At 42.7% G+C, this 57,671-nt stretch carries 59 protein-coding genes, 1 riboswitch and 1 other annotated feature (2 of these 61 cut by a window edge); of the genes, 19 read left to right on the top strand and 40 right to left on the bottom strand.

Annotated elements, in window-relative coordinates; genetic code table 11:
• On the bottom strand, window positions 1-395 hold the 5' portion of the coding sequence (locus ACFWMP_RS02110; RefSeq protein WP_379421793.1) for a hypothetical protein. 31 nt of this gene lie to the left of the window's left edge; the window shows 395 of its 426 coding nt (coding positions 1-395); its start codon is at window positions 393-395; its stop codon lies beyond the left edge, outside the window.
• A 203-nt stretch (window positions 396-598) separates the two neighbouring features.
• Window positions 599-887: a binding site (T-box leader), on the top strand.
• A gap of 102 nt (window positions 888-989) precedes the next feature.
• Between ACFWMP_RS02110 and trpS the strand changes: the two genes are divergently transcribed.
• The 3 genes from trpS (at window position 990) to ACFWMP_RS02125 (ending at window position 3,265) form a co-directional block, all read left to right on the top strand.
• Entirely contained in the window at window positions 990-1,985 is a 996-nt protein-coding gene (trpS, locus tag ACFWMP_RS02115; RefSeq protein ID WP_379421794.1) for a tryptophan--tRNA ligase, read from the top strand.
• A 182-nt stretch (window positions 1,986-2,167) separates the two neighbouring features.
• Complete coding sequence (locus ACFWMP_RS02120; RefSeq protein ID WP_379421795.1) at window positions 2,168-2,917, top strand: DUF4303 domain-containing protein; 750 nt, start codon at window positions 2,168-2,170, stop codon at window positions 2,915-2,917.
• A gap of 102 nt (window positions 2,918-3,019) precedes the next feature.
• Window positions 3,020-3,265, top strand: a complete 246-nt coding sequence (locus ACFWMP_RS02125) for a hypothetical protein (RefSeq protein ID WP_379421796.1) — start codon at window positions 3,020-3,022, stop codon at window positions 3,263-3,265.
• 62 nt (window positions 3,266-3,327) lie between these two features.
• Here the strand turns inward: ACFWMP_RS02125 and ACFWMP_RS02130 are convergent, their stop codons facing one another.
• Window positions 3,328-4,560, bottom strand: coding sequence for an aminopeptidase (locus tag ACFWMP_RS02130; RefSeq protein WP_339247577.1), 1,233 nt, complete (start codon window positions 4,558-4,560; stop codon window positions 3,328-3,330).
• A 166-nt stretch (window positions 4,561-4,726) separates the two neighbouring features.
• Window positions 4,727-5,098, bottom strand: a complete 372-nt coding sequence (locus tag ACFWMP_RS02135; protein WP_379421797.1) for a hypothetical protein — start codon at window positions 5,096-5,098, stop codon at window positions 4,727-4,729.
• A 164-nt stretch (window positions 5,099-5,262) separates the two neighbouring features.
• On the opposite strand from ACFWMP_RS02135, the gene ACFWMP_RS02140 reads away from it, so the two are divergent.
• Window positions 5,263-6,360, top strand: coding sequence for a VanZ family protein (locus ACFWMP_RS02140; RefSeq protein ID WP_379421798.1), 1,098 nt, complete (start codon window positions 5,263-5,265; stop codon window positions 6,358-6,360).
• Between the two features lie 86 nt (window positions 6,361-6,446).
• The gene (locus ACFWMP_RS02145) at window positions 6,447-7,889 is read left to right on the top strand and encodes a serine hydrolase domain-containing protein (protein WP_379421799.1); all 1,443 of its coding nucleotides are present in this window, start codon (window positions 6,447-6,449) and stop codon (window positions 7,887-7,889) included.
• Between the two features lie 66 nt (window positions 7,890-7,955).
• On the opposite strand, the gene ACFWMP_RS02150 is transcribed toward ACFWMP_RS02145, so the two are convergent.
• The gene (locus ACFWMP_RS02150) at window positions 7,956-8,720 is read right to left on the bottom strand and encodes an exodeoxyribonuclease III (RefSeq protein WP_379423475.1); all 765 of its coding nucleotides are present in this window, start codon (window positions 8,718-8,720) and stop codon (window positions 7,956-7,958) included.
• A 158-nt stretch (window positions 8,721-8,878) separates the two neighbouring features.
• A complete protein-coding gene (locus ACFWMP_RS02155) occupies window positions 8,879-9,295 on the bottom strand; it encodes a Clp protease/crotonase-like domain-containing protein (RefSeq protein WP_339247570.1) in 417 nt (138 codons plus the stop codon).
• Between the two features lie 186 nt (window positions 9,296-9,481).
• Here ACFWMP_RS02155 and ACFWMP_RS02160 point away from each other — a divergent pair, with 186 nt between their 5' ends.
• Entirely contained in the window at window positions 9,482-10,651 is a 1,170-nt protein-coding gene (locus ACFWMP_RS02160; RefSeq protein ID WP_042187555.1) for an MFS transporter, read from the top strand.
• Between the two features lie 106 nt (window positions 10,652-10,757).
• On the opposite strand, the gene ACFWMP_RS02165 is transcribed toward ACFWMP_RS02160, so the two are convergent.
• A complete protein-coding gene (locus tag ACFWMP_RS02165; RefSeq protein WP_339247564.1) occupies window positions 10,758-11,606 on the bottom strand; it encodes a helix-turn-helix transcriptional regulator in 849 nt (282 codons plus the stop codon).
• Window positions 11,607-11,730: 124 nt separating this feature from the next.
• Here ACFWMP_RS02165 and fabF point away from each other — a divergent pair, with 124 nt between their 5' ends.
• Window positions 11,731-12,969, top strand: a complete 1,239-nt coding sequence (gene fabF, locus ACFWMP_RS02170) for a beta-ketoacyl-ACP synthase II (protein WP_042187551.1) — start codon at window positions 11,731-11,733, stop codon at window positions 12,967-12,969.
• Between the two features lie 87 nt (window positions 12,970-13,056).
• Here the strand turns inward: fabF and abnB are convergent, their stop codons facing one another.
• The 3 genes from abnB to ACFWMP_RS02185 form a co-directional block, all read right to left on the bottom strand.
• The gene (gene abnB / locus ACFWMP_RS02175) at window positions 13,057-14,523 is read right to left on the bottom strand and encodes an arabinan endo-1,5-alpha-L-arabinosidase AbnB (protein WP_379421800.1); all 1,467 of its coding nucleotides are present in this window, start codon (window positions 14,521-14,523) and stop codon (window positions 13,057-13,059) included.
• Window positions 14,524-14,710: 187 nt separating this feature from the next.
• The gene (locus tag ACFWMP_RS02180) at window positions 14,711-15,778 is read right to left on the bottom strand and encodes an ABC transporter ATP-binding protein (RefSeq protein ID WP_042187548.1); all 1,068 of its coding nucleotides are present in this window, start codon (window positions 15,776-15,778) and stop codon (window positions 14,711-14,713) included.
• A 507-nt stretch (window positions 15,779-16,285) separates the two neighbouring features.
• A complete protein-coding gene (locus ACFWMP_RS02185; RefSeq protein ID WP_379421801.1) occupies window positions 16,286-17,248 on the bottom strand; it encodes a phosphotransferase family protein in 963 nt (320 codons plus the stop codon).
• A 129-nt stretch (window positions 17,249-17,377) separates the two neighbouring features.
• On the opposite strand from ACFWMP_RS02185, the gene fabV reads away from it, so the two are divergent.
• Entirely contained in the window at window positions 17,378-18,568 is a 1,191-nt protein-coding gene (fabV, locus tag ACFWMP_RS02190) for an enoyl-ACP reductase FabV (RefSeq protein WP_042187546.1), read from the top strand.
• Window positions 18,569-18,588: 20 nt separating this feature from the next.
• Here the strand turns inward: fabV and ACFWMP_RS02195 are convergent, their stop codons facing one another.
• The 5 genes from ACFWMP_RS02195 to ACFWMP_RS02215 form a co-directional block, all read right to left on the bottom strand.
• Window positions 18,589-18,846 (bottom strand): DUF2164 domain-containing protein, encoded by a 258-nt coding sequence (locus ACFWMP_RS02195; protein ID WP_042187544.1) that lies wholly within the window; start codon window positions 18,844-18,846, stop codon window positions 18,589-18,591.
• A gap of 97 nt (window positions 18,847-18,943) precedes the next feature.
• Window positions 18,944-19,912 (bottom strand): sugar phosphate isomerase/epimerase family protein, encoded by a 969-nt coding sequence (locus tag ACFWMP_RS02200; protein ID WP_042187542.1) that lies wholly within the window; start codon window positions 19,910-19,912, stop codon window positions 18,944-18,946.
• Between the two features lie 26 nt (window positions 19,913-19,938).
• Window positions 19,939-21,015, bottom strand: a complete 1,077-nt coding sequence (locus ACFWMP_RS02205) for a Gfo/Idh/MocA family protein (RefSeq protein WP_042187540.1) — start codon at window positions 21,013-21,015, stop codon at window positions 19,939-19,941.
• Window positions 21,016-21,037: 22 nt separating this feature from the next.
• Window positions 21,038-22,135 (bottom strand): Gfo/Idh/MocA family protein, encoded by a 1,098-nt coding sequence (locus ACFWMP_RS02210; protein ID WP_042187538.1) that lies wholly within the window; start codon window positions 22,133-22,135, stop codon window positions 21,038-21,040.
• The gene (locus tag ACFWMP_RS02215; RefSeq protein ID WP_379421802.1) at window positions 22,128-22,901 is read right to left on the bottom strand and encodes a sugar phosphate isomerase/epimerase family protein; all 774 of its coding nucleotides are present in this window, start codon (window positions 22,899-22,901) and stop codon (window positions 22,128-22,130) included. The genes ACFWMP_RS02210 and ACFWMP_RS02215 overlap by 8 nt, the downstream gene beginning before the upstream one ends.
• Window positions 22,902-23,221: 320 nt before the next feature.
• On the opposite strand from ACFWMP_RS02215, the gene ACFWMP_RS02220 reads away from it, so the two are divergent.
• Window positions 23,222-24,040, top strand: coding sequence for an AraC family transcriptional regulator (locus tag ACFWMP_RS02220; RefSeq protein WP_042187534.1), 819 nt, complete (start codon window positions 23,222-23,224; stop codon window positions 24,038-24,040).
• A 110-nt stretch (window positions 24,041-24,150) separates the two neighbouring features.
• Here ACFWMP_RS02220 and ACFWMP_RS02225 read toward each other — a convergent pair whose 3' ends face one another.
• Both ACFWMP_RS02225 and ACFWMP_RS02230 read right to left on the bottom strand, forming a co-directional pair.
• A complete protein-coding gene (locus tag ACFWMP_RS02225; RefSeq protein WP_379421803.1) occupies window positions 24,151-24,882 on the bottom strand; it encodes a class I SAM-dependent methyltransferase in 732 nt (243 codons plus the stop codon).
• A 61-nt stretch (window positions 24,883-24,943) separates the two neighbouring features.
• Window positions 24,944-25,150 (bottom strand): hypothetical protein, encoded by a 207-nt coding sequence (locus ACFWMP_RS02230; RefSeq protein WP_042187530.1) that lies wholly within the window; start codon window positions 25,148-25,150, stop codon window positions 24,944-24,946.
• 145 nt (window positions 25,151-25,295) lie between these two features.
• Between ACFWMP_RS02230 and ACFWMP_RS02235 the strand changes: the two genes are divergently transcribed.
• Complete coding sequence (locus ACFWMP_RS02235) at window positions 25,296-25,976, top strand: TIGR00266 family protein (protein WP_042187527.1); 681 nt, start codon at window positions 25,296-25,298, stop codon at window positions 25,974-25,976.
• Between the two features lie 365 nt (window positions 25,977-26,341).
• Here ACFWMP_RS02235 and ACFWMP_RS02240 read toward each other — a convergent pair whose 3' ends face one another.
• Window positions 26,342-26,815, bottom strand: a complete 474-nt coding sequence (locus ACFWMP_RS02240) for a Fur family transcriptional regulator (protein ID WP_042187525.1) — start codon at window positions 26,813-26,815, stop codon at window positions 26,342-26,344.
• A gap of 320 nt (window positions 26,816-27,135) precedes the next feature.
• Here ACFWMP_RS02240 and ACFWMP_RS02245 point away from each other — a divergent pair, with 320 nt between their 5' ends.
• Window positions 27,136-27,798 carry an S-layer homology domain-containing protein gene (locus ACFWMP_RS02245; protein WP_042187523.1) on the top strand — a complete coding sequence of 221 codons (663 nt, stop codon included), beginning with the start codon at window positions 27,136-27,138 and terminating at the stop codon, window positions 27,796-27,798.
• A 93-nt stretch (window positions 27,799-27,891) separates the two neighbouring features.
• On the opposite strand, the gene ACFWMP_RS02250 is transcribed toward ACFWMP_RS02245, so the two are convergent.
• The 3 genes from ACFWMP_RS02250 to ACFWMP_RS02260 are packed head-to-tail and all read right to left on the bottom strand — an operon-like array spanning window position 27,892 to window position 30,215.
• Window positions 27,892-28,644 carry an amino acid ABC transporter ATP-binding protein gene (locus ACFWMP_RS02250; RefSeq protein WP_042187521.1) on the bottom strand — a complete coding sequence of 251 codons (753 nt, stop codon included), beginning with the start codon at window positions 28,642-28,644 and terminating at the stop codon, window positions 27,892-27,894.
• 14 nt (window positions 28,645-28,658) lie between these two features.
• Entirely contained in the window at window positions 28,659-29,327 is a 669-nt protein-coding gene (locus tag ACFWMP_RS02255) for an amino acid ABC transporter permease (RefSeq protein WP_042187519.1), read from the bottom strand.
• A 51-nt stretch (window positions 29,328-29,378) separates the two neighbouring features.
• Window positions 29,379-30,215 carry an amino acid ABC transporter substrate-binding protein gene (locus tag ACFWMP_RS02260; RefSeq protein WP_076282859.1) on the bottom strand — a complete coding sequence of 279 codons (837 nt, stop codon included), beginning with the start codon at window positions 30,213-30,215 and terminating at the stop codon, window positions 29,379-29,381.
• Window positions 30,216-30,438: 223 nt separating this feature from the next.
• Window positions 30,439-30,542: riboswitch (TPP riboswitch) on the top strand.
• A gap of 267 nt (window positions 30,543-30,809) precedes the next feature.
• On the opposite strand from ACFWMP_RS02260, the gene ACFWMP_RS02265 reads away from it, so the two are divergent.
• The 6 genes from ACFWMP_RS02265 to thiE are packed head-to-tail and all read left to right on the top strand — an operon-like array spanning window position 30,810 to window position 35,622.
• A complete protein-coding gene (locus tag ACFWMP_RS02265) occupies window positions 30,810-31,505 on the top strand; it encodes an ABC transporter ATP-binding protein (RefSeq protein ID WP_379421804.1) in 696 nt (231 codons plus the stop codon).
• Window positions 31,486-32,259, top strand: a complete 774-nt coding sequence (locus tag ACFWMP_RS02270; RefSeq protein ID WP_379421805.1) for an ABC transporter permease — start codon at window positions 31,486-31,488, stop codon at window positions 32,257-32,259. The genes ACFWMP_RS02265 and ACFWMP_RS02270 overlap by 20 nt, the downstream gene beginning before the upstream one ends.
• Window positions 32,256-33,290, top strand: coding sequence for an ABC transporter substrate-binding protein (locus ACFWMP_RS02275; RefSeq protein ID WP_379421806.1), 1,035 nt, complete (start codon window positions 32,256-32,258; stop codon window positions 33,288-33,290). Before ACFWMP_RS02270 ends, ACFWMP_RS02275 begins: the two co-directional genes overlap by 4 nt.
• Before the next feature lie 41 nt (window positions 33,291-33,331).
• Window positions 33,332-34,126, top strand: a complete 795-nt coding sequence (thiM, locus tag ACFWMP_RS02280; protein ID WP_149644231.1) for a hydroxyethylthiazole kinase — start codon at window positions 33,332-33,334, stop codon at window positions 34,124-34,126.
• Between the two features lie 22 nt (window positions 34,127-34,148).
• Entirely contained in the window at window positions 34,149-34,976 is an 828-nt protein-coding gene (gene thiD / locus ACFWMP_RS02285) for a bifunctional hydroxymethylpyrimidine kinase/phosphomethylpyrimidine kinase (RefSeq protein ID WP_379423477.1), read from the top strand.
• A complete protein-coding gene (thiE, locus tag ACFWMP_RS02290; protein ID WP_143764012.1) occupies window positions 34,966-35,622 on the top strand; it encodes a thiamine phosphate synthase in 657 nt (218 codons plus the stop codon). Before thiD ends, thiE begins: the two co-directional genes overlap by 11 nt.
• Here thiE and ACFWMP_RS02295 read toward each other — a convergent pair.
• The 15 genes from ACFWMP_RS02295 to ACFWMP_RS02365 form a co-directional block, all read right to left on the bottom strand.
• The gene (locus ACFWMP_RS02295; RefSeq protein ID WP_339803072.1) at window positions 35,603-36,295 is read right to left on the bottom strand and encodes a pseudouridine synthase; all 693 of its coding nucleotides are present in this window, start codon (window positions 36,293-36,295) and stop codon (window positions 35,603-35,605) included. The genes thiE and ACFWMP_RS02295 overlap by 20 nt on opposite strands.
• 114 nt (window positions 36,296-36,409) lie before the next feature.
• Complete coding sequence (locus ACFWMP_RS02300) at window positions 36,410-36,592, bottom strand: DUF3934 family protein (RefSeq protein ID WP_042187505.1); 183 nt, start codon at window positions 36,590-36,592, stop codon at window positions 36,410-36,412.
• A 115-nt stretch (window positions 36,593-36,707) separates the two neighbouring features.
• Complete coding sequence (locus ACFWMP_RS02305; RefSeq protein ID WP_379421807.1) at window positions 36,708-37,106, bottom strand: hypothetical protein; 399 nt, start codon at window positions 37,104-37,106, stop codon at window positions 36,708-36,710.
• Window positions 37,107-37,222: 116 nt separating this feature from the next.
• A complete protein-coding gene (gene asd, locus ACFWMP_RS02310; RefSeq protein ID WP_042187500.1) occupies window positions 37,223-38,308 on the bottom strand; it encodes an aspartate-semialdehyde dehydrogenase in 1,086 nt (361 codons plus the stop codon).
• A 125-nt stretch (window positions 38,309-38,433) separates the two neighbouring features.
• On the bottom strand, window positions 38,434-39,036 hold the full coding sequence (locus ACFWMP_RS02315) for a response regulator transcription factor (RefSeq protein ID WP_042187498.1): 603 nt from the start codon (window positions 39,034-39,036) through the stop codon (window positions 38,434-38,436).
• On the bottom strand, window positions 39,036-40,172 hold the full coding sequence (locus ACFWMP_RS02320) for a sensor histidine kinase (RefSeq protein WP_042187496.1): 1,137 nt from the start codon (window positions 40,170-40,172) through the stop codon (window positions 39,036-39,038). Before ACFWMP_RS02320 ends, ACFWMP_RS02315 begins: the two co-directional genes overlap by 1 nt.
• Window positions 40,173-40,333: 161 nt before the next feature.
• On the bottom strand, window positions 40,334-41,398 hold the full coding sequence (gene desA, locus ACFWMP_RS02325; protein WP_042187494.1) for a Delta(5) desaturase DesA: 1,065 nt from the start codon (window positions 41,396-41,398) through the stop codon (window positions 40,334-40,336).
• Between the two features lie 169 nt (window positions 41,399-41,567).
• The gene (locus ACFWMP_RS02330) at window positions 41,568-43,166 is read right to left on the bottom strand and encodes a response regulator (RefSeq protein WP_339247532.1); all 1,599 of its coding nucleotides are present in this window, start codon (window positions 43,164-43,166) and stop codon (window positions 41,568-41,570) included.
• Between the two features lie 16 nt (window positions 43,167-43,182).
• On the bottom strand, window positions 43,183-44,529 hold the full coding sequence (locus tag ACFWMP_RS02335) for an ABC transporter substrate-binding protein (protein WP_076282869.1): 1,347 nt from the start codon (window positions 44,527-44,529) through the stop codon (window positions 43,183-43,185).
• 33 nt (window positions 44,530-44,562) lie between these two features.
• Window positions 44,563-46,287 (bottom strand): sensor histidine kinase, encoded by a 1,725-nt coding sequence (locus ACFWMP_RS02340; RefSeq protein ID WP_379421808.1) that lies wholly within the window; start codon window positions 46,285-46,287, stop codon window positions 44,563-44,565.
• Window positions 46,288-46,370: 83 nt separating this feature from the next.
• Window positions 46,371-47,234, bottom strand: coding sequence for a carbohydrate ABC transporter permease (locus tag ACFWMP_RS02345; protein ID WP_094868591.1), 864 nt, complete (start codon window positions 47,232-47,234; stop codon window positions 46,371-46,373).
• Window positions 47,231-48,184: a carbohydrate ABC transporter permease gene (locus ACFWMP_RS02350; protein ID WP_042187483.1), complete on the bottom strand. Its 954-nt coding sequence runs from the start codon at window positions 48,182-48,184 to the stop codon at window positions 47,231-47,233. Before ACFWMP_RS02350 ends, ACFWMP_RS02345 begins: the two co-directional genes overlap by 4 nt.
• 156 nt (window positions 48,185-48,340) lie before the next feature.
• The gene (locus ACFWMP_RS02355; RefSeq protein ID WP_379421809.1) at window positions 48,341-49,696 is read right to left on the bottom strand and encodes an ABC transporter substrate-binding protein; all 1,356 of its coding nucleotides are present in this window, start codon (window positions 49,694-49,696) and stop codon (window positions 48,341-48,343) included.
• Window positions 49,697-49,832: 136 nt separating this feature from the next.
• A complete protein-coding gene (locus tag ACFWMP_RS02360) occupies window positions 49,833-50,435 on the bottom strand; it encodes a hypothetical protein (protein WP_379421810.1) in 603 nt (200 codons plus the stop codon).
• Between the two features lie 329 nt (window positions 50,436-50,764).
• The gene (locus tag ACFWMP_RS02365) at window positions 50,765-51,358 is read right to left on the bottom strand and encodes a manganese efflux pump (RefSeq protein ID WP_379421811.1); all 594 of its coding nucleotides are present in this window, start codon (window positions 51,356-51,358) and stop codon (window positions 50,765-50,767) included.
• Between the two features lie 182 nt (window positions 51,359-51,540).
• Here ACFWMP_RS02365 and ACFWMP_RS02370 point away from each other — a divergent pair, with 182 nt between their 5' ends.
• The gene (locus ACFWMP_RS02370) at window positions 51,541-51,753 is read left to right on the top strand and encodes a hypothetical protein (RefSeq protein WP_042187476.1); all 213 of its coding nucleotides are present in this window, start codon (window positions 51,541-51,543) and stop codon (window positions 51,751-51,753) included.
• A 72-nt stretch (window positions 51,754-51,825) separates the two neighbouring features.
• Here the strand turns inward: ACFWMP_RS02370 and ACFWMP_RS02375 are convergent, their stop codons facing one another.
• From ACFWMP_RS02375 to ACFWMP_RS02385, 3 genes are all read right to left on the bottom strand, one after another.
• Window positions 51,826-51,990 carry a hypothetical protein gene (locus ACFWMP_RS02375; RefSeq protein WP_188114458.1) on the bottom strand — a complete coding sequence of 55 codons (165 nt, stop codon included), beginning with the start codon at window positions 51,988-51,990 and terminating at the stop codon, window positions 51,826-51,828.
• Window positions 51,991-52,163: 173 nt separating this feature from the next.
• A complete protein-coding gene (locus ACFWMP_RS02380; protein ID WP_379421812.1) occupies window positions 52,164-52,757 on the bottom strand; it encodes an LOG family protein in 594 nt (197 codons plus the stop codon).
• A gap of 88 nt (window positions 52,758-52,845) precedes the next feature.
• Window positions 52,846-54,402 carry a stalk domain-containing protein gene (locus tag ACFWMP_RS02385; RefSeq protein ID WP_379421813.1) on the bottom strand — a complete coding sequence of 519 codons (1,557 nt, stop codon included), beginning with the start codon at window positions 54,400-54,402 and terminating at the stop codon, window positions 52,846-52,848.
• 192 nt (window positions 54,403-54,594) lie between these two features.
• Here ACFWMP_RS02385 and ACFWMP_RS02390 point away from each other — a divergent pair, with 192 nt between their 5' ends.
• Window positions 54,595-55,266 (top strand): tetratricopeptide repeat protein, encoded by a 672-nt coding sequence (locus ACFWMP_RS02390; protein ID WP_042187471.1) that lies wholly within the window; start codon window positions 54,595-54,597, stop codon window positions 55,264-55,266.
• A 97-nt stretch (window positions 55,267-55,363) separates the two neighbouring features.
• Here ACFWMP_RS02390 and ACFWMP_RS02395 read toward each other — a convergent pair whose 3' ends face one another.
• Entirely contained in the window at window positions 55,364-56,767 is a 1,404-nt protein-coding gene (locus tag ACFWMP_RS02395) for a lytic polysaccharide monooxygenase (RefSeq protein ID WP_379421814.1), read from the bottom strand.
• Between the two features lie 283 nt (window positions 56,768-57,050).
• Window positions 57,051-57,671, bottom strand: partial view of an MMPL family transporter gene (locus ACFWMP_RS02400; protein WP_379421815.1) — the 3' end only. Its footprint extends 2,541 nt past the window's final position; the window shows 621 of its 3,162 coding nt (coding positions 2,542-3,162); its start codon lies off the right edge, out of view; it ends in the stop codon at window positions 57,051-57,053.

The raw sequence follows: 57,671 nt of genomic DNA on the forward strand, positions 1-57,671 counted from the left end.
GCTGTGAATGATATGGGGCCAAATAGATTTATAGGTAAGTTGCTATCATTTTGAATTACCAATTCATAATTGTGGACTCCAATATAAGGACCATCAACCCACTGAACATTTAATTGAATATCAGTAATTGTAGTAAAACGAAAAAAGGAGCTATAAATATCGACTCCTGCACGTCGGATTAAAACAAGAAATTGACTATCAGCAAGTGCAGTAAGACTAAAACTACCATTTAACTCGACTCTACTAGAGAAAGAAGCTGGGTTAGCTGGGCTAATATTTACTTGCGCTGTGGCAAGACCCGCTCCAACTCCAGGAATCCCTGCAACCGTTGTAACAGCATTAAACGGGTCTAAAGGGATTTTTGCCTGTGAACCATAACTTATATTTGTCGCCATTTATCATCACTCCATTCCAATTACAAGGTTATACATTATTATATTGTGAATCCGCAATGATAGATTGGACTTAATTCCTGATGATTATATACATTTAAGTTATACTTTTACTAGATTATAAAACCTAGATACTTCGAATATCATCCTCTAATTTCCACCTATTGACAAACTCACTTATCAGAATTACAATTACCCAAATATCATGAACAACGCTGAAAAAGGGTAAGTAGACAAACGAACATGGACTTCAGAGAGCCGGTGGTTGCTGCGAACCGGTGTCCAGCGCTTGATCGAATGGCCTTTTGAGTTGCTCTTCCGAACCATCTCTCTAGGATGCTGTAGGGATAGCCGGGGTTCCCGCCGTTATCAAGGGACCTGTACCCGAGATTATCTTTAACCCTCTTTCGTACAGGTAAGAGAAGATCGTAAAGCCAACGAAACGTATGGTAACACGATCAATTAAGGTGGTACCACGACAACTTCGTCCTTATTGGATGAGGTTTTTTTGCTATTTTAAGGAGGTGATGGCCATGGATGATGGCTGGTGGTGGCGACTCAATATTAATCAGAAGCGACAAAACAGGAGGAATTCAAATGATAAAAGAACGTGTATTAACTGGAGATCGAGTGACCGGAAAGCTGCACCTTGGCCATTACGTGGGCAGTTTACAGAACCGAGTGACTCTACAGGAGCAATATGATACTTTTGTGTTTCTAGCAGATATTCAAGCCCTAACGACTCACTTTGATCGGCCTCAATACCTTGGTCAAAACTTGAATGAAATCACACTGGACTATTTATCGGCGGGTATAAATCCAGATAAATCCACCCTATTTATTCAATCTATGGTTCCAGAGATCGCTGAGCTGACCGTCCTATTCTCCATGTTTGTTACTGTGAATTCTTTACGGCATAATCCCACGATTAAAGCCGAATCGAAAAATTCCAGCTTAGATGAATTGTATTATGGTTTTCTAGGTTATCCAGTTAGCCAGGCTGCGGATATAACCTTTTGTAAAGCGACGATTATTCCTGTAGGAGAAGACCAGCTTCCCCATCTGGAGTTGACCCGCAAAATCGTACGTAGATTCAACGAACTGTACAGCCCCATCCTTGTGGAGCCCAGAGCGCTCATCAGCGAGACGCCAAGACTAGTAGGAACAGACGGCAATGCTAAAATGAGTAAAAGCCTCGGCAATGCTATCGAGCTGGACTCTACGAAAGAAGAGATCACCTTCAAGATCCGTAAAGCCACAACTGATCCAGCCCGTGTTCATAAAAATGATCCTGGGCATCCAGATATTTGTCCCATTTATGCTTATCATCGTGCTGTTCGTTCGCATGGCGCCCCAGAAATTCACGATAGCTGCGAAAGTGGCAGTATAAGCTGTTCAGCCTGTAAGCAGCTTATCACGACAGCTCTAGACCAGCTAATTGAACCAATGCGTGAGCGTCGCTCCTATTATGCTGCCAGACCCAAGGTTGTTGAGGATATCTTATTATCCGGAACTAAGCGTGCCCGCGATATTGCTCAAGAAACGATGTCCGAAGTACGCGAGGCTATCGGCCTTAATTATTTTTCAAAATAAAACTGATCTCTAAGGGCAATAAAAAAACACCGGACTCTCTATTGGAGAGAGCTCTGGCGTTTTTTTTAGAAACAATTATTGACTCTTCATCATCCAGCGTCACATTGGACAGCGGCTCTTAGAGGAAAAAAGAAGAAATTGTCGAATCATTCATTTAAATCATAGTAGAAAGAAGAATAGACATGAATACATTTTATTCACAGCTTGGACGTGTGCTTGAAGAGAGAACTCCGTTCCACCAAGAAGGTTACTATCTTTTATATGATGGAAACAGAGCAAAATTTAGTCCCACTAAACCTAATCATATCGAAATTGTTACAGCTGAAAGTTTTGTAAATACTCTCGTTAAGAACAGTAAAGCAGTCATTTCTTCTTTCGCGAGTGGACCTGACAATAAAGATGTCTATGTTTTTATTCTTCAAGCTGATGAGTTTTATAACATCAACATCTATCTAAATACCCTTGAAGGTTTCCAGCGGGCTTTGGAGAGAAATCCAAAGGATCGAGATGAACGTTCAATAAACTGGTTGAAATATAATCAGGGGGATTTTCGGTACCACTTATGGCTTGAAGACGATAAGATCTTGAATTATTTTACCCAACTAGCAGATCTGACAACTTATCCAGAAGAAGATTTTCTCTTTAACACGGAGGATCAACCTATCATCGCCTTTGAAGAAGGGATTATTAAAATGGGGTATTATCTGCTGACGCTAAAAGCAATGCAGCGTTTGATCACTGAGGGTGAGCTTCAGTCATTAAATACAACTGAAGACTTTATTGCCTTTGCTTCCACAGGGAACAATGACTTAGATTACAGTATTGTGATGCCAAAAACCATCGAACCTGCTTTATTCGCAAAGATTTTTCCATTTGAACATGCAAAAGATTTACAATTTCGAGAGCTGATGTTGCAGAATCAGCATTTCTAAGTCACTGAATATTTAGATTATTGGTCCGACGCAGTTCTTAGCAGCTACAGTGACACGATTCCATATATTTACGGGAAGTCTGACCTAGAAGTGTTCATACAAATGGAGCATCTTGAAAATGCACTGGCTCAGGAATGCATCCAACGTTTATATCCCTTAATAGATTTGGAGATCATTGAAATTGAGAATTATTACTTCATTTATTACTATATTGAAGCGCTGCATTTTGCAGGACCGCTAACAAAGCAACAACTTGATGATTGTAAGCAGCTAGCAAACCGAATGAATGAAAGAGGCGAAGATCTGGAAGACGCTTTGCGCGAAATAAACGCTGTAATAAATTTATAAATATTCTCAAAAGAAAAGGCCGTAACCCTCCCCCCAAGGGATCATTACGGCCTTATTTTCACTTATAGCACCCAATTCCCTTTACGGAATACCGGCTCAATCGTACCATCCGCCAATTCTCCGTCAATATCCAGCTCAGCTGAACCAATCATAAAATCGACATGCGTTAAGCTGACATTAGCACCTCGTGCGACAAGCTCTTCATTCGTAAGCTTTGTGCCGCCTTCAATATTGACAGGATAAGCACTTCCCAACGCGAAATGGCAGGAGGCATTCTCATCAATCCCTGTATTGTAGAAAATTCGGTTCAAGCGAGAGATTGGAGAATCATGCTGCACTAAAGCCACTTCTCCTAAATAGGATGCACCTTCATCGGTTGCCAGCAGCGAAGTCAAATGCTCACGTCCGGATTCAGCTTCATATGCTACTACTTTTCCATCTTTAAAAGTGAAGGAAAGGCCTTCTACCAAACGTCCGTTCAGATTCAATGGAAGTGTGCTTCTAACGGTACCATTCACACCTGTACGATGTGGCATGGAATAGATCTCTTCCGTTGGCATATTAGCCACGAAATACACGCCTTTATCATTCTCTCCGCCGCCTCCACGCCATAAATGTCCTTCTGGAAGCTCCACATGCAGATCCGTTCCCGGAGCGCGGTAATGCAGGCTTTTATAACGCTTAGCGTTCATTCTATCCTGACTTTCTTTCAATTGACCGATATGCTCTCTCCATGCGGCAACTGGATCCTCGCTACCTACACGATTCATCTGGAACACCGCTTCCCACATAGCCTCTACTCGCTCTTCCTCTGGAAGATCAGCAAACACCTTGTTCGCCCAAGCACGCGTTGGAGCCTTAACGAGAGACCAGCTAATTTTGCTATTACGAGTATATTTGGAGTAGTTTTTGCGAGCAACAGCTGCCGCTTTAACTGCTCTTGACACTTTGGAAGAATCAATACCATTGAACAATTCCGGATCTGGTACTTTAATATGTAAGATGGCGCCGTTCTCTTCCGCAAACTTCTCCATCATTTCTGCTTGCCACTGTGGATAGTAATCGAAGGAATCTTCTGGGGCTTTTTCGTAACGAATACGTGTAGTCGCCTCATCGTCCCAATCAACAATTACATATTTAGCACCTGCTTCATAGGCTTTACCTACAATCAAGCGAGTAAGCTCTGCCGTTTCAATAGGTGCATGCACCATTAAAACTTGTCCAGGTTGTACATTTACCCCTACTTTTACAACCAGGTTCGCATATTTCTCTAACATGACATCAAAATCTTTCATGAATTCTCTTCCTCCATCTCTATGGTTGCTTTACTGTCGCACCAAAGCACCGGAGCTCCTTAACAGCAGACGGTCAGCTTCACTTCTTATTTTAACGCAAAATGCTAAGAGTTGCGATTCGATATAATAAAGCGGCCCCCATGAAAGGAACCGCTCACGTAAATCCTTATTTTTTATCCACTTGCAGTAACGTTACCGTCTTTAAAGAATAGGTATGCATTATCTTGTCCTCAGAGATTACGTTAAGCTTGGTCAAACTTGCTATCTTCGCGGGATCTGATTTGGAAAGCATACGCCACACTTCGGGGTCTGATAGGGTTTCATATAACTTGAGATCATCATATTCTTTGCGATTTTGCATCACTAGCTTCACTTTGTAGCTTCCGATTTCAGTCTCGGTAGCCCCCTGCTCACTACAATAGCTTAGAATATCCTGCCGAAGCTCTGCCAATTCTTTTTCAATTTCCTTTTGCTTTTGCTTCAGTCGATAATACTGCTGTACCTTTTTCTCCATCACTTCACGCTCCTCTATAGACATATGTATGCCGGAAGCGCTAAATAAATAAGTTGAGTTCCCTATCATAAAATTTTATAATGAGCCGGGAACGCTAGTTTGCAGCAGACTACTTATTCCTCAAAAAACAATGATTCGGCAGGTGACTTATGTTTCATTCTTACTTTTTCCCAATTTCTTATGCCTTTATGATGTTTCCTATAGCGGCATTGATCTTCACACTCCCTTTTCTAATCGTTCAATACCGTAGACACGGCTACATCCATAAGCTTAGAGCTTTAATCCTATACTTATTGCTGCTCTATCTGATGAACGCTTATTTTCTCGTTTTGCTTCCGATGCCTTCCTCAAGACATAATATGGCACCTTCGGGAAGTATGATGCAGCTCGTCCCTCTTCAATTCATACAAGATATTATAGATGGTTCTAAGATCATACCTGATCAGATTTCAACGTATTGGTCATTACTGCGCGAGCCTGCTTTTTTACAGGTGATATTTAACATCGCTTTGACCGTGCCGTTTGGATTGTTTCTGGGCTACTATTTCCGAACGCGCTGGGGAATGTGTATTCTCTTGTCTTTCATACTTTCGTTATCTTTTGAGGTCACTCAGGTTACAGGCATCTACGGCTTTTTTGATCATCCCTACCGTCTATTTGATGTCGATGATCTTATAACCAACACGCTGGGAGGGATCTTTGGATTCCGAATTTCTATCTGGATAAACGGGTTACTGCCACGCATAGAACAACTGGATACGAATATCGACCGTTCTGCCAAAAGAGTCTCCTATACCCGCAGAGGGATTGCTTTTTTCATCGATAGTATGGTGTGGATCATCGGGTTTGGTGTACTTTATGGATTCGATATAAAAAGTGCTTTCTGGATTGTAACAGGGATTTACTTCATCCTGATTCCAGCTTTCACTGGTGGGCGGACCTTAGGCAAATGGATTGTACGTATTCGGGTGACGAGCAAAGGTAATCGAGCTTCTTTCTGGGCGCTTATGATCCGATATGGTCTACTATATTGGATATTACTTGGACTTCACGCGCTTGTTATCGATTCTGATGTGACAGGGCTTCTATCTTCACCATTGAGAACGGCCGCTTACCTCATTGTTCTACTGGTCGATTTAGTTTTCTTTATTCATTTAATCATTAAGGTATTCAAAAAAGATGACCAGCTAATCTATGAGAAATTAAGCCGAACCTCGCATGTTATTTCATGGCCTGAGAAAAGATTGCATACCGATGCCTCCAACAGCAGCTCTTTAGAGGATTAAAAATCTTCATTTTATATAGTATTTATACAATGGAAATTATTATAAAATAGGAAGGCAAGGATTCTCAAAATTTAGGAGATGAATGAATGGAAACTACAAGTAGCTTGCAGTTGTCTAGAAGTCTTCCAGAAGAGCAGGGCATATCATCAGCCGCAATATCCAGCTTTATTGATGCAGTAGAGACGCAAAGCTTAGGTCTGCATAGCTTCATGCTCCTTAGGCATGGGTATGTGGTCTCTGAAGGCTGGTGGTCTCCTTATAAGTCCGATCTTCCACATATGCTATTTTCCCTTAGCAAAAGCTTCACCTCAACGGCAATCGGGATTGCGGTCACAGAAAAACTAATCACACTCGACAATTCAGTCATCTCCTTCTTCCCTGAAGAGGCTCCTGCGACTATCACTGACAATCTATCCAACATGACAATCAGACATCTATTGATGATGGGTACCGGGCATGTCGTGGATACTATGGACACACTTCATAAAAGTGCAGACGGGAATTGGGTTAAAGCTTTCTTCTCAGTCCCAGTGGAGAAACAACCAGGTACACATTTCCTATATAATACCGGCGCCACTTACATGCTGTCCGCGATCCTTCAACGAGTTACTGGCCAAACACTGCTAGAATATCTAGAACCGCGTCTGTTCGCTCCGCTCGGTATTCACGGAGCAACTTGGCAGTCTTGTCCACGTGGAATTAACACGGGGGGATTTGGCTTAAGCATTACCACAGAGGATATCGCTAAATTCGGCCAGCTTTACTTACAAAAAGGGATCTGGAATAATCAACGAATCCTGCCTGAACAGTGGATTAATGAGGCAACTTCCAAACACATTTCCAATGGCGAAGGCGATCATGACTGGGCGCTCGGATATGGTTATCAATTCTGGAGATGCCAACACGGAGCCTACCGCGCCGATGGCGCATTCGGACAACTCTGCGTTGTTCTTCCTGATCAGGATGCGGTAATTGCTATTACTGCCGCTTCAAATAGTATTCAAGGTATTTTGAATGCAGTGTGGGAGCATTTATTACCCAATATGAAAGATGTCCCTCTTCTGGAAGAACAAGCATTAACAGCCAAATTGGCAGACCAATTAAAAAACTTATCGATAGACCCTCCACAATTGCAGCGGTCATCTTTTCAAGAAGATCAATTGAATGGTATAACCTATACACTCGATGACAACCAATTTTCACTAGCTACTATCTCTATCTCTTTCAACAATGATGAAGCTGAAGTTACTTTAATAACTAAACTTGGTGAAAAGAATGTCATCCGATTAGGCCGAGGACAATGGCTCGAAAGCTTTGCACTCATCCTGGAGCCTTCCATGAACCGGATTATGTCCAGCTTTACTTGGACTGCAGAAGATCAACTTCAGTTGTCCTTGCTATTTGTTGAAATGCCTTTCTTAATTACACTTGATATTAAAATTCTAGAGAACATGCTAATCCTTAAACAGCGGATTAATGTGAATATGGGACCGCTTGAATTCGATGATATTATCGGAAGAATACAATAGGTATAGTTAATAATAGAAAGGCCGCTTCGTCCTATGCAGGAACTTAGCGGCCTTATATCCCTTTTTTTATTCCGAAAAATCAGCTAGCTTCAACATGACTGGGCAATGATCACTACCCATGATCTGACAATCAATTTGGGCATCAATTACATTAGGTGCAAGTCTAGAAGAAGCTAAGAAATAATCAATTCGCCAGCCCACATTCCGCTCTCTCACCTTCGGCATATAAGACCACCATGAATACACTCCCTCAAGCTCCGGGTGAAGATATCTGAACGTATCTATGAAGCCCGAATCAAGCAGTGTACTCATTTTCCCTCTCTCTTCATCCGTAAAACCGGAGTTCCCACGGTTAGCCTTTGCATTCTTGATATCAATATCTTCATGGGCAACATTTAGGTCTCCACAGACAACAACTGGTTTACGCTTGTCCAGTTCTAAGAGATAATTACGGAAACGGTCCTCCCATTCCATCCTATATGCCAATCGAGACAGATCTCGTTTGGCATTAGGCGTATAGACGTTGACCAGATAAAAATGTTCGAACTCTAATGTAATGATCCGGCCTTCTGCTTCTTCATCTTCTTCCATCCCATATCTCGCAGAGATCGGCTTGATTTTAGTGAATATTGCCGTACCGGAATAGCCCTTCTTCACTGCGTAATTCCAATATTGATCGTATTCTTCGCCATGCTCCAGTGTAATTTGCCCTTCCTGAAGCTTTGTTTCTTGAACACAGAAGATATCCGCATCTACTTCTTTGAAATAGTCATTAAACCCTTTTTTGACACATGCCCGAAGGCCATTAACATTCCATGATACCAGCTTTATCATCGGCTTTTCTCCTTGCATTTTGCTTTAGTTATACTATTACTGCGGTTATTATATCACTATAGTGAGCTGACGGGATATGTATAGCAGCAAAAGCCGCACCTCTCTCCATTGCGGAGAATTGGTGCAGCTTTTGGTTAATTCATACGCTAGCTAACTTATAGACCAATGGCTGTAGCTGTGAATGTAATTGGGCCTTTTATTTGAATTAAACTTCCAGCATTATTACTATTAGCAAATAGAACACCCAGTGTATAAATTTGGGTTCCCGGCAGTCCACCATCCACAGCAAGCACGTTTACAATCTGAAGGTTGTTACCAGGTTCGAAGAATCGATTGAGCGGGCTACTGTATACTTTTGTAGCACCTCTGTAAATATCTACGCGAATATCATCTGTAAATGAAAAACTATCAACACCGAAACTCGCTTTTAGCTCAACTCTCGAACGATAAGTTGCAGGATTAGCCGGATCAAGAAATACAGAGGTAGTAGTTATTCCTTGACCAACACCAACCGCCAATACTGGACCATCAACAGTTAAAAACGTAGAACCATAATCAATAATTGACGCCATTCTTAACACTTCCTTTCAAGGTTATACAACATTCTATGAAAATGAACTGAACCTTGAATGGATATATCATATGGGAGAATAGTATATTTTTATCATAGATTTATATCCTAATCATTCAACATCCGTGATACAATAACCAAATTGACACTATACAAATATTATTAAATACGTGAGGTAAAGAGACTTATGAATGCACCAACACTATTACGAGGGTTTAACTTTTTGTATTTTGCGTTGCTGGCTATGTTTATTCCTTTTCTGCCAGTCTATTTAGGGGAGCAGGGTCTTAACCCGGCGCAAATTGGATTCATTATTGGTACTGGAGGGTTTGTTACCATTATTGCTCAACCCTTATGGGGGATGATCAGTGACAAAACAAGAACGATCCGCAAAGTGCTGTTAATTCTGTTGTTATGCTCTGCGGTAACGGGATACTTTTTATTCGATTCTAGCAGCTACGTGCGACTTATTCTTTTTGCGATGCTGCTCTATTTCTTCTTAATGCCTATCGATCCGCTAGCTGAAAGCCTGAATTTCCGAATCTCTGAGGCAGCTGGAATTAGTTATGGTTCGATACGTACATACGGTGCGTTAGGGTACGGTGTTATGGCCCTACTCACAGGTTATGTGATGAGTTATTTCGGTTCACAAGGGATGGCCTTGCTGTTCGTCGCGATTAGTCTTACAAGCTTCGTAGTCAGCTGGTTCATGCCAGATGCTCCGGTGACCGGTAAACCGGTCACACTTGACAGCCTGAAGCATTTTCTTAGTAACAAAGAAACACTGCTATTTCTAGTACTCATATTTATTAGCTCCGTTCCCGCACGAATGAACGATACCTTCCTTGGAGTTTATATTCGCGAGCTTGGTGGCAGTCCTGAATTAGTTGGTCAATCGTTCTTTATCGCCGCAATGAGTGAAATTATTGTGTTCGCCTTAAGCTTTTGGTGGCTGCGCAAAGGAAAAGAGCTAATCATTATTTCGATTTCTGGAGCCTTTTATTTTCTTCGATTCTTTATTTCGGCCTGGATTTTGGATCCGCATTTATTAGCTTATCTACAGATTCTACAAATCCTTACCTTCCCGGTATTCTACTCTGCAGCTATTCAGTATCTATATAGTATTGTGCCTGTGGAATGGCGTGCTACGGGTCAAACTGTGTTGGCGTTACTGTTCTTCGGTGTATCAGGAATTCTCGCCTCTTATGCAGGTGGAGCATTATATGAAGCCTTTGGAGGTAAGGTCCTTTATTTAACAATTTCCGTGATGTCATTTATCGGTATGCTGTTCGGATTGATATTGTACAGAATCTATGGAAGTAAACACGCTAATAAAAAGAATATAGCCACTCATTAATCTTCCAACATTCAATAGTCTTACACTTCAAATTCATGCACTGTTGTTCGCAGCACTCTAGTTGATAATTCAGCTAGAGATGCTTTTTTATGAACTTCTACCTAAGTCATTCTTTATGCTGCTCCATAAGCTGTTTCAGTTTGATTTCAGTATTTGAATCTGCGGCAGGTGTATAAATACTACAACGTAAATCTGTGCTGCCTTGAACCTGTAGTGAGGTTAAATGAAATAACATTTTCCCTGCTTTGGCATGTCTGAATTCCAATAGCACATCTGGAGCAGAACTTACACGACTTTTTTCCCACATTTCATTAAACGCTGGATGCAGTCCCTTTAATTCCTCTATGAATTCATCGTACCAACGATCCTCTACATATTGTCCGTAATACGCTCTGAAGATGGATAGATAACCACTTACGAATTGTTCCCAATTTACAGCTAAACGTCTGAACTCCTTACGAACAAATAACAAACGAATCATGTTTCTCTCCTCGATGGGCAGCTTAGAGAAATCTAGAAACACATGTGCTGCAGCCTCATTCCAACCTACAATCCCGCAACGTCGGTCTGAAATAATCGTAGGACAAGTCTTAAGCTCCTGTAAAATTTTCTGTAGAGAAGGACTAATTACTGAGGATTCCTCTTGCTGAAATAGAACGTTCCCTGTTCCAGTCTCTAGTGCTAGTGCAAAAAGATATTTCCGCTCATCATTAGTTAGCTTTAGGGCAGTCGCAATACAGTCCAGAACAGACGAAGATACTTTAATATCCCTGCCCTGTTCTAGCCACGTATACCAGGTACTGCTTACCCCCGCTAACTGTGCAACTTCTTCCCTGCGAAGTCCAGGCGTTCTCCTGCGTGTGCCTTCTGGCAGTCCAACAGAGCTGGGTGAGATCGCAGCACGGCGTGCTTTTAAGAAATCTGATAATGCCTGCAACCTCGTCTGATTAGCCATACGCTTCCTCTCCTCTCTGTTACATTCTTTAGTATAGTACAAATTATACTAGGATAAACGATAACTTGTAATAGGATAAAATAAGTGGAAAAATACCTATATACACTTCTTGAGGAGGTTCATTATGGAACGCGTAGTTATTACAGGTATGGGCTTAATCTCGCCCCTTGGAAATACAATAGAACAATTCTGGGATCGTCTAGTTTCTGGTGAGTCGGGTATTTCCCCAATCACTTCATTTGATACCTCTAACTTTAAGACAAAGATCGCGGGAGTCGTGCATGATTTCGATGCGGAGGCCAGATTTGGCCGTAAAGAAGCACGCAGAATGGATAGATTTAGTCAGTTCGCTCTGGCAGCCGCTGAAGATGCCTGGACACATTCCGGTCTACAGCTTGATAAGATTGACAAGGAACGTCTCGGGGTTTATGTAGGATCAGGCGTTGGTGGAATTCAAACCTTGATGGAACAAGGGAATGTGCTAAAGGGCCGCGGACCAGATCGGGTCAGCCCCACTTTAATTCCCATGATGATCTCTAATATGGCTGCGGCGATGATCAGCATTAAATTAGGAGCTTTAGGTCCTACAATGTCTCCAGTAACTGCCTGCTCTATTGGAAATACGGCAATCGGTGAAGCCTTCCGGTTGATCCGTTATGGAGGTGCCGACATCGTAATTGCTGGTGGATCAGAAGCAGCCATTACTGAAATCTCTTTAGCCAGTTTCGGCAATGCCACCTCCTTATCCACTCGAAATGAGGAGCCGATTAAGGCGAGTCGGCCTTTTGACGGGGAACGTGACGGATTTGTTATCGGTGAAGGTGGCGGAATAGTTATTTTGGAGTCACTTTCTCATGCGCAGCGTAGAAACGCCAAGATTCACGGAGAGGTTATCGGTTATGGTGCCAGCTCTGATGCCTATCATATGGTCGCCACCCATCCAGAAGGAATTGGTGCTTATCAAGCGATGAAGCTGGCCCTGAATGAAGCTAATCTCCAGCCCGAAGAGGTGGATGTAATTAGTGCTCATGCCACGAGTACAGTAGTAGGTGACCGCTCTGAGACCCTTGCGATAAAGAAGTTATTCGGTGATCAAGCCTACCAGATTCCCGTAACCGCTAATAAGTCCATGACTGGACACGCCTTAGGGGCGGCTGGTGGCCTAGAAGCCATTGCCCTTATTAAGAGCATTCAAGAAGGAATCATCCCACCTACCATTAATCAGGAGGTCAAAGATTCCATCTGTGATTTAGATTATGTCCCGAACATTGCGCGAAAATCTGATCTTACTATAGGTATGTCTAACTCCTTTGGTTTCGGTGGGCATAATGCTGTCATTGTGATTCGAAAGTTTGAAGATTGACCAATCATCCATAAAACGGGGTTCCGACTTAGTCATTCTTAGGACTAATTGGAACCCCGTTTCTACTGCCAATTTCAAAAAAATCTGTTATTCCATCGTTGATACGTGGCTCCCCCAGATAGAGATACCTTCCTTGGAAACCGCAGTAAACGTCATAACGTTACTAGCTGTTGCTTCATTCCACTCTTTCAGGAACACCCCATTATAAGTAGAACCGTCAATGGTAAGCTCAGCAGTATGATCATCAATAAGCTTCCATTTCCCTTTTACTGCTCCTTTAATCTTACCGCTCTTAGTGAATTCAATCAGCTCCGACTGCACGATATCAGCCGAAATGTCTTTGTTATGGTTTACATATTTATATTCGCCTGAAATTTGCTCTTTTGTGTATTTCTCTATGCTCTCTCCGCCATAGCGGTGCGGGGCTACAACCGGCCAGCCCTCACTGTTCATAAACATCTGATGAACTCTTACCTCATGCTTTTCTCCACGATTCGGGAACCGTGTATGGAAGATCAGATAATACTTGCCATTCTCTTCATCATAAAACGCTGAGTTATGACCTGGTGATACATATCCTTCTCCACTCACTGGCAGCTCGTCATCTGTATTCAAGAATTCGAAATTCCCCATTAGCTTCACTCCATAAGGAGCATATGCTTGATCATCGAACAATACGGATGGCGATCCTTGTGCATTAATCATATCTTGACCCTCAGAATCTTCGAAAGGTCCATCAGGCGCCTTTGAACGAGCTACACGGATGTTATATCCACCGTCTGCAGCCAGACCACCGTAGGATAGGAACAGATAGTAGTAATCCGTTTCCGGACTGTACAGCACATATGGAGCTTCTATCCGAGCATGGTTCGCACCCAAAAGCTTTTTGCCATAACCTTGATCTGGCAGCGGGAAGCCTGTATTCGCATCTAGTTCCATAATAAAAATACCACCGGAGTAAGAGCCATAGACCATCCACAGCTTCCCTTCTTTATCAAAGAACACATCCGGATCTACTACATTCGGCTTTTGAGTGGCATCATATATTTCTCCATCATCACCCTTGCCCATCATACCTGACTTCAGAATGATTCCTTTATTCTTATAAGGTCCCTCAATATTGTCCGACACAGCTATGCCGAGTGCAGACAACGGGGAATCCCCTTTACAAGCATTGTAATACATATAGTATTTGCCATCCGCCAATTGGATAACATCGGGTGCCCATAAGGTATCCGTCTGTGCCCATTTTAATGCTTCAGCAAACTCCTCTTTGACATTAGGAATGAGAACGTTTCCTTCTACCACCCCAGAGGACAGCTGAGTCCAAGACATCAGATCATTTGATTTAGCAGATGCTAAATGAGAGCCGAACACATAGTATTTGTTATCTGTCATAATGATCGACGGATCATGTACAGATACATTTTTGAAGACAGGCTGGGCAGAGTCAGCTACGTTATTTGTGTTGCTGGAACTAGCTGAATTGTCATTGCACGCGGTTACTGCTAATAATGAAACGCTGATCATTGTAGTCATAATTGCTTTTCTCATCGTTATACCTCCTATGTATGCCTTTTCATTTTGAAACGAAAACAAACAATAGTCAATCCTTTTATTTAACTAAGTTCGTATTAATTCATATTCATTTAAATAATAGTGAACATTCATACACATAAAAAAACGCCAAGCCATCGAAATGGCCTGACGTTTCTTTTATATTTTACGTAAAATAATCTCTTTAATTAGCGCCTTCTTGTACCAAAACTGGCTCTGGATAAGCATTCTTAAGCACACGTTGTCTGTTCTTAACAACTGCCGGCGGTTCCACCTTAGGAGCCATCGGATGCATTAGCCAAGACTTCACCATATGGGTATCCGAAACCTTATACATTGGAGGCTCTTTCTCCATATCGATTTGCATAGCGTAAGTGGAACGTAGTGCGAAAGCATCGCCCTTAGGCGGTTTGATCAAATCTGGAGGAGTACCAGGAATTGCTGTTAGCAAAGATCCTTTGCTCTCTAGACTTGGCATGGAAGCTAGCAAGCCCCAAGTGTATGGGTGTCTTGGATCGTAGAAGATCTCTTCCGCTGTTCCCATTTCAACAATTTGTCCAGCATACATTACAGCTACACGATCTGCCATTCTTGCTACAACCCCGAGATCATGGGTGATAAAAATAATAGCCGTATCAATCTTCTTCTGCAATTCCTTCATCAAATCAAGGATTTGTGCTTGGATGGTTACGTCGAGCGCAGTAGTCGGCTCATCCGCAATCAGAAGCTTAGGGTTCGCAGCAAGTGCCATTGCAATAACAACACGTTGACGCATACCACCACTGAATTCATGTGGATATTGATTGAAACGACGTTCTGGAGAAGGAATACCTACAAGATTGAGAAGCTCAATCCCACGTTTATTCGCATCAGCCTTGGAGATGTTCTCATGTTTAAGCAGCACTTCAGTAATTTGTCTGCCGACCTTCATCATTGGGTTCAGAGAGGTCATCGGATCTTGGAAGATCATACCGATCTCTTTACCGCGGATCTTCTGCATCTGCTTCTCTGTCTTGCCAATCAAATCTTGTCCATCGAATAGAATCTGTCCGCGTTTATATTCTCCTGGTGGTGTAGGAACTAGCTTCATAACCGCTTGTGAGGTTACACTTTTACCCGAACCTGACTCCCCAACAATCGCTAGAGTTTCACCTTTATCTACATGGAAGCTAACACCACGGATCGCTTGTACCTCTCCGCCGTGTGTTTTGAATGATATCGCTAAGTCTTTTACCTCTAAAAGGCGCTCCATCTTGTCACCCTCTCATTTCCTCGTCAATTATGATAATGATTCTCAGCATGTTGTAAGCAATAAGTATTATTTTATCTAGTTTTAAGGGTTCTAGTCAAGATTTTTCTGAAAAAAATACGGCTAACCTCACACTTTAGTACTAGATCTAATTATTGCGTGCTCAATAGTTGCGATAGCTCCTCTTTAAAATACGCAAATAGAGAATAAGGAAGAACTACTAGGTACTGCTAAATACAATAAATGGTATGGAAGGAATACTGCCATGATTCTAAAGCCCACTATCAAAATATACACGAATAATACAACCAAAGCAAAAGTTACATGGTCATGTACTTCAGTAAGCAATGCTATTTGTGCATAAATGATCATGAAACAAACGTAGTATTGACAGCGGCTACAGCAAACTTACGGTATCAATATGTACACTCAGCCGTTCAAATATAAGAATTCTCCCCTACTGTTGCTCAGTCTCCCTATCTGTCATGTTGTAGTTGTGTCAAAAATGTGTTAATTCATGAACCGCTTCCAGCCCTCAAGCAGATTATCATGCGCCCACTCAAGGTGACCTTGGCTATCGTACTTACGCGAATAACACTCGATGAAGTAAATTAAGTCGATATATAAGTCGTAGAGTTTTTTACGGGCATGTTCGTTTGGGCTGTCGAAGCTATTCCCGTAACCTCTGCAGAAATGCTCTGAATTCTCAATATAGCGAAAATAATATTCCATAAGTGGATCGCCCCAAAGTGCCCGTTCCCAATCAATCAATGCAACAATGCGGCCCTCTCGCACAAACACATTGCCATCCCATAAATCCCAATGTATTAGACGAGGCTCAACGACTACGTCCATAACATGTAAGTGACTTTTGATCTCTGCCTCAACAGTTTCTAACGGAATGGGCATTTCTACCTTTAAACGACGTGCATCTTCAAGCAGATTCATTATCAAATGCTTAAAAGTTTCCCGCCATGAAGTTCCTTTTACTGGTGTGGACGCACTAAATAATCCGAAACGCTCACCAGGAATTTCATTAATTAAACGGGAATAACGACCTAACTCTTCCTCAATACTTATTCTCTGCTGCGAGCTTAGCGCTTCCTTAATTTCATTATAGGGCTGGCCAACTATTTTCTCCATGAAAAAAAACTCACTTGAAATCATTTCTTTACTGTTATCATAAGCGTATACCTCAGGCACAGGTACTGTCCCTTTTGACTTCATCAGTCGCATCGCTTCAACCTCTACAGACATAATATCATGCTCGTAACTAAGGGTATCTGCTTCAGCTGACGGTGCTATCTTAAGAATCATGTCTCTTCCATCTGATAATAAAAGGTCATATGCTGCGTTAAAATAGCCACCTGTCAGTTCAGTACTTCGCTGAATGCTCACATGGCTTCCAAAAGTAACACCTACCAAATCATTCTGTTGCTCTGTCGTTAATTTTGTTTTAGTAAAGCTCTCCAAGATCTCACCACCATAATGAAATAAGTATCAAAGGATAAACAATCCTTCTCCATTTGATTGAAAATTGTTAAAATTAGAACAAACGAGTCTCATTAGCCTGCTTTTCATGAAAGAGAGGAAACGATTAACATGATTATTAAACCTAGAACACGCGGCTTTATCTGTACTACCGCACACCCGCAAGGTTGCGCTCGTCAAGTAGAGCGGCAAATCGAATATATCCAGACACAACCCGAGATCAAAGGACCACGCAAGGTGCTTGTCATTGGCGCCTCTACAGGATATGGCCTCGCCTCACGGATTACAGCCGCCTTTGGGGCTGGAGCCAGCACAGTAGGCGTCTACCGCCAGAGCAGCAGCAATGGAGCCCGTACAGCCTCTGCTGGATGGTACAATTCAGCAGCCTTTGAGGAACTTGCAGAGAAAGCTGGACTTCAATCCTACAGCGTAACCGGTGATGCCTTCTCCAAAGAAACTAAGGATAGAACCATACAGCTGATTCGCAGTGAATTGGGACAAGTTGATCTAGTCATCTACAGCGTTGCTTCTGCCCGTCGAACAGATCCTGTGACGGGTGAAGTTTATAACTCCGTAATTAAACCTATAGGAGATACCTACACTAATAAAACCGTAAACTTTCATACGGGTGAAGTTAGTCAAATTTCTATTGAGCCTGCTACAGACAAAGAAATCGATGATACCATTCGAGTGATGGGTGGTGACGATTGGCAGCTTTGGATTGAAGCTCTCCATCAAGCCGGAGCTTTGGCCGATCATGCCACCACCATCGCATTCTCATATATCGGGCCGGAGATTACCCAGTCTGTATATCGTAAGGGAACGATTGGACGCGCAAAAGATCATCTAGAATTAACAGCACACACTCTTAACGATGAACTATCTAGTATAGACGGTCGAGCTTATGTAGCAGTTACGAAAGGACTGGTCACACAGTCTAGCTCAGCAATTCCTGTCGTCCCCCTGTACACTTCTGCGCTATACAAAGTCATGAAAGAGAAAGGACTTCATGAGGGTTGTATTGAGCAAACCTATCGGTTGTTTGCAGAACGTCTTTATGCGATCGAAGGGACTTCTGTGGACGAAGAAGGGCGTATCCGAATCGATGACTGGGAGATGTCCCCGGATGTACAGGATCAAGTGACTCAAATCTGGGATAAACTCACGACAGACAATATCTATGAATTGACAGATCTAGAAAGCTACAAACAGGAGTTTTTCCAGTTATTCGGATTTGAGACTGAGGGTGTAGATTATGAAGCTGAGACTGATCCAGACGTAACGGTTACCAATCAGCGGTAAACAATACATTATGTTGCGGACTATCTTCTAGCAGATGTTAGTGGTTGCTCAAGTGCATACAATTCTTCTTCAATGGAAATCATCTTTTGCTCAATCACTTTACGGGCATCTGCCAGTGCCTGATTATAAATATAAGGTGAGAGTTCTTTGAGCATAAAATCAAGAAGATTCTCACTTGCTAATTGGCCAATTTCGCTAGACAGCTCCGTTTCAAAATAATCCTGAATGCTGGATGTAATTTGTAGTTTGTGTTCTCTCTGTATTTTTATCGGCTGCATGATCGTCCTCCAATTTGTATGGTTTAAAATTCAGATTATTAATACAGGAAAAATGACGTGCTTGCGCACGTCATTTCTTATATCTACACCCTTTAATCTAAACCCACCACATTTCTGCTAGTGGCTCCTCAATCAATACTTGTTGAAGGTTACTTACAGCTTTGGAGAAGCCTTCTTCCACAGACATCAATCCATCTTCATGCTCAATACTGACCACATAATCATATCCTACCAAACGAAGAGCACTCATAATATCAGCCCAAGTCTTAAGATCATGTCCAAAGCCAACCGAACGGAACTGCCATGCACGGTCAAGCATTTTGGTATAGGATTGCATATCTGTTAAGCCATGCATATTGACATTGACTGGATCAATAACTGTATCTTTAGCGTGGAAATGATGAATTGCGCCTTGGCGGCCTAAAATATGAATTGCCTGCACTGGATCAATTCCTTGCCACCACATATGACTCGGATCAAGGTTAGCTCCGATTACTTCACCTGCAGCTTCTCTCAACCGCAGTAGAGTAGCAGGTGTGTGAACGGAGAATCCGCCGTGCAGCTCAAGACCAACCTTCACATCATGCTCTGCGGCAAAGGCTCCCCATTCAGTCCAGTAAGGAATCACTTTATTTTCCCATTGCCAATCCAGAATTTCTTGATAATCATTTGGCCATGGAGCTACCGGCCAGTTCGGATACTTGGCACCCTCATGATCACCTGGACAGCCAGAGAACGTATTAACGACTGGAACTCCTAGCTTCTGCGCCAATTTGACCGAGTTCACAAAGTCCTCATGATCCTTCTGGGCAAGCTCTTTTTGTGGGTGTAGGGGATTTCCGTGACAGCTCAATGCACTGATCGTCAATCCACGGGATTCCACAGCATGTTTGAATTCTTTCAATGCTGTCTCATTCTCGAGAAGCATCTTAGGATCACAATGGCTGTTACCAGGATTCCCTCCTGTACCAATCTCTACCGCCTTTAGACCTTTGGACGCTACATAATCAAGAGCATCCTCCAGCTTGCGACCCCCAAACAAGACCATAAATACTCCAAGTTTCATTGTAAGTCACCTCTTTTGCAAATAGTTTACTTACCTTCACCATACATATCGAAGTCTTTTACTACTTGGTTCTTCTCAGCAGATTCAAAAATAGCTTCAATCAAATTCTGAACACGCATTACTTCGGCATTCTTAACGATTGGCTCTGCTGTTCCCTCAATAACGGCTGCGAAATTGTCATAGAAGCTAGAGCCTAGCTCCGCAGGTTGAGGTAAAGCTTCTGTAATCGTAGCCCCTTCTGAAGGAGGCGCCATAGTTTTGGTTAATCCAACACCAGCACGTATAGGCTTAGGTTCGATCTTTTCACCTTCATTGTTTCTGGTTACTAAACGTCCAGTTAAAGACCAATCTTCGATAATACCCGTTCCTTCAATACCCTTCACATACCATCTAGGCAGCGTAATAAAGTTAGTTGTCCCAACCTCAACGATAGCTTTAATTCCATTCTCAAATTGCAGGATGGCTTCAAAGCCATCATCTACATCATTGCCTAAAATAAAGCTCAGACTGCTGCTCACACTGATGACTTTGCTATCGATCATAAATAAGAGCTGATCTAATAAATGAACGCCCCAATCTAGCAGCATTCCTCCACCTTGTGCCTTGACATGGCGCCAGTCTCCTGGAATACCATTCGCTCCATGTACGCGAGATTCAAGCTGGAACAAAGAACCGATGGTCTCTTGATCATACATTTTTTTGATGGTTAAGAAATCCTCATCCCAACGTCTGTTCTGATGTACCATGAACACACGTCCTGCTGCATCCGCAGCATCCAGCATATCTTGAAGCTCTTCCTTGGACATAGCGACTGGCTTCTCACAAATAACATGTTTGCCAGCTTGTAGCGCACGTATAGCGATTTCTTTGTGTACATCGTTTGGTGTCGCAATAAGAACAATCTCAACTGCAGGATCTGCTAATACTTCTTCATAACTTTCATATACCTTGTAACCAGCATTGATGGAGTCCGCACGACGTGCTTCAAGCAAGTCGTATGTCCCTACCACTTCTAGAGAGTTAGTCTCCTTAATTAATTTCGCGTGATAACTTCCCATTCCACCAAAGCCAACGATGACTACGGAATGTATCTTTGAGCTCATGACTTCCACTCCTACTTCCCTATTAATTATCTGATGTGCCGTCAAAATACACAGCGCGACCTGTACGTGAAGATTCATAAATAGCTTCCAAGATTTGAGTAACAACGAGGGCCTGCTCAGGTTTAACTACAGGTTCCTTGTCTTCTCTAACCGCCTCAAGCCACAAACGAGCTTCACGATCAGATTCATTTTCCTGTCCACCATCAAAGAACGCTACTCCACCAGCAGACAAGTCTACTTTGGTCTCATACAGACGTCCACCACGGTCACCGTTTAGGCGCAGACCATCCTTCATATCTGCACCACCTTCTGTACCTGCAAGAAGCGTCTGAGCTTCTCGATACTCAGATACATTTAGTGCCCAGCTAGATTCAAGTACAATTGTAGCACCATTTTCCATGGTAATAAATCCAAAAGCTGAATCTTCTACCTTAAATTGCTCAGGATCCCAAGGACCAAAGGCATTTCCAGCGTTCTTTCGGTTACTCAGCTTATGGAAAGACGAGCCCATAACACTGCGTGGTTTATAATTATCCATCATCCATAAAGTAAGATCAAGTGCATGCGTACCGATATCGATCAGTGGGCCGCCGCCTTGCTTTTCTTCATCCAGGAACACGCCCCAAGTAGGAACCGCACGACGACGAAGGGCAATTGCTTTTGCATAATAGATATCACCTAGTTCGCCGTTTTCGCAGAGTGCTTTAAGGTATTCACTATCCGAACGATAACGGTTCTGGTAAGCGACAGACAACTTCATCCCCGTACGCTTCGCAGCATCCAACATTTCTTGTGCTTGGGCAGTGGTTTTAGCCATTGGTTTCTCGCACATTACATGGTTACCTGCTTCCAATGCAGCAATAGTAATCACGGAGTGACTGTCATTTGGTGTACATACATGAACAATATCAAATCCGCCAGCTTTCAAAAGCTCAGTGTAATCTGTATAAACAGCAGCGCCTTCAGCGCCATAAGTCTGAGCGGCTTTCTGTGCACGCTCTTCTATGATATCGCAGAAAGCTACCATTTCAGCATCCTTCTGACGTGACAAACTTGGCATATGTTTCCCATTTGCGATACCACCGCAACCTACAATAGCAATTCTCAACTTATTAGACATTAACTTTTCCTCCTTGATTTGCGTGTGCTTTTACCCATTTCAAACTATCTTCTACACTTTCTAATGGTGAACGACTGCAGAAATCCTGCTCTACTACCGCCCACTCCACATTTGCCTGTACAGCTGCATTTAAAATTGCAGTAAGGTTCACTTCACCTTCACCTAGTACAACAGTTTCCGGAGATCCGTCTTCTTTTTTCTTCAAATCCTTCAGATGGATGATCGGTAGTCGACCTGCGTATTTATTGATATATTCAACTGGATCATAGCCTGCATGATGTACCCAGCAAGTATCCATTTCCACTTGCAACAGGTCAGCCGGCACCTCTTCAAACAATCCATCAAAAGCAGTACGGTCACTATCACCATATTTATCTGTTAACTCGAAATCATGATTGTGATACAGAAGAACTGCTCCGCCCGCTTTGCACTTTTCTCCAATAACCTTCAGATTCGCGGCAACCTCTACATAGTTACGTTGTTCTTCTGACAAATAAGGAACAATCAAATTTGGATTTCCAATCTCAAGATTGTAAGAGATCTCTGCTTCTGTATCATTCAGCAATGCGTCATATGGACGATGTGCGCCGAGCGCAACTAGTCCAAGCTCATTTAGCAATTGTTTGACTTCTGCTGCGGTGCGGCCGAAATAGTGGAAAAACTCTACGCCTTTATATCCAAGGGCTGCTACCTTACGCAGTGTTCCTTCAAAATCCTGTTCCAATTCTTCTCTAAGCGTGTACAATTGCAGACCTATCTTCAGCATTTTCTAATCACTCCAATGGGTTTAGGGTTAGCTTACTAATTCATTTAAACTTCTTTCTGCTGCTCGTCCCCAAAGAGATCAACAGCAGCAATCACTTGAACAATAATGCTGTTGCAGAATTGACTAATCTGATTCCCATTAGTTTCCTTCAACTGCCATTCTTGTTTGCATAGCTAATATCGACTCCGTATAGCGTGGATGGTCGATTTCTTTCTTTATTGCTTAGGTACATAGTAATATGAAAGCGTATATAATAAAATGAATAATATGATTAAAACATGAACAATCTGATTATCATTTCTAGACATCAAGGAGGACACATGAATCAATCAACTACCTGTCACGTTTTATCTGCTGGATTTTCCTTTCACCGCAAACCTTTTCATATGTCACATAGCCATGGAAATCAGAACTATTTAATTCGTCTGCAAACAGAGGGCCGAAGCCGAGCAATGATCGACGGTGTGATGACTCCAGTAGAGAGCGGCGATATCATGCTGTTTGCTCCTAATGATCCTTACTATTTAATCATTGATAAGGAAGAGTATCCTGTGGGTAAGCCGCGGATTGAAAGCGGAGATTATCATATTTTTTGTGAAGGAACTTGGATTGTTGAATGGTGGGAACGTGCTCAGAGACCCTCACTCTTAAGTGTGCCACTTAGTGAGAATTTCCTCGGCTTATTTCGTCAACTGATTCTTGAGCACAGACGTCTTTCCGATTTCTCACCAGCGATATCTGCCTGTTATCTGCAAATCCTGTGTATGGAAATCGACAGACTCATTACAGATCAGCCAGCGATTACGCCTAAAGGCTATCTAGCTTACCGAATGAAGCAATATGTTGAGGAGCATGCAACCTTACCTTTTCTGTTGGAGGATGTTGCCGCACATGTAGATATTTCCGTCTCCCGTGCCGTTCATTTATTTAAGGAGGCCTTCGGGACCAGTATTATCAAATATGTAAATGATGTCCGGCTAGAGATGGCAAGAGAACGAATAACCTTCAGCCCGATGCCGCTGGAGCAAGTAGCAGAAACCTGCGGTTTCGCGAACTATACTTATTTTCACCGTGTATTCCGAAGTCGTTTCGGCATGTCCCCTAGACAGTACCGTGTACACAGCAGAACTCAAGTATAATATAGAGGTGAATTGCATCAACAAAAATAGGGCTATCCCTATAGTAGATAAACTACTACGAGGATAACCCTTGCTTCTATATTCAAACAATACTCATGTTAATGAGATGATTATTCTTTTTCAGCTGAAATGATCAGGAACATCGGCCTGCGATCCTCGTCCTTCATCCACGGATCATTGCTCATTTCATCAGAAGGCTTAGGCTCCTTAACTGCTTTGATAGCAAACCCGGCTCCAATCAAGTCATTGAAGTAGGTTGAAATTGTACGATGATATTTAATCACATTTTCTGTTAAGAAGGTCGTTTCACGCAATCCCTCAGACTGATAATGATCTACAGGCCAATGAAGACGATTGCCTTGGTCATCCACATACCAATCCTGTTCATTTCGAGAAGTAAAGATGGGATGCTCCACTGAAAATATAAAGCTGCCGCCTGGCTTAAGGTAAGTATGAACCTTGCGACAGATAGCTTCAAAAGATTTTACATAATGCAAGGCCAATGAACTGATGACCACATCAAATTGTTCGCTCGCAAATTCAATATCCTCAATCGGCATCTGGATATAAGAAATAGCTGGATCGTCTGTTTTTTCACGCGCTTCTTGAAGCATTTTTTCAGAGATATCTACGCCAACGACTGAGCTTGCCTGCTGCTCGCGTGCATATAGACAATGCCAGCCAAATCCGCAGCCTAAATCAAGAACACTTTTATTATGTAAGTCTGGGATCAGAGGTTGTAATACATGCCATTCTCCAGCTGCTTCAAGCCCACCAATGGAACGAGGCATTTGTTTATAGGCTGAGAAGAAATTCGTATCGTCGTATTTATTTTGTTTCATCAGTTATATATCTCCTATCCATAATGTCTTCCATCAGTATATTCTTAGTGACACATTATTTTCAAATCGCCAAATAAAAAGGAGCATCATCTTGGAAGATCCGCTCCTTGTGTTTGTTCTTATTCAATTGCTGTTGTTTGCTCGGCGTTAACCGTACATGCTGTGAAATGGCGCCATAATCTCCATTGGATCTTCGACTTTGAGCTGCGCACCAGGTTCCTGAGCGCTCTGCCTTTAACAAGGCTTTTTGAGTCTTGGTTCGTGCCATGTGGCACCACTCTCCTATTCATAGATGAACTATTAGACAACTACAGTTTAACATAATACAGACTATGAGCGCAGCCAGAATTCCGTTACAATGAGATCACTGCTAGTTTTCTTACTTATCTAAATAGATTCGGAGGTTTTTAGTGATGAAATACGATGTTTTGTACGAGGGTGCTTTTGCTATGTTGAAGGTATATTTGGACCCCGGCGAAAGCGTTAAAGCTGAGATGGGCGCGATGGTTGCCATGTCTCCCAACGTAGAATTAAAAGGAACGGCTGATGGAGGCGTAATGCGGGGTCTGGGAAGAATGCTGAGCGGTGAAAAGTTCTTCTTCCAGGAACTCAGAGCTATCCGTGGTCAAAGTGAGGTCCTACTGTCTCCTGGATCATTGGGTGATATCCAAGCTATCGAATTAGATGGATCCTATAAGCTGTTAGTTCAAAAGGACGGATTCTTAGCCGGTACGGAAGGCATTCAAGTAAATACCAAAATGCAAAATTTAACACGCGGACTTTTCTCTGGTGAAGGCTTCTTCATTGTAGAAATCAGCGGCAGAGGAACAGTATTCCTGTCCTCCTTCGGAGCGATCCACGCCATTAATTTAGCACCTGGTGAAGAGATGATTATCGACAATGGACATCTCGTCGCTTGGCCAGATTATATGGACTATAAGGTAGAAAAAGCAGCCTCGGGTTGGTTGAACAGTTTAACCAGTGGTGAAGCGCTTGTCTGCCGATTCCGCGGAGAAGGTGTAATCCTCGTTCAGAGCCGTAACCCTGGGAGCTTCGGAACGTGGATTAAATCCTTCGTGCCCACTCGAAGCTAAGAAAAATGTCATAGGCTTTCTCATAATTAGGATTTCCTTTAACTGTTTAAAAGGCAAGATAGCGCTGCTCCGGTTTTCAAGAAGCGCTGCTGTGCGTGCAAATTAAGGAATATCTCCCTATAATTCAGAAATGTCTGCGCATTTGACTACTAATTAGGGAAATCCTCCCTATAATTCAACTGATTTGTTGTGAAATATAGATATTTGTCCGATTTATAGGGAGGATTTCCCCATTTCCATTCGTATCGGGCAATTATCAGTTATTTAGAGGGAGTTTTTCCCTAATTCTTTTCCGAAAAAGAAGCTGCCCCCTAAGTAGTACTTACTACTTCTGAGACAGCTTCTTCTTTTAGGTAGAAAGCGGCTTAAGAAACCGCTTTGTTTGCTTTTTCTTTTTTGCAGCCTGTTCGTTTACATGTGTCATAAGTACCCTTGAAATCTAGGCGGTGATCCGTGACGTTAAAGCCGTATTCACGTTCCACTCTTTTCTCCAGCTCCACCAGCCAGTCATCCTTAATTTCCTCCAACCTGCCGCACACGCTGCATATCAAATGATGATGCATGTGAGAATGATCATTCCCGCGCAGATCGTAACGAGCGACTCCATCTCCGAAGTTCATCTTTTCTACAATGTGAAGCTCGCATAAGAGCTCAAGTGTACGGTATACCGTTGCCAGCCCTAAATGCGGATAACTGTTCTTGACAAGCATATATACTTCTTCTACGCTGAGATGATCTTTCTCATTGTCGAGCAATATGTTCACTATGGCCTCACGCTGGGGCGTTAATTTATATTTTTGCGCCGCAAAAAGCTGACTGATATTTGAAATTTGATCCATTTGATCTCCTACCTTCCCGGAATGATTTAACATCCGTATCCACTGAGACGCACCCATTTATGCATCAAATATTAAACGTAAATAGTAATCTTTACGATATAATCATATCAAAAATAATCACGAATGAATAGAGCCTGACATCATTATAACATTTCAGCTCTCTTATCCAAAGTTCTTTCATCCATTCCTGCCTATTTTTCTGCCAAAATCTACTTTTTCGTGAAATATTATAGGTTTGACCGCAACCTTTCCATATTTTTCTGCGTTTAAGTTTGTGATAGCGGCCACGAGGCCTATCCATACAACGAGGTGAAATAACCATGAATATGAAAAAAAGAACGTTAGCCGCGATTACAACCGTTACGATTCTCTCCTTCTCTTTGGGTGGCCAAATATTTGCAGCCGGAAATACCTTTAAGGATATTGATAATATAAACGGCAAAGAAAAAATTATTTCTTTAAAAAATCAAGGCTTGATCAAAGGGGTTAGTGAATCCCAATTCTTGCCCAGCTCCAAAGTAACAACAGCACAAGGGATCCAGTTCATTTCGGGTGGACTCCAGCTTAGTCTCGCGGCTATTGATTTCAACAAAGCTCCCGTTGCCAGTGGCTTGTTCACGAAAGTCAAGGATAAAGCTTGGTACGCTGAAGCCTTTATCAATGCGTATTACAATCATGTCGAGCTTCCTAAGGATATTGATCCAACCAAAACAATGACCAAAGAAGAGTTCACCAATTATCTAGTGCAAGGGGTCGAAGGCATTGGGAATCTGCCGATGATCAATATAGTGCCCGTAGATATCGCTGACGATGCTGCGCTGAATCCTTCTTATCAAGGCAGCATTCAACGTTCTCTTAAATACAAGATTAATAGTTTAGACGCCAATGGGAAGTTTAATCCAAAAAGTGAAATCACTCGCGCCGAAGCTGCGATTATGCTCTATAATGCTTTGGAATTTCTGAAGACCGGTATTAAATCCTAACCTAGAAGCGACACACCAATAACATTGAATGGTAAACAAGAAAAAGCAGCCCAGGTATAGTCCTGGACTGCTTTTTTGCGTCTTGATCGTCTTCTATACTTCTTCTCCACTAATTCTGTTCAGAAATTGTAGAGCACGAGGATGCTGCGGATGCTCAAGAACTTCTTGCGGAGTCCCTTGCTCTAGAATATGGCCTCCATCCATCAGAATGATCCGGTCAGCCACATCCGCAGCAAATTTCATCTCATGGGTCACTATCACCATAGTCATTCCCTCTGCCGCTAACTGTTTAATAACCTTAAGTACTTCCCCCACCAACTCTGGATCAAGCGCAGAGGTAGGCTCATCGAACAACAGCACCTCTGGATCTACTGCCATGGCACGAGCGATAGCTACCCGTTGCTGCTGGCCACCAGACAGTTGGTGCGGATAAGCATCCGCTTTGTCCGCCAAGCCAACTTTAGTTAACAACTGAAGGGCACGTTCGCGTGCTTCGTCCTTGGATCGTTTCTGGACCGTCACCTGCCCTTCCATCACGTTGCCTAGTGCAGTCATATGCGGAAAAAGATTATAGGACTGAAAGACCATCCCTGTTTTTTGGCGTAATGCCAAAATGGACTTCTGGGGGATTTTCTTGTTATCCGTGAAATTAATTTTAATATCACTGAGCGATAAGCTTCCTTGATCAGGGACTTCAAGCAGATTAAAGCAGCGTAAAAGCGTTGTTTTGCCTGAACCCGATGGGCCAATAATGACCAGTACCTTGCCATGTTCCATTTCGAGATCAATGCCCTTTAATACCTGCAGCTCACCGAAGGATTTATGCAAATTAAGTATTTCAATCATAATTGTCTCCCCCTTTAGCTCGCAGAGTAACGACTCAGTCGTTTCTCCAAGTAATTTTGCAGTGCTGATAACACTGAGCAGAATAGTAAATAGAACAATCCTGCCTCGCAATAGATCAGCAGTGGCTCATAGGAGGTGGAAGCAACCTGCTGTGCTGTTCTGAACATCTCCGTATAGGTAATGGTCGCTGCCAGTGAAGTGTCTTTGACCAAGCTAATAAAGGAATTCGATAACGGCGGTACAGAAACACGGGCAGCTTGTGGCAGTATAACGCGGCGCAGTGCCTGGGTACGAGTCATCCCAACGGAGAAGGCCGCTTCCCACTGACCTTTATGTATAGACAGGATAGCAGCACGTATAATTTCTGATGAATAAGCCCCTACACTAAGCGTAAATCCAATGGTTGCGGCTATGAAAGGGTCTAGCACGATTCCAACTGCCGGCAAACCATAGAAAATAATAAACAGTTGCACCAACAAAGGGGTTCCACGAATGACCCATACATAAAAGCGAGCGATCAGCTTCGGAAGTACCCACGGGGAGAGACGAGCTAATGCAGTCAATATCGCTAAGATCAGTCCCAGTGCAAATGATATCAATGCCAAAGGAATGGTAAAAGCCACCCCAGCTTTTAGCAGGGGTAGCAGTGAATCTAAGAAAATTTGTATTTTGCGGTCATCCATTTTTAGACATCCTTTTTTGGCTCCAAGCTGGTTAGCTTCTGAAACCTTGTATTATTTTGAAACGTCAGCACCAAAGTATTTCTCAGAAATCTTTAAGTATGTGCCATCGCTCTTCATTTCAACAATTGCATCACTCACTGCTTTTACCAACTCATCGTTGCCTTTTAAGAAAACAGCTGCGCTTTGCGAACCGTCAGGAATCTCATCTACCACTTTAATTTTCACATCAGGCTTTTGCTTTTTCAGGTCCAGATAAGACAAACCATCATTTACAGTCGCATCAATACGGCCTGAGGTCAATAGGTCCATCGCTTGATTGAACCCGTCTGTAGCAACGATTTCAGCACCGTTCTCACGGGCGATATCGGACAGGTTACTGGTTAGAGATTGTCCAGCTTTTTTACCCTTAAGATCTGCAAATGTTTTGATATCCTCATTGTTTTCACTCACTATCAATACCGCTTTAGATACGATATACGGTTCAGAGAAATCATATTTCACTTTACGATCTTCATTAATAGATACTTCGTTAAAAATAACATCAAAACGCTTGGCATCCATCCCAGCAAAAATGCCGTCCCACTGTGTCTCAAAAAATTCTGGTTCAACACCGAGGCGCTTCGCTACTTCCTCAGCAATTTCTACGTCAAAGCCGGTCAGTTTCCCCGAAGCGTCATGATAAGTAAAGGGTGCATACGTCCCTTCTGTTCCTATACGCAATTTGCCGCTAGCTTTAACAGCTTCCAGACTGTTTTGCGCAGTGGCTGTATTTCCACCATTCGTTCCAGCTGAAGAATTTTTAGAAGTATCGGTATTCGAATTATTGCCGCAGGCCGCTACAAACACCACGGTTAACGCCAATAGAATAGTTAAACTTAATTTTTTCATTATTAATTCCCCTCTCTTTACCCGGAATTCATCCGGTAAATTGTATACTACACTGGCTGATGTTTACCGTCAATGATTTTTTCCGATTATATTCATCGGAATTGTAATATTAGGTAAATCTCTACCCTTATATTACCCATTCTTAGAATAATCCTTCACAAGATCCTCTCTTTACATCTCAGAAAGATATGGTATATTTATAAACAAATTAAATATGGACCTGTTATTTCACTAGGGGAGTCGGCCGACTGAGACGGAGCTTCAAGCTCCGGACCCTTGGAACCTGATCTGGATCATACCAGCGGAGGGAAGTGGAGCAGAATTTTCATCCCATGCATTTTTAGTGTTCCTATGCTGAATGAACTTTTTGACCCATTTATTTCCCACCGGAAATGAATGGGTCTTTATTTGTTTACAATCAATCACAAAACTTAAGCGTAGGCTTCCGAAGCAAGTTTTGTACGATGCTTTCCAAGAAGCCAACGCTCACAAAACTTTTTAGGAGGTTCGATCATCACGACAATCCTATCCATTCAATGCTTAACCTACTCTTTTCCGGAATCAGAACAACCCCCTGTATTCGCAGATCTATCCATGGATATCAGGCAAGGTGAGTTTGTTTCTGTCATTGGGGCTAGCGGATGCGGAAAAAGTACGCTTTTCAAAACTATAGCAGGCTTGCTCGAACCCACTCATGGGAAAATAATAATTCATTCGAACTCGTCATCCTCTACTCGCTTAGGTCAGATCGCATACATGCCTCAGCAGGATTTGCTGCTGCCTTGGAGAACCGTGCTCGACAACTGTCTTTTGCCCTGGGAGATTAAACCAAGGTTTAGTAAACAACAGACGATCTCTCACATTCGGGAAATGCTGTCACGCTTCGGTTTGGCCGATGTAGAGAGGGCTTATCCCCATGAGCTATCGGGTGGCATGAAACAGCGAGTCGCATTTCTACGAACGCTTGTAGCTGGCGGCGGGGCCGGTCTTATGCTGCTAGATGAGCCATTTGGAGCGCTCGACGCTATGAGCAAACGTGAGATACACCGTTGGCTGTTGGAGCTTTGGGATGAGCTGGATCAAACAGTGATGCTCATCACCCATGATCTAGAGGAAGCGCTGTTACTAAGCGATCGGATTTATTTATTGTCTGGAGGCGTGCATAGCGAATTACAGGAGATCATCGTTGATTTACCGAGGCCAAGACATTACAAGATGAACTATGAACCCCGGTTTATAGCGTTACGGGAAGAGTTGGAGCGGAGACTGTATGCATCCCATACCTTTTAAAAAATATTTAAACAATTACGGCCCCTTCATTCTACTGCTATTGTTCATTCTTGTGATCTGGGAATCAGCTGTTCGTCTTCACTTGATTCCAGCCTTTATCCTACCTGCACCTTCTTCAATAGGTATCGCATTGATCGAACACAGGCAATTACTCAGACCGCATTTAATGGCGACACTGCAGGAAATATTGGTAGGTTTTGTTCTCTCGGTTATCTGTGGTTCACTGCTGGGCACCGGAATGTTCTTGTTTCGCCCCCTTGAAAAAGCCATCTATCCGTTCCTTATTATCAGTCAGACGATCCCGTTAATCGCGCTATCCCCCATTTTCATTATGTGGTTCGGTTATACGCTGTGGAGCAAAGTGGCTGTTGTGTTTCTAACTGCTTTTTTTCCAGTCGTTGTGAGTACATATGACGGACTTCGTACAAGTGGTCAAGCCTACAAAGACTTATTGTTAACATTTGGCGCAAACCGCTGGCAACTGCTTGCTAAAACCCAAATCCCGCTGGCGCTGCCCTCTTTTTTCTCAGGACTAAAGCTATCCATTGTGTACTGCGTGATTGGAGCAACCATCGGCGAATGGCTTGGAGGCAGCAAAGGACTCGGTTACTTTAGCCGAAGGATGGCCGGAAATATGCAAAGTGCCGAAATGTTCGCCGCTGTATTTCTGTTGTCCGCGCTCGGTGTAATGTTGTTTCTGATGATAGCTCTGCTCGAACCATTATTTTTAAAGAAAAGAGGATCTAAGCAATGAATGATTTGAATTTCCAAAGAAAATGGCTTATTCCCGTATTTCTCATATGTTCACTCCTAATCTTCACCAGCTGCGGAAAAGCATCCAATGTAAGTAGTCCTCCTGCTAATTCATCTAATAACGAAATTATACAAACGCACAAGCTGAAGATTATGCTCGATTGGTATCCCAATGCCGTTCACTCTTTTTTATATGCTGCTGAGCAGAATGGTTATTTCCAAGAGGAAGGTCTGGACGTAGAGATCCAAATGCCCGCAGACAGCAATGACGCACTGAAGCTTGTAGCAGCGAATCAAATCGATTTAGCGTTTAGTTATCAACCTCAGGTGCTCATGGCACGCAGTGAGAACATTCCAGTACGTTCGATTGCTGCGATTGTGAGACATCCGCTTAATCATTTAATGGTACCTCAGGCTGGAGACGTTCATAGTCCCAAAGACCTCATAGGTAAACAGATTGGGTATTCTTCCATTCCTCTTTATGAAGCCATGATTCGTACGATGATCCAAAACGATGGGGGTGACCCTAAGGCCAGCAAATTAATAGACGTAGGCTTTGATCTTATTCCGGCGATTGCGACGGGGCAAGTGGATGCCATTATGGGAGGGTTCATTAACCACGAACAATTAATCTTGGAAAAAGAAGGTTATCCCGTGAACTCGTTCAATCCCACGGATTACGGAGTCCCCGATTATTATGAGCTAGTCCTTGTCGCCAGCGATCAAGGAATACAATATTCTGAATCCTATTTCAAAAAGTTTCTAAATGCAATTACAAAAGGACAACAATTTGTGCAGGATAATCCGGAAAAAGCGTTAAATTTGCTGCTTGCACACGAAGATGAGACCTCTCCACTCGATAAGCAAATTGAAGAGAAGAGCCTAGCGATTCTACTACCGTTAATGAATGCGGGTGATCAAGATTTTGGATATCAAGCGCCAGCGTCTTGGGAGAAGGTAAGACAGTGGCTATCGGACAATGATTTACTGTCTACTGACATCAAAGCTGAGGATTCTTTTATTAATCTTTAAACATTAGCTATTCGCTAATAAAACTTGAGGAGGAATAAATCATGAGTTATCTATCCAAAGTACGGGAATCCAATCCACTGGTCCACAATATCACCAACATCGTCGTAGCCAATTTCTCAGCCAACGGTCTTTTGGCGCTGGGTGCCTCCCCCTTTATGGCGGATGCTCACGAGGAAGTGGTCGATATCGCCGCATTTTCATCTGCTGTAGTTCTAAATATCGGCACACTGAATGACTATGCCATTCAATCCATGGTGCTCGCGGGACAATCTGCGAATAAGCACGGCGTTCCCTTAGTTCTTGATCCAGTGGGTGCGGGAGCCACTTCTTATCGAACAGCGGTCACTCAAAAGCTAGTGAATGAGATGCAGATTACCGCTCTACGTGGCAATGTAGCTGAAGTTGCCAATGTCATTGGTGAAAGCTGGTCTATTAAAGGGGTAGATGCAGGCGAAGGGGATGGCGACGTAGTCGTCTTGGCTGAGACAGCCGCGCGGAAGTTAGGCTGTGTAGTTATCATCACCGGAAAAGACGATGTCATCACGAATGGAGATAACACCTACATTGCCAGCAACGGTCACCCTATTCTAACGAAAGTAACGGGAACCGGTTGTCTGCTAAGTGCAGTAGTCGGTGCATTTCTAGCGGTAAGTGAAGGAGCATCTCTTGAAGCCGCAGTCGAAGCCCTCTCCTTCTATGGAGTGGCTGCTGAAATCGCCGCTGAACTAACGACTGGACAAGGTCCGGGGAGCTTTCAAATCGAGTTTCTAAATCAATTGAGCTTGGTCACAGCTGAAACTTACCAAGATAAATCAATAATCAAGCAACTCAGATAACAACCCTAAGGAGTGAACAATGATGATATATAAAGCTTTAACTATAGCCGGATCGGATAGCGGTGGTGGCGCTGGCATCCAAGCAGATCTAAAAACCTTTCAGGAGCTTTCTGTATATGGAATGAGTGCTCTTACGGCTGTGACAGCCCAGAACACCCTCGGAGTTCAAGGCGTTTATCCGTTGACACTGGAAGCTATTACTCAGCAGCTTGATTCCATTGGACTTGATCTGAAGCCGGATGCTGTGAAGACCGGGATGCTTTTTAACAGTGACATCATACGTATCGTAGCAGAGAAGATCCAGCAATACAGCTGGCGTAATCTTGTAGTTGATCCTGTGATGGTTGCTAAAGGGGGTTCCACGCTGCTACAGCAAGAAGCTGTTCAGTCCTTAATCAATCATCTCCTCCCGCTAGCCTTAGTAACGACACCCAATATTCCAGAGGCTGAAATGATTACCAACAGAAGCATCACTACTATAGACGATCGTAAAGAAGCGGCTAAAATCATTCATGCCATGGGCTCTAACTATGTAGTGCTAAAAGGTGGGCATGATACCTCAACTAAGGCTGTTGTGGATCTCCTATATGATGGTCACGAATTCATCTTTATGGAGAGTCAACGAGTTCAGACTAGACACACGCACGGCACAGGCTGCACCTATTCAGCAGCAGTCACTGCCGAGCTTGCTATGGGCAAAACCGTTCCCGAAGCAACACACATAGCTAAAGCTTTTATACAAGCGGCGATTGAAGACGAGCTGGGCATAGGGGCTGGACATGGACCTACGAATCATTTTGCATATCAGAATAGATTGCGAGGGATGAACCTTGAAGCAAATAGACAGTGATCAACTGCGGGATTTATTAAAAGTCTATTTCATTATGGGCAGTGTGAATTGTCGGATAGCCCCAGCCAAGGTATTAAAAGAAGCGGTCGCGGGAGGCATAACGATGTTCCAATTTCGTGAAAAAGGTACGGGGGCATTAACTGCCCAAGTTAAATTTAATTTAGGAAGACGGCTCCAAAAGATATGTCGTGCTAACGGAGTCCCTTTTATCGTTAATGACGATATTGATCTAGCCATCGCCCTTGATGCGGACGGCATTCATGTAGGACAAGATGATACCCCTGCGCTGGCGATTAGGCAGCTGCTTGGCGAGGATAAGATCGTTGGTGTGTCCGCTCATTCGCTCGCCGAAGCTCGGCAGGCGATAGCGGATGGAGCCGATTATCTGGGCATTGGTCCTGTTTATCCTACCTCTTCCAAGGAGGATGCCCAAGCTGTTCGAGGCACATCAGTTATTGAAGAAATACGAAACAGCGGCATTACGATTCCTTTGGTTGGCATAGGCGGGATCACGGTGCACAATGCAGCACCAGTACTAGCTGCGGGTGCGGACGGTATCTCCGTTATCTCAGCTATTGCGGGCGCTGAAGACATCACCTTGGCAGCCAGAGGATTTGTTCACGAAGTTAATTTAAGCGGGTCATAAGCTCACTCAGCTCTTCTCCGCTCAAATGCCGCCATTGTCCTCGCTCCAAACTATCAAGTGTAATATTCATGATTCTTATACGCTCTAGCTTTAGTACTCTATATCCTAACTCCTTGCACATTCTGCGTATTTGCAGATTAAGGCCTTGAGTTAGGATAATTCTAAACTGACATTCCGCGATCCGAGAGACCTCACAAGGTTTTGTTGTGACGCCAAGAATATCCACACCACTAGACATGGCATGTATGAATTCTGACGTTATTGGCTTGTCTACATGAACTACATATTCTTTTTCATGCCCATTCTCGGAACGCATCATTTTGTTTACGATATCTCCATCGTTGGTTAACAAAATGAGGCCTTCCGAGTGTTTATCTAATCTGCCGATCGCAAAGATCCGTGAGGGATAACCTACAAAATCTATAATATTCCCAGCTACATTTGGCGCAGCTGTACAGGTGATGCCTATCGGTTTATTCAGCGCGAGGTATACCGGCTCCCCTTTACTGCTTGTTATGGGCTCTCCATCAATCCATACGATATCCTCTGGCTCTAAAAGAATATTCGCATCACAGACGATGCCGTTAACAGCGATCCGCCCTGCGGCAATGAGTCGTTTCGTTTCCCTTCTGGAACAGAAGCCTGTTTCGCTTATATATTTATCGATTCTCACTGATAATCCTACTTTCCTTCTGATACTGATACTTGCATCTATCCATAAAAAAACACCTGATTTTAACGATCAAAATCAGATGTTAACCTTCAGGAATAATTGATTTCAAGGGAGCTATTTCGAGCTTCCGCTTTTTTTCACGTTATTGCCCTTGCTTCCACTTGCATCTTTAGCGCCTGGACCCGTGGTTGGAGCACCTTTTGCAGGTTTAACTGGCTTTGCTGTTTTGTTCCAGCGTGTCCAGCCCTTACTCCCCGTACCTCTGCCCGTGCCGCCACCTTTACTTTTTGCACCCATCTTATCACTCCGTCAGTCATTCAGAATTCGTATAGTTTATACACTTCATCTATTTTACCACACTCTCAAACTTTCTGTTTAAGTAATAGCTCAGCTTCGTCTAACGATACTCTGATTAGTATTTAGCATCTTTATTCATTTCATGAATATCAAAGGTATCTTCATGTATTTCAATGGCAATGACAGTACCCTCTTTTTCGAAAAATTGCACATGCCCTAATCGCTTGTCCTCCAGCTCCACCCAGCCAGCATCCTCTAATTTATTAAAGTAGTGGTCAGGTCGATAGAGACCTTGTTCTCCCCCTATATTATCCAATTCGTATTTTACGCCTATTTTTATATTGGGGTTACTTGAAGTTGTTGTCACTTCGATTTCCTTTGCTTTCTTAGGAATAGGAATTTCAGCATTTATAGAAGATATTCCGTACTCTTGCTCCTCTTGAGTTGATGATGTACATCCGCTTGTGAATAGTATTAAAGGTAACCATATAAAAGTTAATAAATATTTATACAAGTATATCAGCTCCTTCCCCAACTTATTTTACCAAATCAATCCATTAAAAAACACCCCACCAAAGACTAAGCTTTGATGAGGTGTCTATTTCGAATCAGCTTTACAGCTCATCCATTTTATTTAGGCTGAATATAACCTTCTGCTTTCAGAAGCTCAGCGATCAATACAGCACCGCCAGCTGCTCCGCGCAGTGTGTTATGGGAGAGACCTACGAATTTGTAATCATAGATGGCATCTTCGCGAAGTCTGCCCGTTGATACGCCCATACCATTCTCAATATCACGATCCAGTTTGGTCTGTGGACGGTTCTCCTCTTCGAAATAAGTAATGAACTGTTTAGGGGCGCTAGGCAGTTCAAGCTCTTGAGGACGTCCTTTGAAGTTATTCCAGAGTTTCAGAATCTCTTCTTTGGATGGCTTTTTCTCAAAAGAAACAAATACAGCAGCCATATGTCCATCCGCTACAGGCACACGGATACACTGCGAAGTAATGGTTGGCGCTTCACTTTTTACGATACCTTCTTCTTGCACGCTTCCCCAGATGCGCAACGGCTCTTGCTCGCTCTTCTCTTCTTCGCCACCAATGTAAGGAATCACGTTGTCCAGCATTTCAGGCCAGTCAGCAAAAGTCTTGCCCGCACCCGAAATTGCTTGGTAAGTGGTGACTACAACTTTAGATGGGTTGAATTCTTTAAGTGCATGAAGCGCAGGCACATAACTTTGAATGGAGCAGTTAGGTTTAACCGCAATGAAACCAGTCTCAGTGCCCAGACGTTTTCTTTGCTGCGCAATAACCTCAAGATGCTCTGGGTTAATCTCAGGAATGACCATAGGCACGTCCGGTGTCCAACGATGCGCTGAGTTATTAGAGATAACTGGAGTACCTGTACGAGCATAAGCTTCTTCGAGCGCTTTAATCTCTTCTTTTTTCATGTCTACTGCGCAAAAGATCAGGTCTACGTCCGCAGCTACTTCTTCTACCTTAGAAGCATCTTGAACCATAATATTCTTCACGTTCTCAGGCATTGGAGTGGATAGCTTCCATCTGCCCTTGGCCGATTCTTCATACGTTTTCCCAGCAGATTTCGCACTGGCAGCAATCGCAGTTACTTCAAACCAAGGATGATTCTCTAGAAGGGCAATAAAACGTTGTCCTACCATACCTGTGCCGCCAACTATGCCGGCTCTTAGCTTTCTTGACATCAGAAAATACACTTCCTTTTGATTAACTGTCCTATTGTGAATAATAGGCCGATAATTAATGATATACGGGTCGAGAACATTTGGCGAGTGTTAACATCAAAATAACATTAAAAAATTTAATATTTTCATTTAAACCAGCCTTTTTCCTTAAATCGAGTGATCGCTTCAATCCGATTTCCCACATCCAGCTTATCGAGGATAACAGAAATGTAGTTCCGTACCGTACCAGTGGTAATGTACAGCTCGCTGGCAATTTCTTTCGTATTTTTGCCATCGGCGATCAGGCCGAGTACTTCCTTCTCCCGCTGAGTCAATGGATTGACTTCACCGCTGTAGGCTTCATCCATCAGCTCCGGTGCATACATGCGTCTGCCTGCCATAACATTCCGGATAGAGAGTGCCAGCTCTTCACTAGGACTGTCCTTCAGTAAATAAGCATGGACACCCGCTTTGAGCGCACGTTCGAAATATCCCGCCCGGGCAAAAGTCGTTAATATCATCGTTTTGCAGCCGCTAGTCTTCAGCGCTTCTGCAGCGTCGAGACCACTCATCGCCGGCATCTCAATATCCATAATACAGATATCCGGTTTAAGCTGCTGAACCATCGCTACAGCTTCTTCCCCATTGCTTGCTCGGCCCACGACCTTCATATCCTCTTCTAAATCGAGTAAAGAAGCCAACGCCCCGAGGAGCATTCGTTGATCCTCAGCGATTACAATTTTAATCATTATAGGATGACCTCCTGTTCCTGATGTTTGAATGCATTGGGTACTTTAATTACAATTGTAGTCCCGCTATCTCTCACGATGTCCATACAGCCATTTACGAATTCAAGACGCTCTCTCATGCCTTGCAGGCCATGGCCTTTAAAATAAAGATCATTCCCAGGTATACCAGTCCCATCATCTTTTACTTTAATGACTAGATCCGTCCGTGAGGGTTCAATCAGTATAGAGCAAGACTTTGCTGCACTGTGCTTCACAACATTTGTGACGGCTTCCTTTATACACATACTAAGGACATTCTCGGTAATCAATGAGGTATTGGTCAGCTTCGGATTCCCTTCCAATGTGAAATCAATCTCCGCAGCTGCAAGGAACTGCTGAATATGAACCAGTTCATCTTCAAGCCGAATGCCACGCATCCGCGTTACCATTTCCCGAACCTCTTTCAGCGCACTTCTCGCCGTTTGTCGCACATCATTGATCTCTGCTTTTGCTTGGGTAGGATTAGAGTCGATTAGCTTTCCTGCCAAATCACTCTTCAGACCAATTAATGAAAGCTTCTGACCTAATGTATCATGAAGATCTCGCGAAATTCGTTGTCGTTCTTCAAGCTTAACGAGTTCGGATATCCGTTTATTGGCATCTTCCAATTGGTCTTGCAGCTTCTCTTGATTGTTACGGTTGTAGGTAGTGATAGGTAGAAGAATTACTGCAATCATACTAACAAGTACGAACGGAAGTTGACTAATAAACACTGAATTACGCGAGAGCAGCTCATAATTGATTGTAATGATCGTAGTTAACAGATGAATAGAGTACAGTGTGAAGAACCCTACTCGATTCTGTATATTCCCAATAAAAAAGGCTAGAAAAAGTGCAAAATACATATATCCGAACAAAAGCGTCATTGTTATAGAAACTATAATTTGGACACTCGTCCAGAAATAAACCAGCCACCCCTTAGAAACAAAGGAAAGCACATAACAAACAAAAAATACAGCAATCATCAAGATTCCCCAAACTACTTGGTAGGTAGAGGAGGAGCGAAATATAAAATAAAACGGTAGAATGTAAAAAACGACCCACACATAAGGGCTGAGACCTGTGCTTTTATGAAAAATATGATGCCACTTTTGCATGACCGCTCTCCTTTTTACCATACATTACTCTCCTTATTCTAGCACAAATTCAGTGAAAATCTGTTGAACCACTACGATAAATAGAAAAAGATTAGAGCCACGAATGATTTCTCCGGCTCTAACCTTTCTTTATACTCCTATTTTGTTCGAACCTATAGTTATTATTCTCCTTGGAGTCTAGTCTTATGAACTTGCAGGACTTCTCCCGCTACCTTAGGTTTGCTTAGTCTCGACTTTACCTCTTTAAAGCTGATGAAGCACTTATTCTCCTCATCCCAAAGACGGAAGTGTAGAGCCTTCAAGCTAGTGCTAAGCGTTATGGTCGTCGCCTTTTGCAATGGTGGCGTTGCATTATGTGCTTTTTCTAAATTATAGTTGGGTACCTTTGGACTTAAATGATGGACATGGTGGAACCCGATGTTCCCTGTGATCCATTGCAATAGCTTAGGTAGCTTGTAATATGAGCTTCCCTCTACTGCAGCCATAACATAACTCCACTCCGATTCATTCTCGAAGTAGGAATCCTCGAACTGATGCTGAACATAGAACAACCATATTCCGAGAAAACCGGATACAAAGGCTATTGGCAATTGCACCATGATAAAGGCTTGCCAGCCGATCGCCCAAATAAGCAATCCGTAGAGAGCTGCGATAGATACATTTGTTAAATAGGTATTCATCCGTTCTTTACGTCTAGCGCCTTTAGCATTAAAGCGATATTGAATCATAAAAACAGCAATAGGTCCTAAACCGAACATCACGAGTGGATTACGGTAAATCCGGTAATACAGACGTTTCCAGGATGAAGCTGCTTCATATTCATCGACAGTCATAATCCATATGTCACCAATCCCTCTTTTATCGAGGTTACTGGAGCTGGCGTGATGAATGGAATGACTATGCTTCCACTGCCGATAAGGAACAAGTGTAAGTACACCTGTAATCGTTCCGATAATGTCATTCGCTCTACGATTTTTAAAGAACGAACCATGTGTGCAGTCATGGAAAATAATAAAAGTTCGGATTACAAATCCTGCTGCAGGAATGGCCAACAAAAGGGTGAGCCAGTAGGAAACGGATAAAGAGAAATAAGCTCCGCCCCATAACAGCACAAGTGGCCCTAAAGTATTAATGAGCTGTCTTATGCTCGCGTTGCGGTCGTTTTTTTCGTAAGGGGCTACACTTTTTTTAAGACTGGAGAGCTGTGATGTCTGTTTTGTAGTCATCTTTATCGTTTCCTCCTTGATGTGTCTGGCTAAGGATCTTTTTATCTATCCTAAGTATAGGAGATAAAGTGTCATCCTATAAGTCATAAACATCAAGTAAAGGGTATGATAAATGTCATACTTATGCCCTATTTTCCCCCTTTTGCTATGCAATCTGTGTACTTCTTCGTTAATTAACCTGCCTCGTATGCTCTTCACGATATTCCGTAGGCGTCTGACCGCTAGCTTTTTTAAAGACTTGAGTAAAATATCGTGGATCCTGATAACCAACTAGTGGAGCGATCTGATATACCTTCACATTACTACTTTGCAATATATCCTTCGCCTTCTCCATTCGACAGTGAGTCACATACTCCAAGAACGTATAGCCTGTTATTTGTTTAAATAAAGTACAAAAATGACTGACACTAAGATCGGCAAGCTCCGATACTTCTTCAATACTTAAGTCTTTATAGTAATTACTCTCGATATAACGTTTCGTCTTCTCGATGGAACTGCGTGTGTCTTCCCGATTCACAGGTTTACTACCTTGATCCAATCGCTCCCCAAATTCTTCCTTCAACGCAGACATCATTTCACTCAAGGTAACCAAATGGTGCAGCTTACTTAGTAATCCATGTAGAGACCAATCCGAATTTAGATTCAAATGTTCAAAATGTCTGTATAACACAACAACCATTTCCACAAGAAGACGTTCTGCTATCTCTTTAGGAATAGCTTGAGCCTCAATATATAATGCCAACTCATCAAACAATGATGACATTTGGTTTCTATTCAAGGTACGAATACTCTCTATCAACGAGGTCTCCAGTTCTTTTGGATATTTCACTTCTGTATTGCCTGCGAAGGTTGTTTCCTCATCTATATACACCCCGGCAAGACCATAATAGAAACGTTGATACAAAGCCTTCGCAGCCAATGGATACACCGTACTTAATTGATCAATCCCTTGTGTACAGCGGCTGATTCCTACAGAGCAGCTTAGCTTGGAGTATCTTTTGATCCCTGTAATTAAATGTTCACCTAGTTCTCTTCTGCTCGCGCTTAAAGATCCAGGAAAGAGCAATATCCACTCCCCGTTATGAAAAGGAAAGACTGTAAGTACTCCATGTTCCAGCGACCACTCTTCAACAATATTACGGATCGCAAACAGCCACAGCCGCTTTTCTTCCACACTCCACTGCCCAGTAAGCACAGAATAATCATCCAATTGGACAACAGCCATGAAATATCCACTCTCAAGTTCACTGTTCTCCAGCCATTTCAGGTGTTCAAGCGGCCTTGCATTTCCCAAAGTAATTTCAGCAAACATCCGTTCACGAGCTAGCATCGACAGCATCTGAACGGAATGCATCATCTGATCGTTCTCTTTTTGCTCATCCAGCCTCGTTTTCGCTCGGTATAGCATTTCAACCAGTTCGTCATGGTCGATGGGTTTCAGCAAATAATCAAAGGCTCCTTGACGCAAAGCTTCTCTCGCATATTCGAACTCCCCATAACCACTAATAAAGATAAATACCAGCTTAGAATTCTTTGGTAATACTTCCTTCATCAAAGTGATTCCGTCAATCACAGGCATACGGATATCGCTGATTATAATATGCGGTGTAGTTTCTTCTATTAAGCGGAGGGCTAGTTCTCCATTTCGAGCCTCTCCAACAATTTCCATCTGAAGATCATCCCATGGAATAGCTACTTTTAGACTACGAAGAATTATCGGCTCATCATCTACGAGCAGTACTTTATATTTCTCTTCTATCTCATCCATTCCAGCACCTCCATGCTTATTGAACACTTGAGTTTTGGATCAGATTCCAGTATTCCATCGATGATGCCTGCACTAGCTTTAAAGCGTGATCTGCAGACATTTCTTCGTTAATCATTTTTTCGATGACACTTAGGAACATTTTCTTAACTTCAGGTGATAATACGTTATCGTAAGGCACAAAGCTCTTGCGGTTCACTTCCATCATTTCCATCACTTGCGCGAATACCGGACCGGTCTTCTCCGGATCAAAAGCAATACGAATGGATGGAATTCTCAGTCCTTCATATACAATTCGGGTCTGAACTTCCTGCGTGTAAAAAGCCTTCATAAGATCCAATGCGGCTTCCCGTTTAGCTCCATTTAGTTCGGAGGAAAGACCGATGCCGATGGTATATCCCCCCGCAATCGAAGGCTCCTCTCCTTGCTTCAAGGCAGGAAATGGAATAACGCCTACCTCATTCTGAAAATCTGCTGGAGCCGCACTACCAGAAAATAAATTGATATCCCAGTTCCCGTTTAAATACATCGCAGCCTTGCCGCTTGTAAACAAACCGACTGCATTTTCAGTTGAGAGATCATTAGACTGGGGACTAAAGGCACCTTCTTTTATCCATTGATCCAAATGCTCAAAAGCCTTTAAATAGGACTCATTCTGAAAGCTCGCTTGATCTTCACCTGTGATTAGCTTTTGGAACACTTCGGAGCCAGCATAACGATCCATTAAATAATGTGCAAAGATCCCGGCAGGCCAGCGATCCTCGTTCCCGAGTGCAAACGGAATGTATCCTCCAGCCTTGAGCCTCAGTATGACATCATCGAGTTCTTGAAGCGTTGTAGGCGCCCCTAGACCAAGCTTGTTGAAAATAGTCTTATTGAAATACAGTGGTTCAGCGTTTCCTTCGATGGGCAATCCATAAATATGGTTGTCAAAGGTCCATAGATGCAGATCCTTGAATTGATTGGTTAGACCGTTCTCTCGGACAAAATCAGTCAGATCAACCAGCCGATTGGAGCGCACGTACGGCTCTATTTCAGCTCCACCAAATAAGACGAACATATCTGGTGGCGTGCCAGTAACCATCTCGCTTTTCAGCTTTTGTTCACGGTGTATCGTCTGGTCTAGTCCTTCAAAATTGACTTTCACATTCGGATGCGCAATTTGGTATTTATCCACGATCTCTTCAAAGATAGCCAGCAGTGGACGATCATGCTCTTTGATCCAGAAGTGACGGAAAGTCAGCGTTATTTTTTCTGGTGAATTATCTTCAATCGGTTCGTGATCTCCTAACGTAATAAATAGAACAGCGCCAGATATCAGCACTAGATATATCCACATCCAGCCCCACTTCAATAACCACTTCATGTCAATCTCCCCCTGTTTCCTCTGTATGATCGATTATGGCAGTATTTTTGGTATTCGGATTCGAATCGTTGAACCAAATCCAGGGGATGAACACACAAGTAAGCCATATGGACTGCCGAATCTGATATTCAGGCGCTCATGAACATTCTTAAGCCCTACACCACTGTCACTATATTTCTTCTGGCCGCCTCCCTCGTTATCCCATAGATTCATCATCTTGGCTAAGTCGAAGCCCGGACCGTTATCTTTTACGATAATGATCATATCCGTACCCATTTCATAGGCTGTGATTTCGATGATTCCAGGGTCCTCCATCGGTTCAATCGCATGGTACAATGCATTCTCTACAATGGGCTGAACAATCAGCTTTTGAGTCATAAACGTTCTAAGACCCTCAGGAAGATTTATAATATACGAAAATTTATCCTCGAAACGGAACTTCTGAATATCCAGATAATGACGAACATGTTCAAACTCCATTTGCAGCGGTATCAGCTCTTGATTCTGACTAATACTGATTCGCAGCAGCTTGCCGAGTGAAATGACCATTTTACTAATATCTTTATTACCTTGCAGCACGGCCATCGAATTAATCGATTCTAGTGAATTGTAAATAAAATGAGGATTAATCTGCGCCATTAATGCCTTCATTTCCGCTTCCTTTTTGCGACCCTGCTCCGTCTGCACTTGCACAATCAATTCGTTGATCTGTGTGCTCATCCGGTTAAAGCCATCAATCAGAAAATCACTTTCATCATCCGCACGATATCGTGTAGTGATAGGTGTAAAAATCCCCTGCTTCACTCGTTTCATCCCGTTGACCGCGCTGTTAATGCTATAAACGAGCCTTCTAACAAAATATCGGTCAAACAAAATGGCGGATAACAATGAAACCGTACTCAAAATAATCGCAATATTACGAATAGATATAGATTCCGAAGAGATTAGATTCATCGGTGTAATCGCTGCCAAATACCAGTCTTTATTATGTGAAGGAAGGAAGGTTATGAGTGATTTTTCCCCCTGATAGTTGTCGATGTAATAGTTTTGTTCCTTGGCATAATCATTTTCTAAAAAAGGGAACTGCGTGCGCTGCCCAATATGTTCACCGGATTTGTTAAAAACGATATTCCCCAGCTTGTTCACCAGCAGAATATCACCCTTCTTAAGAGTTGCTGCCTCCCAGAAAATCTGATCCAGTAAATCAGGTTTAACATTCACGACCAAATAGCCTATATCTTCAAGAGAATAATAATCTTTGATTACTCTGGCTTGCACAAGTACCGGATGGCCCGATAACGCCGAACCGTTCTCACCAGGTCCTGACCATACGGGGCGCCCTTCAGCGCTTTCCATAGTATGAAACCAGCTTTGCTTCTTCATCTCCTCAAAGGACATCGGCGCATTGTATTGATAAAGCAACCGATCTTTACTATATAAACTAAATGAAGTAATCATCGGATGATTAATGAGTAAATTGTTGAGTTCCTGCTTGCGATCATAGGTGAGCACAAAGTTAGTCTGCTTGAGCGATTGTTGAATAACCGGTTGTGTGATCGCAGAATTTGTGATCGAGGAGATTTCACTAAGTGCGAATTTGAGCTTTCGATCCGTTTCGAGCAGTGAAACCCAGTAGAAGTTACTTGATTTTTTCTCCATAGCGTTAGAGAAGTTAACGTAAGTAACAATCCCCATCAGAATCACTGGAATAAAGACGAGAAGAATAATAGCGAACAAGATTTTACGGCGGAGCTTCATGGTATTCCCCTTCCCCCTGCTGTCTCTGTCCTCTAGTATTCTTCACGAAACCGCCCATTCCCTTGTAAATGTTAAAAGTAAAATCAGCTCTTAATAGCTCCTGAGGTTAGTCCTGCAATTACCCAACGACTAAATAACAGGAAGACGATCAGCAGTGGCAAGGTCGCCGTAAACGTAGCTGACATGATCATTCCATAATCCAGACCGTCGCGATTGGAGAATAACTGCTGGAGCGCGATTTGTATTGTAAAATGTTCTTGGTTCTTTAACACAACCAAAGGCCAGAAGAAGTCATTCCATACGGTCATAAAATTCAGTATTCCTAATGTTGCCATAGCTGGAGTGATAACTGGAATGGCGATGTTCCAGAAGATCCGGAAATGTCCTCCGCCATCAATCCGTCCAGCTTCGATCAGTTCCGTATGTACAGCTGTAGAGATATACTGCCGCATCCAAAAGATCCCAAAGGCATTAACCATAGCCGGAACAATCAGCGCCTTGAAAGAGTCGATCCAGTGGAGCTTGGCCATAATTACATAAGTAGGTAACACACCAAGCTGCTGGGGTACAAATAGAGTGGCAATAACAAAGTAAAACAGAATATTTTTAAACGGGAATTCATATTTAGCAAAAGCATAACCAGCAAGTGTACAGAAAAATACGACCGATATGGTTACCATAGACGAGACGAATAATGAGTTTCCAAGGGCTTGGAAGAAATCCGTTTTATCTAGAACCCGCTGGAAATTATCAAAAAACTGGTTCCCAACCGTAAGCAAAGGGGGTACATGGAATACTGCGCCCCTATCATTTGTGCCAACTACAAACATCCAGTAAAAAGGAAAGATGGACACGAGTGCACCAAGAATCAGAATGAGATAAAATCCTACTTTGCCGAAAATCCCAAGATCATCCGGATCTTTTTTTAATAGACGCACAGTACTCACGCTTTACCCCCTCCTGTATCTCCACCCATGCGGCTTGAAACCAGCATATTAAGGACAGAAAATATAATCGTAACCACAAACAACAGGACTGCCGTAGCCGCCGCCGTACCGAAGAATCCATTGCGGAATGCCTCGCTGTACAAATAGGTAACCATAGTGATGCCTTCCTGGCGTGTAGATCCCGTTCCTGATTGTCCTAAGAATACATAAGGCTCAGTGAACAGCTGCAGGGCGCCTATAGTCGATAGCAAAGTGACAAATACGATGAACGGTTTCAGTAATGGCAATGTAATGAAGGTTAATTGTTGCCTTCTGTTCGCTCCATCAATACGGGCTGCTTCATACAAATCCGTTGGAATACTTTGAAGTCCTGATAGAAAAATAATGGCATTATACCCTGTCCAGCGCCACATCACCATGGTTGAGATCGCGATTTTGACCCCCCACCAGCCAGAGTTGAAGGCCACACTATCAAGTCCTAAACCACTGAGCATCCAGTTGATCATCCCGTTGTTCCCAAACAGCGTACTAAACACTAGGGTAACCGCAACGATAGACGTAATATTGGGCATGAAAAAGAGAACGCGGAATGTTTTCTTGAAACGAGTCATCCCCGAATTCAACAATACGGCAATTAAAAGCGCCAATAGGATCTGTGGAACAGTTCCGAGCAGTCCCATAATTAAGGTGTTGCTAAAAGAAATCCAAAAGGTAGGGTCGCTTGTGACCAATTCATAATTTTTCATTCCTACAAATTTCATAGGATTCAAGGCATCCCATTTAAAGAATGAGAGGTAGATCGTAAAGAAGATCGGATATAGTCCAAATATCGAGAACAGAATAAAAAAAGGAGAAATGAAAGTATAAGCGGTGATGCGGCTCCTTCTTTGTTCAGTTAAAAACGGGCGCTTGCTCTCGGCATGCGGACTCGAAATAACAGGCTCAGCCATGTCACACCTCCAGGTAATCTAACGTATTAAGCAAAAACGTCTTTGCCGTCTCTATAAGGACGCTAAGCGTTTATGCGAGATAAATCCGAATTCATAGAGAATACCGTTCTCCATGAATCCGGACCTTCTAGAAATAGAGTGCTTTTATTAGAAATCTTAGCTGCGTTCAACCAGTGTTTTCGCTTGTTTTACAGCTTCATCCCACTCTTTAGCCGGATCAGCCTTTTTCTCCAGCACATTTTTCAGTGCATTTTTGAAGAAGGTATCGGTTTGGTCATGAAGAGGACCGTAGTATACAGGTTTTACACGATTAGCAGCTTTACCAAATTCAACAGCCGTTTGTTGTCCACCGAAGAATTCATCCTTGAAATCTACGAATGCCGGATCTTCGTACAGGGCAGGTATAGAAGGCATCAATCCTTTAGTTTTGAATGATTCCAGTTGATTATCCTTGTTATCCATCCATGCGATAAAGTCATAAGCTTCTTTAGAATGCTTACCTTCTTTAGGGAGTGTCAGGAACGAACCACCCCAGTTACCAGCACCTTCTGGAAGCTGCGCAATTTTCCATTTGCCAGTGGAGTCTGGAGCATTACTCTTAACATTTCCTGCCATCCAAGCAGGTCCCATAACCACTGCAAATGATCCGTCGTTCATCCCTTGTCCCCATTCAGGAGACCAGAGCATCACATTGCTGATCCAGCCTTCTTGGATACCTTTAACTGTGAAATCATAAGCTTTGCGAACTTGCGGATTAGTGTCTCCGATAAAGCTGCCATCCGCTTTGCTGAAATAGATTTCATCCGCAGATTGGTCACGTAATGCGTTAAATGTAAGATCAGTAAGGTCTACAAACGGTTTGCCTGTCTTTTCCTTGAATGCTTTGGCTACAGCTGCGAACTTGTCCCAAGTATCAATCGCTGCGCCAAATCCTTCGGAGTCACTTGGCAATCCTGCTTCTTCAGCCAAATCTGTTCTGTAATACACAACCGTTGGACCGATATCTGTAGGAAGACCCAGCTGGAAGCTTCCATCTACGGAAGAGGCTTGTTTCCATTTCCAATCCAGATAGTTCGCTTGAATATCTTTGGCTCCGAAATCATTCAGGTTATAGAATTTATCCTGTGCATTGATAAAACGCTCCATGAAACCGATTTCAAGTTGGAAAATATCTGGTGCGCCCGAACCAGCCGATAAAGCAGTGGTCAAATTATTATGGTGAGCCGTTTGGTCACCGGTATTTTGAACCTTGATCGTAACGTTTGGATGTTCCTTCGTGTACTCTTTCGCTAGATCCTCGTAGTTCACGTTACCGAGTGTCCAGAAAGAAAGTTCGATTTTCTCAGCAGGCTCAGTACCCTCGTCTTTTGCAGGTTCACTTGTGCTTGCTGCGTTGTTACCTGTATTTTTACTCGATGCATTATTCTCGGCCTTGTTGCCTCCGCATGCTGCCAGTGAACCTACAAGCATGATAGCGACTAACGAAAGCGCCAAGTGTTTTACTTTATTCATTCCCCTGTACCCCTTTCAAAGGTTTCTCTTACAAGATTTAGTGTACAGGGTTTATATTCTTTTTTTGAGGAGGCAAACTTCCGATTTATGGTGGAAATACTTCTGATTCAATTAAAAAAAGCCCTCATAAGAGGACTCAAAGTTCATTACCATAAAATTTGTTTTCCCCACCAGCGTTTTTATAGGCTCTGAGAACGTTTAGCATGGCCTGTTTCTGACGTTTACTCAGTACTATGTCTTCCTGGTATAAACCCAATCCTGTCAATCGCACAATTGTTTTCTCGGCATTAGCCATCGCCTTTATCATCTTTAAATCTTTAAGATAAACAGTATCTTCATAAACTTCACGTACAGTACTATAAGAAAATGATTTCTTTATTAGAATTCCCGCATTATTAGTAACTTCAAAAACTTCATCATCTGCTCTAATCTTAATCCACTTTGTGTCAATCTGACGATTACCTATATAATCAACCACATAATGAAGATTTGAGACAATACCTTCTTCGTTTTTTATGAAATAAACGTAAAAATCATTCTTGTCTATGTTATCGATGGTTGTTTGTGCATAATAGACTGAGAATTCTCCAAACTCATCCCTCTCCTCAATCAGACCGGATAATGCTTTATTGACTTCTTCGGGTGATTTCGTGGGTTCCGGTGGTGTATTCTGCACATTTGAAGAACATGCTGATAAAGATATAACTAGGAGCATCAAATAAAGTGTTTTTCTATTCATGCCTCTTCTCCAGCTCTGTAGCTTGCGCGCTGTCATCGGTAGCATTATGCCCTAAAGTTTCGATAATCTTCTTTTTCAATGTCTGACCTCCAATATATTAATATACCAAGTATATCCAAAAACCGGGTGATAGGGTAGGACATTGTTAAGAGACTACGAATGTACCGCTGCAGCTAACTACATCTACAATGCCGTCGATATGAGTTCCACGATTAACGGTTTGTGATTGTTTTCGTTAGATTTTCCAGCAAGCATTCAAAAATCGTTGCTAACAAACCACATTCAATTGAATGTGGTCTTAAACATTTACTTCGTATCTTTGACCTTCCTTAAATCAATATTTCATACAGACCTATGCCTACTAATAACAATCCACCGATAAGATCAGAATGTTTGCCTAGCCAGGTTTTGGACATTCGATTCCCGATTTTCATTCCGGCAGCAACAGTGATAAACGAAAAGGCACCCACTGAGATCGCTGTGAATGTTGCGTTCACGCCGCTGATCCCTGCTCCAAAGCCTGTAGCAATGCAGTTTATAGCCAACGCCACACCAAGCCAAATCGATTCTTGCCATTTTAAAACATGACGATAGCCAGTATCTGTAGAAGATGTGCTGAGGACGTTGCTCTCTATATCCATGCTTACATTTGAAGTTGGTTTTTTATGCACAGCTCTAATACTCCAGATTCCCATAAACAGAATCAAGCAGCCACCGATGGCATTGCCAAGTGCCTCCGAGAAATATTCTGATACATATTCTCCTGAGGTAATTGAAAGGAAGGTAGCCAGCATCGACAGAACAGCAATAATCAGATTAGAAAATGGTGTAATTCTTGTGGACCTAGCACCAAAGGAAACGCCTATTCCTAAGTTATCCAAATTTGAAGCCAACCCAATAATGATGATGGAAAGCCAATGCATATCTAGACCCCCTTAATACATTCATAACTATGTTATGTCTGGGATGGGCGTATAGAATTTTGTCCAAATGTGCTACTCATAAAATGTTCGTCAGCTTCATTTATATTGGATTTCTCATGCTTCCACAGGTATACTATTTTTATTTCTAACTTCATTAAATGATCAAAAGGAGTTAAATACTTATGCCAATTAACCGCCCGCTGCTAACAGACAGCGATTTCCAAGAAGCCGTTGACCGCAAACTACCTGTTCGTGTATTTCAGGACGATCATTTGGTGAATTCAGGGGCCACTGTTGTCCGCTTCACCGATTCTGATGTAGTTATTCAGTCGAGGGTTAGCGATCTGACTTATTACGCTCGTAAGAGTTGCCAATTTTATGAGGTTAGACCCTAAAAAAAGCCGGAACACAGTGACCCTTGGGATCAATGCGTTCCGGCTTTTTTCAGCAGACATATGTAGTAGCTCTTACTTAATATTTTTGTATGTGCCATACACTTTCATTTTTTCATTCAAGACTTCCTGAAAACTCTGCTTCTTCTTATTAGATCTCTCTTGTTTAGGATTGACCACGGGCTGAGGTCTAAAAAACTGATGATTGTAAGCCATAAGATTATGTACCATCACATTCATTGAATTCCAACCTCCTTAGGTAATCATTTCCTGAAATACACGGAGCAACCACTACTACTTAAAAGTTACTTACCCAGCAACATATAGACCGAAACAAGTTTATCACATGTTCATATGAAAACAACCTCCAAGCTGTAAAACAGCTGGAGGTTGTTTAATTTCTGCTCATTTTCTCAACGCTGTGATGGAAATCTAGCGTTCCCAAAATCTTTATTACTATGATCAACTTGACCTCTCATCAGTTCAAGCAAATATTCGGGATCAGAGTTCATATCTAACATTTTCAACGCATTTTTTGGAGCAAACCCTTCACTTACACTGTGAGTGATCATGGCTAACAGTGGATTAAAATAACCTCTTATATTCAGCAGCCCTATAGGCTTCTGATGAATCCCAATCTGCATCCAGCATAGAATTTCAAATAACTCATCAAAGGTTCCGAGACCACCCGGCAGGGCAATAAACGCATCAGCCATACCGCTCATAACGGCCTTTCGTTCATGCATACTAGAAACCTCAATCAGGTTCGTTAGCCCAGAATGCCTGATTTCATCTTTAAAAAGATCCACTGGCATGATACCGACGACTTCACCACCATTTGCCAACACTCCGTCTGCCACCTGTCCCATCAGGCCATTTCTTGAACCTCCATAAACCAGCCTACAACCTTGTGCAGCTATATGATAACCCAACTCTCTAGCCATTTCTGTATATTCTGAATTAAGACCTGGATTCGAACCGGCGAACACACATATTGTAAAAGCCATACCTATCACTCCAGACTGGTTATTATGGTTCAATTGAGATAATTCACTTATTGTACATCAGAATATTAAAATAAGTGTTAAATGAAAGTCATCTTTTTGTTTGTATCGTTAATTGGTACAGTTTACTATTCCACTCTGCAGTAACACCTAGTGCCTTAGCCAAAGCTGCCGCTGGAACAAGTGATGCATAACTTACTTTAATGGCTCCCTCTTTAAAGATGATTTTCTTACCTTCTTTCAAGAGCGTCATATCGCCGTCCCATGAGAGGGTGTAGCCCAGATTTTCCGCCACTTCCCTGATCGGTACTCTTACACTTCCATCCAAGAATATAGCAGATTGCGCGGAGTCGATCTTCTTCCCATCCACGATTACAGTAACAGGCTTCAAGATAGGTGATATAGTAAAAGGAGGTGAATCAAGCGCACTGATACCAAGTTGACCAAACATATTCGTCCCCCAAGCTAATGCTGTCCCATCCTTCAAAACTGCATATTTACTATTTTCCCCCGTGGCAAAAGAAATCGGATTGCTCAAGCCTTTGATTTGTTTAGGTTTAGTAAAGACCCATTTACTGTCGGTTGATGATTGGGTACTCCAAGTCCACACGGTGCCATCTTTTTTAACAGCTACAAAGCCACCTAAATCCAGCGTAAGTTTGGAGATCGGCTTTATGACTGTGATCTTTTGCAGACCTTGCAATAAAGTGCCAGCTTCCCATACCCAGTATTCTCCTTTTTTATTGGCAACAAGATTGAACCCATTTTTCGTCTGGACAGATACAATATCCGTAAGACCTGGCATCTTCTTCATCATGATTTCGTTATAATTATTGCTGTCAACCGTTGCCCAGACACTTCCATTCTCAGTTAACGCCAGTATACTCCTCCAGTTCATAGAAACGGACTTCACATGATATAAATCCTTGACTGGGGTCGGCTTCTTCACCGCTTTTGTATTCTCTATTTGCGGGTTAGCGCTCCAAATCCAAAGAGTACCGTTGGTTCGAATTGCGGCCTGATAGTCACTGTTACCGACCCACATTACCTCACTTAAACCCTGAACCTTGGTAGCAGCAGGCAACGCTGTAAAACCTAAATCAGTGATTTCTGGAGGATTCCACTGGAGTACGCTTCCATCCTTTCTCAAAGCTAAGGTATTGTGTATGCCTGAAGCTATACTGACTACATCGGTCATCCCAGAGATAACCTGAGGAAGCAGCACCTTGTACTGTTTAGTGCTTACCCCATTGCCTGCTTCTATAGCATTCTTATCCCGGTAATCTCCCCAAGCTTTAACCGTCCCGTCTTCGTTCAGCGCAACATAATAAATTCCACCGATCTCTAACTGCTTCGTACGATCAAGCGCTGCTATGCTATGGGGAGTAATCGTCCACCCTTCAGGACCTGCAGTTCCATTTGCAAATTGTCCAAAAACATTGCTCCCCCAAGACCATACGGTTCCGTCAGTCCCCAGTGCGAAGGAGCTCCCTCCCCAAAATCCAGAAGTGGCAACAATCTCCTTAATTCCACTCAGCTTCGCGGATGAGGGATCCGCGCTTATCACTTGTGGGACTGACGTAACAGCCATAAAAGTAGAACAAACAGCCAAACTAAACAGCTGTAGCTTCCTTGCTAATAAGTCCATCTTGTTTTTCCCTTCTTATGATATTATTGTAATTATTATTCATCTTACACTAAGACGCTATTAAGCTGCTCAAAGTTGTATAATTTTAAAATCCTGGGATTCAGATTGCTTTGAATTATGTTATAATTACGCTGCCTTGGATCTACTCTTTTCAATCGCAATACCGGAACCAAATGATTATGGAGGGAAGTTATGCTTAAATTTATAGGTGTTTTACTGCTCTTCAGATTAGTGGGCAACCCTTTTCTGGCTATATTCATCCTGCTTCTTATCTTGTATTTCTTGGATCGGCGATATGTGGGCATCTTCCCCAGCATTACAAAGCCCTTCAAAAGAATGCGTCAAATTTCCAAGTTACGTACAACCATTTCTTTAAATCCTAATGATGTTTCATCCAAATTTGATTTAGCGCGGAGTTTGACAGAACGTAAAAAATACAGGGAAGCGAAGGATCTCTTACTGCAAATCGAGGACCGTTATGAACAATCTGCTGAATATTGGGTAGAACTCGGACATGTGAATCTTAAGCTAGGCGCTTTGGAGGAAGGCGAAGCACAAATGCTTCGTGGTCTGGAGATCAACCGTAAGGCTCGATATGGACAGCCATATCTTTGGTTAGCGGAAACTTTCCGCCATACGAATCATGATAAAGCATTGCATTACGTTACTCAGTATCAAGAAATCCAGTCTTCTTCTTCTGAGGCGTATTATCTGGCTGGTTCGATGTATAAAGCGCTTGGCAGATCAGAGGATGCGAAACGAGCTTTCGAAGAGTCCACCGCTGTTTATCGTTCACTTCCTAAATATAAAAAACGGCAGGAGCGCGGTTGGGCGTTGCGCAGCTTTTTCGCCAAGATGAAATAAACTTGACGACTCCTTAACCCAAAAAACGGAGATCACTTCTGATTATCAGAAATGATCTCCGTTTTTTTATAATAAATTGGGGGGGTAAACGATGTTATTAGTTCGTCACTAATTTCCAAAGCGATAATGCCGACTCCGGATTCCAGTTGGTATCACCGAAACTTCTAAATGTCACTCGAGCTTCATAAACGTTACCCTTGTATTCAACTTTTGTTCCTACAATGTACAACCCGGTTGCATTCCAAGCTGCTACATCTGGTAATACGGGTTTCACAAGGGTTGTGACTGTATACAAAGAGCTCTTGTCTGAAATATTACCAGCAGCGTCTACAGCTCTCACATGATAATTGTACGTAGTGGAAGCTTGCACCGTTAAATCCGTAAAGGAAGTTCCCTTAGTTTGGGTCAATACAACACCCTCTCGATACACAACATAATGATCAACACCTACATTATCTTGGGCGGCGTTCCACATCAGATTAACACTATTGTGCTTCACTGACATGGTATGCAGCCCCTCAACCATCGAAGGTTTCAAAGTATCTGGTGTTTCCACTGGAGGTATAACCACTTCCGGGTTTGGTGTGCTAACAACAATAATATTACTTGCGCCTGACGTGTTTCCTGCACGATCCACCGCAACAATATAATATGTATAAATTTTACCTGCTTCTACAGTAATGTCTTTAAAGCTCGTTGTTGAAGATGTTCCGATTTGTTTCGCTATACCGACGCTATCCCCGCGATAAATCATGTAATGATCTACGCCTACGTTATCTGTTGCAGCATTCCACATAAGATCCACACTGCTCGATTCTACACTCATCGTGTGTAACCCCGTTACTGTTGACGGCTTCTCCGTGTCTGGTTGTACCCCAGGTCCTGATTCATCGTTCTTTAGATTCACATCAATGACTTGGTAGAAGGCATTCGATGTATCATCGATATCCCACACTGCCAAAATAACATGGTATCCACTGCGGTCAGTTGGGACATTTACTTTGTGCGTCACAGAACGCTCAGGCTGTTTACCGCCATTTTCAAAAGTTCCAATAAGCTCTAAATCGGAACGTTTAATTGGCGTATTAGGATTCCAACCTTTTTTCGTAATATAGTAATGCCATTTTGTTGTTCTATGTTGTGCTGTATGATACCAAGTGATGTCATTGACTCCGCCAACCATATCGTGCTTAATCCAACGATCACTTGATTGTTGATCCAGAATTCCTCCGAACATGCCACCCGCAGATGCAATCTTCCCGTCCGCAGGACCCGCCAATGGGAAACCCTTTGGTGCCTCTAGACTCTGTGGCTCATATTGAACAGAACCCACATTATTCGCTGCACCAAGCTTCGCACGACTTGCTGGTTCGGATACATAACCGTGTCCTAACGCTTTATCGGTATCGATAAGTCCTACTCCGGCAATAACCCCCGCAGTAATAACAAATGGAGCAACCTTCTTTGCGATACTGCTGTTCTTCATGCTTACTTTCATCATTCATCATCTCGCTTTCTAGTTGTAATTTGGAGACTTTGAAAACGAATCCAGTGTTATTATAATTTTCTGAAAACATAATAACAATAACCTAAAGAACCAGACGACAATGGATAAAAGACCCATGACAATTGAACGGATTAGTAGTTCTCCCCGCTAATAATGCCCCATCGAAACGATTCATTCTACTCAAATAAAAAGCCAGCCACCGATAAATATATCGGTGGCTGGCTGCAAAAAAACAACTTGTTATGACTTCTGATTCATATATGGGGTATAGTCCCATTTACATATTTAAATCCTGCTTGTTAGCTTCTCCGCTCTGTTTAACCGAAAATGGCCACCAATTTCCTCGGCCGAAGATCCGTACCATTACAGGGACAAAGAACGGCAAGAAGATTAAAGCATACAAGGCCAATCCTACGAGCACCACTGTAGCAATCTGCATCATCGACAATACCCCAGAAGGATACATCGAAGCGAAGGTACCACCCAGAATAACTACAGCTGAAAGGATAACTGTACCCATATTGCGCATAGCGTGTAGAATCGCTTCTTTTACGTCCCATGTTTTATTTTCGTTAAACCGGGCCATTAAGAAAATGCTATAATCCACACCTAGTGCAATCAGCATAACAAAACTAAAGAATGGCGTCGTCCAGGTAATCCCTTCATAGTGCAGAAGATTAACGAAAATAGCCTCTGTAACGCCCAACGCTGAAAAGTAAGTGATCAAAAGTGAAATGATAAGGTAAATCGGCATTACGATTGAGCGAAGCAGCAACACTAATATGATGAAAATACCGCTCAGCATCAAGATTACTGTACGCGTATAGTCTTCATTGGAAATATTCCGCAAATCACTTTGACTACTTGTAACCCCGCTAATAGCTGTTTCAGCATTTTC

Origin of the sequence: Paenibacillus sp. NPDC058367, from assembly GCF_042723305.1 — a bacterium.
Lineage (GTDB): Bacteria > Bacillota > Bacilli > Paenibacillales > Paenibacillaceae > Paenibacillus_AQ.

Bases quoted from the DNA above. Each gene is read 5' to 3' on its own strand.
- ACFWMP_RS02215 (WP_379421802.1), bottom strand. From the start codon at position 22,901: ATGCTGAAGATAGGTCTGCAATTGTACACGCTTAGAGAAGAATTGGAA.
- ACFWMP_RS02195 (WP_042187544.1), bottom strand. From the start codon at position 18,846: ATGCAGCCGATAAAAATACAGAGAGAACACAAACTACAAATTACATCC.
- ACFWMP_RS02140 (WP_379421798.1), top strand. From the start codon at position 5,263: ATGATGTTTCCTATAGCGGCATTGATCTTCACACTCCCTTTTCTAATC.
- trpS (WP_379421794.1), top strand. From the start codon at position 990: ATGATAAAAGAACGTGTATTAACTGGAGATCGAGTGACCGGAAAGCTG.
- ACFWMP_RS02315 (WP_042187498.1), bottom strand. From the start codon at position 39,036: ATGATTAAAATTGTAATCGCTGAGGATCAACGAATGCTCCTCGGGGCG.
- ACFWMP_RS02300 (WP_042187505.1), bottom strand. From the start codon at position 36,592: ATGGGTGCAAAAAGTAAAGGTGGCGGCACGGGCAGAGGTACGGGGAGT.
- ACFWMP_RS02260 (WP_076282859.1), bottom strand. From the start codon at position 30,215: ATGAAAAAATTAAGTTTAACTATTCTATTGGCGTTAACCGTGGTGTTT.
- ACFWMP_RS02270 (WP_379421805.1), top strand. From the start codon at position 31,486: ATGCATCCCATACCTTTTAAAAAATATTTAAACAATTACGGCCCCTTC.
- ACFWMP_RS02245 (WP_042187523.1), top strand. From the start codon at position 27,136: ATGAATATGAAAAAAAGAACGTTAGCCGCGATTACAACCGTTACGATT.
- ACFWMP_RS02200 (WP_042187542.1), bottom strand. From the start codon at position 19,912: ATGAAACTTGGAGTATTTATGGTCTTGTTTGGGGGTCGCAAGCTGGAG.
- ACFWMP_RS02320 (WP_042187496.1), bottom strand. From the start codon at position 40,172: ATGCAAAAGTGGCATCATATTTTTCATAAAAGCACAGGTCTCAGCCCT.
- ACFWMP_RS02205 (WP_042187540.1), bottom strand. From the start codon at position 21,015: ATGAGCTCAAAGATACATTCCGTAGTCATCGTTGGCTTTGGTGGAATG.
- ACFWMP_RS02355 (WP_379421809.1), bottom strand. From the start codon at position 49,696: ATGAATAAAGTAAAACACTTGGCGCTTTCGTTAGTCGCTATCATGCTT.
- ACFWMP_RS02230 (WP_042187530.1), bottom strand. From the start codon at position 25,150: ATGGCACGAACCAAGACTCAAAAAGCCTTGTTAAAGGCAGAGCGCTCA.
- ACFWMP_RS02120 (WP_379421795.1), top strand. From the start codon at position 2,168: ATGAATACATTTTATTCACAGCTTGGACGTGTGCTTGAAGAGAGAACT.
- ACFWMP_RS02160 (WP_042187555.1), top strand. From the start codon at position 9,482: ATGAATGCACCAACACTATTACGAGGGTTTAACTTTTTGTATTTTGCG.
- ACFWMP_RS02255 (WP_042187519.1), bottom strand. From the start codon at position 29,327: ATGGATGACCGCAAAATACAAATTTTCTTAGATTCACTGCTACCCCTG.
- ACFWMP_RS02240 (WP_042187525.1), bottom strand. From the start codon at position 26,815: ATGGATCAAATTTCAAATATCAGTCAGCTTTTTGCGGCGCAAAAATAT.
- ACFWMP_RS02360 (WP_379421810.1), bottom strand. From the start codon at position 50,435: ATGAATAGAAAAACACTTTATTTGATGCTCCTAGTTATATCTTTATCA.
- ACFWMP_RS02380 (WP_379421812.1), bottom strand. From the start codon at position 52,757: ATGGCTTTTACAATATGTGTGTTCGCCGGTTCGAATCCAGGTCTTAAT.
- thiM (WP_149644231.1), top strand. From the start codon at position 33,332: ATGAGTTATCTATCCAAAGTACGGGAATCCAATCCACTGGTCCACAAT.
- ACFWMP_RS02340 (WP_379421808.1), bottom strand. From the start codon at position 46,287: ATGAAGCTCCGCCGTAAAATCTTGTTCGCTATTATTCTTCTCGTCTTT.
- ACFWMP_RS02350 (WP_042187483.1), bottom strand. From the start codon at position 48,184: ATGGCTGAGCCTGTTATTTCGAGTCCGCATGCCGAGAGCAAGCGCCCG.
- ACFWMP_RS02165 (WP_339247564.1), bottom strand. From the start codon at position 11,606: ATGGCTAATCAGACGAGGTTGCAGGCATTATCAGATTTCTTAAAAGCA.
- thiD (WP_379423477.1), top strand. From the start codon at position 34,149: ATGATATATAAAGCTTTAACTATAGCCGGATCGGATAGCGGTGGTGGC.
- ACFWMP_RS02125 (WP_379421796.1), top strand. From the start codon at position 3,020: ATGGAGCATCTTGAAAATGCACTGGCTCAGGAATGCATCCAACGTTTA.
- ACFWMP_RS02235 (WP_042187527.1), top strand. From the start codon at position 25,296: ATGAAATACGATGTTTTGTACGAGGGTGCTTTTGCTATGTTGAAGGTA.
- ACFWMP_RS02375 (WP_188114458.1), bottom strand. From the start codon at position 51,990: ATGAATGTGATGGTACATAATCTTATGGCTTACAATCATCAGTTTTTT.
- abnB (WP_379421800.1), bottom strand. From the start codon at position 14,523: ATGAGAAAAGCAATTATGACTACAATGATCAGCGTTTCATTATTAGCA.
- ACFWMP_RS02210 (WP_042187538.1), bottom strand. From the start codon at position 22,135: ATGTCTAATAAGTTGAGAATTGCTATTGTAGGTTGCGGTGGTATCGCA.
- ACFWMP_RS02155 (WP_339247570.1), bottom strand. From the start codon at position 9,295: ATGGCGTCAATTATTGATTATGGTTCTACGTTTTTAACTGTTGATGGT.
- ACFWMP_RS02265 (WP_379421804.1), top strand. From the start codon at position 30,810: ATGGATATCAGGCAAGGTGAGTTTGTTTCTGTCATTGGGGCTAGCGGA.
- ACFWMP_RS02180 (WP_042187548.1), bottom strand. From the start codon at position 15,778: ATGGAGCGCCTTTTAGAGGTAAAAGACTTAGCGATATCATTCAAAACA.
- fabF (WP_042187551.1), top strand. From the start codon at position 11,731: ATGGAACGCGTAGTTATTACAGGTATGGGCTTAATCTCGCCCCTTGGA.
- ACFWMP_RS02225 (WP_379421803.1), bottom strand. From the start codon at position 24,882: ATGAAACAAAATAAATACGACGATACGAATTTCTTCTCAGCCTATAAA.
- ACFWMP_RS02370 (WP_042187476.1), top strand. From the start codon at position 51,541: ATGCCAATTAACCGCCCGCTGCTAACAGACAGCGATTTCCAAGAAGCC.
- ACFWMP_RS02130 (WP_339247577.1), bottom strand. From the start codon at position 4,560: ATGAAAGATTTTGATGTCATGTTAGAGAAATATGCGAACCTGGTTGTA.
- ACFWMP_RS02390 (WP_042187471.1), top strand. From the start codon at position 54,595: ATGCTTAAATTTATAGGTGTTTTACTGCTCTTCAGATTAGTGGGCAAC.
- ACFWMP_RS02145 (WP_379421799.1), top strand. From the start codon at position 6,447: ATGGAAACTACAAGTAGCTTGCAGTTGTCTAGAAGTCTTCCAGAAGAG.
- ACFWMP_RS02220 (WP_042187534.1), top strand. From the start codon at position 23,222: ATGAATCAATCAACTACCTGTCACGTTTTATCTGCTGGATTTTCCTTT.
- ACFWMP_RS02385 (WP_379421813.1), bottom strand. From the start codon at position 54,402: ATGGACTTATTAGCAAGGAAGCTACAGCTGTTTAGTTTGGCTGTTTGT.
- ACFWMP_RS02365 (WP_379421811.1), bottom strand. From the start codon at position 51,358: ATGCATTGGCTTTCCATCATCATTATTGGGTTGGCTTCAAATTTGGAT.
- ACFWMP_RS02250 (WP_042187521.1), bottom strand. From the start codon at position 28,644: ATGATTGAAATACTTAATTTGCATAAATCCTTCGGTGAGCTGCAGGTA.
- ACFWMP_RS02275 (WP_379421806.1), top strand. From the start codon at position 32,256: ATGAATGATTTGAATTTCCAAAGAAAATGGCTTATTCCCGTATTTCTC.
- ACFWMP_RS02330 (WP_339247532.1), bottom strand. From the start codon at position 43,166: ATGGATGAGATAGAAGAGAAATATAAAGTACTGCTCGTAGATGATGAG.
- desA (WP_042187494.1), bottom strand. From the start codon at position 41,398: ATGACTACAAAACAGACATCACAGCTCTCCAGTCTTAAAAAAAGTGTA.
- ACFWMP_RS02335 (WP_076282869.1), bottom strand. From the start codon at position 44,529: ATGAAGTGGTTATTGAAGTGGGGCTGGATGTGGATATATCTAGTGCTG.
- fabV (WP_042187546.1), top strand. From the start codon at position 17,378: ATGATTATTAAACCTAGAACACGCGGCTTTATCTGTACTACCGCACAC.
- ACFWMP_RS02135 (WP_379421797.1), bottom strand. From the start codon at position 5,098: ATGTCTATAGAGGAGCGTGAAGTGATGGAGAAAAAGGTACAGCAGTAT.
- ACFWMP_RS02395 (WP_379421814.1), bottom strand. From the start codon at position 56,767: ATGATGAAAGTAAGCATGAAGAACAGCAGTATCGCAAAGAAGGTTGCT.
- asd (WP_042187500.1), bottom strand. From the start codon at position 38,308: ATGTCAAGAAAGCTAAGAGCCGGCATAGTTGGCGGCACAGGTATGGTA.